Here is a 57,125-nt window from a genome sequence, read left to right as displayed (position 1 = left end):
CAATTTTTCATGTAGATATTGCTTATCCATTTTTCTCTCCACTTAGGTCATTTTCAATTTCTCAATCATCACTAAAAAGGGGGGCTGATTGATTTGGTTGATTGTTTTATAAAGGGCAACAGTAAATTCCTGCTGCGGCAATTGACTAACAAAGTCTAAAACCGCATCCCGCTCTATTTCGCCACCTGTATGCCCATAGTAAATCATGACCGCAATCCGACCGCCAGCTTCTAAACGCTGACATAATTTTTCCAAGGCCTGTATAGTTGTATGTGGCTGGGTAATTACTGACTTATCTGCTGACGGCAGATAGCCTAAATTAAAAATAGCTGCTTTAATAGTTGCAATGTATTGATCCACATTTTCGTGACCTGTTAAAAGCAATTCAACATTGTCTACTTTAGCTTCTGCCAAGCGCTTAGCGGTTTGCTTAATAGCTTGTTCTTGAATATCAAAAGCATAGACTTTTTTAGCTAATTGTGCCAAGAAAAGAGTATCATATCCATTTCCCATAGTAGCATCTACGACTATATCTTCTTTGGTTATGATTTCTGATAAAAAGGCATGTGCCATCTCCAACGGTCTCAACATGTATATCTTTGCTCCTTTGCCCTACAACCTTGCACGCTACCACGACGTTTCATTTCTTGCTCAATCGCATTTAGCACTTCCCACTTTTTGAGACTCCACATGGGTCCAATGAGCATGTCCCGTGGCGCATCTCCTGTAATTCGATGAATGACGATATGTTCAGGGATTATTTCTAATTGATCACAGATAATAGCAACATACTCATCTTGGCTAAGCAACTGCAAGCGTCCTTCATGATAATCTCGTTGCATCCGTGTGTTAGTCATTAAATGCAAAAGATGTAATTTAATCCCCTGAATATCATTGTCTGTCACACAGCGGCGAACATTTTCTATCATCATCTCATGGCTTTCACCAGGCAAACCATTGATTAAGTGGGAAACTATCTCGATTTTTGGAAATTTCCGCAGCCGTTGAACCGTTTCAACGTATAATTCATATGAATGTGCGCGGTTAATCAATTGCGAAGTAGTTTCATAAGTCGTCTGCAGGCCCAACTCTACCGTCACATGCATACGTTCAGATAATTCTGCTAGATAGGCAATCGTCTCATCAGGCAGGCAATCTGGTCTGGTACCGATATTGATACCTACAACCCCTGGCTCATTGATGGCCTGTTCATAACGCTCACGAATAACTTCTACCTTATCGTGGGTATTGGTGAAATTTTGAAAATAAACTAGATATTTTTTGACTTCAGGCCACTTTCGATGCATGAAGGCAATTTCTTTATAAAATTGTTCACGAATCGGTGCTTCAGGAGCTACAATCGCATCACCAGAACCTGACACCGTACAAAAAGTACAGCCACCATGAGCAACCGTTCCATCTCGATTGGGACAATCAAATCCCGCATCAATCGGAACTTTAAAAGTCTTCTCTCCAAATAGTTTTCGATAATAAGCATTCAAAGAATTATAAGGTTTCATAACTTTCATTGTACCACAAAATAAAACAGAACTCGCGCTCGGAGTTCCATTTACACTTTACTAATATCCGTTGGCCTCCATTGGTGTTTTTTTAAATCCACACAGCCATTCGTTTTAAAAGTCACTCCTTCGGCCCAAAGGAGATGTCTCTGCTCCTCCCACGCTGGCGCTAAGCGTCCTGCTGCATTGACCACACGGTGGCAAGGAAATTTTCCATAAAGTTCTGCTTGAGACAGGACGCGACCTACTAAACGAGCATTTCTTTCTCGCCCTATCAAATGCGTAATTTGTCCATAAGTAGCCACTTTTCCTACAGGAATGCAGGCTACAACTGATAAAATTTGATTTATTAATTTTTCATTCAATACTTTATTCATCAGCATTTCCCTTGTGACAACCTAATTTTGTTTTCTTCTAAAACGCCATTGGAAGCGCATCTTATCATAGTATGGAAATTCAATATGCAACATCCCTAAACCTAAGAAAAGACTTCCTAAAACATCTGTTGGATAATGAACTCCTAGATAAACGCGAGATGTCATGATTGTAAGAATGAATACCATGAGTAACACTTGCAGCAAATGTCTGAGATGACGATTTTTCACGCGCTGGCTCACAATAATCACTAACGCCCCAACAACTAACGTCGAAGCCAAGGCATGTCCACTCGGAAAAGAAAATCCACCTTCTTCTACCAAATGTTGAATAGCAGGACGAGGACGTTGATAGACATTTTTCAAAAGAGCCACTAAAATTCCCGTCAAAGCAAGATTTCCAGCCAAAAGAATCGCCTCACTCCACCATTTTTTATAAAGGAAAAGACCAACTAAAACTACAACCCAAGTTATAATAACGGGTATGTTGATTAGACTTGTCACGTTAGAAAAGAAAAATGTCAAAGAATCTGGTAAATCCCCACGCAAAATTGTCTGAATTGGCCAATCAAAGCCTTTTAAATAATTAGGATGAAACTTGACAACATATCCTAAAATCACAAAAAGTAAAAGGGCAAAAGAGCCCTTGGTTAAAAACGTTTGTTTATTTTTCATACTTGATTAAAATTGGTTTCAAAAGCAGATAAATCAGCCAGAAGGCAACTGCAAAAACCACACCTTCTAATAGATTAAATGGAATGACCATTGCAAATAGATAGTTTGCCACGCCCAGAATCTTTGAAATATCAAAATTAGCAAATGTTGCATAGAGTGGAATAGCATAGGCATAGTTGAGAATCAGCATTGCCAAGGTCAATCCGAGCGTCCCCACCACAGAAGCGATTAGAAAACGAACGGTTGTCTGCTCTTTTTTCCAAATCAAAGCAAAAGCAATTACGAAAACAGCAACCGCAATGATATTCATCGGCAAGCCAATATAAGTATTGACGCCTTGATTGTTCAGCAGCAGTTTGAGCACCGAACGAACCAATAAAATGCTCAAAGCACCACCTAAATCCAGCACCACTAATCCCAGTAAGATTGGTAAAATACTGAAATCTAGCTTTAAAAAGCTAGCCCCCGGTAAAATCGGGAAATCAAAGAACATCAGCAAAAATGAAATTGCTGAAAGAATAGCAACAACAGCCATTTTGCGTGTATGTGTCATAACAGGTTCCTCCAATTTATAAAAATTAGAGAAGCTGGAAGGCTTGCTGAAGAACGATTTCTCTAAATCAACGGAACCTTTGAAATAGTATAAGAAAATCTCCTTAAATAAAATTTAAAAGCTGTACTTTTAGACCTTCTTCATTGCCTTTCGTCTTCTCCCATCCAGACTATACTGTCGGTTGTGGAATTGCACCACATCAGCTTACGCTCGCGGACTTAAAACAGCTATCCAGTTGGCAAAGATTTTGTTTTTAAATGAAGTGGCGTTTCAAAGGTACACAAAGAAACTACAACGCTATATAAAAACAAAAGATTGTCAACGGCTGCAAATTACCGCCGGTCGGGAATTTCACCCTGCCCTGAAGACCCTTTAATCATAACAAAAAAAGCCTGCTAGAGCAAGCATTTTATCCGATGTCGTCCATTCTTTTAAGAAATCCTATTTTAATTTGTCATGTGCATAGTGATGTACTAGCTCCAAACCTGCAAAATTCTGTTGCCGCAGGGCTTCATACACCAGCATACAGACTGTATTTGACAAATTCAGACTTCTGACATGTTCATCATTCATCGGAATCCGCAAGGCTTTTTCAGAATGAGCACGCATAAAATCTTCTGGCAAGCCCTTATCCTCACGCCCAAACATGAAATAGTGATTTCCAGCAGTTGCAAAATTTTCTTCCGCATAAACCTTCTCCGCAAACTTAGAAATCAAATACAATTGTCCGTCCATTTTACTCATGAATTCTTCTAAATTGTCATAATAAGTAATGTCCAGCTTATCCCAATAATCCAAGCCAGCTCGTTTCATCTTACGGTCATCAATCGGAAATCCCATTGGTAAAATGATATGAAGAGGCGAATTCGTTGCTGCGCAAGTCCGAGCAATATTACCCGTATTCTGTGGGATTTGCGGTTCAAAAAGAACAATGTGGTTTTGAAATGTTGTCATATGTTATAGCCTTCTCATCTATCTTAGTGAACTGTAATTGCTATCAAGCAAAAAAATAGCCACACTGCCCGGAGTCAAGCTCAGCAGACAGCGTGGTTTAAGGCTCATTAACTTACATCACAACAGGTTTGAGGTAAATCAATGAGGGTACTTTCTTAGTATATCACTTTCTTAGCACATGTCAACAAAAAAAGCTTTATTTTTTCATATTTTCTAGATTTTTATGACGAATTTTCAAGTTTTATCTTTTTATTTTCAATTACTGGACTCTTTTGAATAAAATATCTCTTTTTCTTTCTTCAAAACGATGAAATTTTTGTAAAAAAAGGGTATGATAGAGGGGTATACTTGGGAGGTATAACATGAAAATTATTGTCGTTGGTGGCGGTAAAGTAGGCTCTGCACTTTGTCGTTCACTTGTGGCTGAAAAACATGATGTGATTCTCATTGAGCAAAACGAAGCCGTACTGAATCGCATCACCAAGCGTTATGATATTATGGGCATTGTTGGTAACGGTGCCAATTTTAAAATTTTAGAACAAGCTGATGTAGAGCATTGCGATATTTTCATTGCCATGACAGAGCATGACGAAGTCAATATGGTATCAGCTGTGTTGGCAAAAAGAATGAGAGCAAAAGAAACAATTGTCCGAGTGCGCAACCCAGAGTATTCAAATTCTTATTTTAAAGAAAAAAATATCCTTGGTTTCTCTCTCATAGTCAATCCTGAATTGCTAGCAGCACGCTATATTGCAAATATCATTGAATTTCCAAATGCGCTCTCTGTTGAGCGATTTGCCAATGGACGCGTCAGCTTAATGGAATTTAAAGTTAAGCAAAATAGTGACCTCTGTCAGATGACCATGTCTCAATTTCGCAAAAAATTTGGCAATGTCTTGATTTGTGCCATTAACCGCAATGGACAATTGCTCATTCCAGACGGTGAAATTACCATTTTGCAGAATGATATTATCTATGTCACCGGAAATCGGGTAGATGTCATTCTTTTCCATAATTTCGTGCGACCCAAAGTCATTAAAAGTTTGATGCTCATTGGTGCAGGAAAAATCGCCTACTATCTACTTAATATTTTAAAAAATAGCAAAATCAAACTAAAAGTGATTGAAATCAATCCAAAGCATGCTGAATGGTTTAGCCAAGAATTTCCACATTTGCATATTGTTCAAGGTGACGGTACTGCAAAAGACATTCTGCTAGAAGAAAGTGCTCAACACTATGATGCTGTTGCCACTTTGACTGGTGTCGATGAGGAAAATATCATTTCATCCATGTTCCTTGAAAGCATGGGCGTGCAAAAAAATATCACGAAAGTCAATCGAACTAGCTTGCTTGAAATCATTGACAGTCAGGAATTTTCAAGCATTGTAACACCAAAGAGAATCGCTGTTGACACGATTATGCACTTTGTCCGCGGACGTGTGAATGCTCAATATTCTGATTTACAAGCCATGCACCATCTTGCCAATGGACAACTTGAAACTCTGCAATTTCAAATAAAGGAAGAAAATAAAATGACTGGAAGACCACTTTCCAGCCTCAAACTGAAAAAAGGTGTCTTGATTGCTGCCATTATCCGAAATGGAAAACCTATTTTCCCAACGGGGGAAGACCACATTCAAATAGGCGACCAAATCATCGTCACGACACCAATCCAAAATATCACGCAAATATATGATTTGTTAGAGAGGTAAGCCATGAATAGAAGTATGATTCGTTTCCTCCTCTCAAAATTGTTAATCATTGAAGCAGGGCTGCTACTGATTCCCCTCATTGTAGCATTTATCTATCATGAACCCAATCAAAACCTGCTTTCAATTAGCGCTACAATTGGCATTCTCTTGGCAGTCGGACTTTTAGGTAGTTCTTTTAAACCTAAAAATCATCACATTTATGCCAAGGAAGGGGTTCTGATTGTCGCTTTATGCTGGATACTTTGGTCCTTCTTCGGGGCTCTTCCTTTTGTTTTTTCGGGACAAATTCCCCATCTCATCGATGCTTTCTTTGAGATCAGTTCAGGCTTTACAACAACTGGAGCTTCTATCTTACCAGACGTCTCTGTTTTGTCACATTCCCTACTCTTTTGGCGTAGTTTTACCCACTTAATCGGAGGTATGGGAGTACTAGTCTTTGCTCTTGCTATTATGGAAAATAATAAAAATAGCCATTTGGAAGTAATGCGAGCTGAAGTCCCTGGTCCTGTTTTTGGTAAAGTTGTCTCTAAATTAAAGGATACTGCACAAATTCTCTATTTGCTGTACTTAGCACTTTTCGCTATTTTTGTAGTGATTTATTATCTAGCAGGAATGCCTCTATTTGATAGTTTTATCATTGCCATGGGAACAGCGGGAACAGGAGGCTTTAGTGTCTACAATGACGGAATTGCCCATTATCACAGCTCATTGATTACTTATTTAGTGAGCTTTGGTGTGCTCATCTTTGGTGTGAATTTTGATCTGTATTATTTCCTATTACTAAGAAAATTCAAAACCTTTTTTGGTGATGAAGAATTGCGAACTTATCTCATTATTGTAGCATCTACAACGATTTTCATCTGCCTTAATGTCTTTCATATCTATCAAGACCTCTCTCAAACTTTGGAGATTTCATTTTTTCAAGTCTCTAATATTATTACTACAACCGGCTTTGGTTTTGGAGACACCACGGCTTGGCCACTCTTTTCTCAGTTCATCCTCCTCATTCTTATGTGTATAGGGGGTTCTGCTGGTTCAACCGCCGGCGGTTTAAAGGTAGTTCGTTGCTTAATGCTGGTTCGCATTGCTAAAAATCAAGTATTGTCCACCCTCTCACCAAAGCGGGTATTGACTCTGCACGTCAATCATAGTGTCATTGACAAAGACACTCAGCATAAAATTTTAAAATATCTCGTTTTGTATACGATGATTATCATCTTTCTCATTTTCATCGTTAGTTTGGACAATAATAACTTGATGACAGTCGTCAGTGCTGTTCTTAGCTGTTTCAACAACATTGGGCCAATGTTAGGAACAACTGATAACTTTGCCATCTTTGGTCCTATTTCCAAACTCCTACTCTCTCTTGCTATGATCGCAGGGCGTTTAGAGATTTACCCAATGATCCTGCTCTTTATGCCACAGACATGGTCCAAACGATAGCATATCGCCTGAAAATCGCTGGTCATAAAACTAATATCTCAGACTGTAGACAAACCACCATTTTGGTAGGTTTGTCTTTTGTTTTCTAGAGGAAATGCTCCTTTGGATTGTTTTTTTATTTTCTTTTATCAACTAAGTCATAAATAAAAGCCGTAAGAAACCTGAATTTCCTATGGCTTCGTTTGTCTATTCTTTTGTAAATACAAGATTTTGTAAGTCAACAGTCTCACAATATTAAAATTCAAGAGCAAATATTTTGACAGGGTTAAATTCTGGGTGATAAAATGGTTCAAAATAAAAACGTTTTCAAATAAGAAATAATTTTATTCTGTAGCTTCACCAGATCTATTTATTAACCTACAAATGATTAAGGAGTACAGAACAATGCCTTTAGAAATAATTACTAAAGAAGCATTGAAGCAACATTATCAAAAAACGAAACGGAAATCCTTTATTCAATCCGTAGAAATGTCTATTTTATTGAAAAAAAGAGGATATAATGTTGAGTTCATTGGCTTCTTTGATAACAATCAATTACAAGTATCAGCATTATTATTTAGTACAAAAATGGCAGGTGGTTTATACTTAGAAATCAATTCAGGACCTGTTGTTACTAATTATGAGTTCTTACCTAAATTTTATGAAGAATTAAAAATCTATGCAAGAAAGTTAAAGGCTATAGAGCTGGTTGTGAAACCCTATGATATTTATCAAGTCTTCAATAGTAAAGGTGAGCCCATTAGTACTGAAAAGAAGGAACTTGTATCTATGCTCACCAACCTGAATTACCAATTTGATGGCTTACAAAAGGACTATCCTGGAGGTGAAGGTGATTGGCATTTTGTAAAAGACCTAAATGACTTAATAGAAGAAACATTACTAAAATCTTTTACTAAACAAGGAAAATCATTAGTCAAAAAGGCTAAAACATTTGGTATAGAACTGCATAAACTTAAACGTAATGAGCTTTATAAATTTAAGCAGATTACTTCATCAACTTCTGAACGTCGCAACTATAATGATAAGACTTTAGATTATTATGAAAAATTTTATGATAGCTTTGGAAGCAATGCAGAATTTATTATAGCGAGCATAAATTTCAAAAATTATTTGGAGCATTTACAAAATAATCAGAATGAATTATCTAAAAAGATTAAATTACTACAAGATTATCTTGAAGAAAACAACCATTCCTCTGAAAAAAAATGAATCAATTTCGAGAACTATCTAGTCAATTTGAAACGTTTGAAATACGAAAAAATGAAGCATACCAACTATTAAAAAAGTATGGAAACAAAAGTACAATATTAGCTAGCAGTCTTTTTGTATACACTCCCCAAGAAACGGTCTATCTCTTTTCTGGATCCTATCCTGAATTTAACAAATTCTACGCACCCGCTCTTTTGCAAGATTATGTAATGCGAGAATCAATCAAGCGAGGTATTCCCTGTTACAACCTTTTGGGTATTACTGGTCATTTTGATAGTTCTGACAGTGTACTTTGTTTTAAACAAAATTTCAATGGTTGTGTCCTGAGAAAAATGGGAACTTTTAGATATTATCCTTCCCCGTTTAAACATATAACTATTCAAATAATTAAAAAAATTTTAAATAGATAAATCCTAAAATACCTTCCATAGTTTTGCCACACTTGCTTAAAAAACCATGCAAACCAATATAAAATCTTCATTAGGTGTGTAATCCTAGTTAGCTCTTTGTGATTAGTAATTTATTGTGTTCATCTTAAAAAGCAACAATAATTCTTACTCATTCTACGCTGAGATTGATTTACTATCTACTTCTTATCAGATAAGCTATGATGATTCTATTTAAACACAAAAAAGAATGTTAGAGACAAATTAACATTCCATAATTTTTCACTCTGATTATATTATAGAGAAAGCATTTTTGCACTATTTTAAAGTTTACCGTATAGGAACTAAATGAAACAACAATTTAGTGCGTAGTCTCATCTTCGAAACATGCTACATGTTATCTTTCACTGCGACTGCTACCATTCTAGCTTTGGCACGCACCTGACCCGCTACTGTCATCTCCATTGCCACAATAGCTTTTCTTTGACCTAGTTCTTCAAGTCGAGAGATGACCGTAATTTCCTCATCAATGGGCGTTGGACTTTTATAATCTATTTCCAAACGAGCTGTGATAAATCGTCCAATGACCGTTTCTTCTGTGAAATCTAAGCCCTTATTTTGATGAGCAAACCAGGCTGCTGAAGCGGTACCATGGCAGTCAAAAATCATGGCAATCATACCGCCAAATAGATTAGCTGGAACACCACCGGTATACTGTTGAGCTGGTGTTATCTTGCTAATACAGCTAGTTCCGTTTAGACTAGGATAAGTTTTTAAATGCAAGCCTGACTTATTCTTAGGACCGCATCCCCAACAATGCTGGAATCGCTCACCATAAGTATCTTGAATAGCAATATTTCTTGTTTCCAAAACCATTTGTTCTCCTTTTTAAAATTAAATTTACAAGCGCTTTCATGATTATTATATCAGTCTTTAAATGAAGAGTAAATACGAAGTAGATTCAAGATATTTTAATCGTTCGTCTAAGCTGACTTTATAGAAAAGATAGTTAGATTTCACACAGCGAATGCCTTTAAAACTTTTCAATTTTCATTGAGTATGAAATGAACCGACAACAAAAGGCCAGCAAGAAATATAAAAAACGAGCAATTTTGATTTTCTGTTAGTTAGAATGTCAAAATTATTCGTTTTTCTTATTTGTACTATTAAGTTATAGTATTTTATAAAGAATCTCTGGTTGACCTCTTTATAGAGGATGCGTCTCAACCTTTTTCTTTGTCTTCTGCATAATTGCGCTTCAAACTAAAAACATCTGGTACAGGATCATCTCCTCCTTCTGCCCAAGGATGACAACGCAAAATACGTGCAATTCCCATTAAGACACCTTTAGCACCGTGCTTTTCAATCGCTTGAATCATGTAATTTGAGCAAGTCGGCTGATAGCGACAAGAGGGTGGAAAGGCTGGCGAGATAAACTTTTGATAAAAACGCACTGGTTCGATAAAGATTTTTTTCATCATTTTTTCTTCGTCACAGCTAGGTTATGTAACTGGCTGACCTCTTTTTTATTGAGACGGCGAGCTTCACCCGGACGAAGACCAGTTAAATTCAAATGACCAAATTGCGTACGAGAAAGTTTATCTACTTGCAAACCAACAGCTTCAAACATCTTTTTCACTTGGTGATTTCGTCCTTCATGAATGGTCAACTGAACAACCGAACGATTCTTAACCGGGTCTACTTTCAGAATTTCGTAAACCGCTGGTTTGGTTTTTTTGCCATCAACTTCCACACCTTTGGTCAAGGGACGGAGAACTTCTTTATCAGCCACCCCCTTGACACGAGCTACATAGACCTTATCAATTTCATTTCGCGGATGAATCATCTCATCTGTAAAATCGCCATCATTTGTCAAAATCAAAGCACCTGACGTATCCCAATCAAGTCGACCAACTGGATAGATTCTCTCTGTGACATTTGGCAACAAATCAACTACCGTTGGACGACCTTTGTCATCTGTCACGCTAGAAATGACACCGCGAGGCTTGTTTAAGAGATAGTACACTTTTTCTTCATTGTAAATTGGCTGACCACTGACCTCAACACGATCACCTGACTTAATCGTCGTCGCCAACTCACGAACAACTTGTCCATTCACAGTGACAAGCCCTTGTTTTATCAACTCTTCTGCCTTTCTACGGCTCGCAATCCCAGCATGGGCAATATATTTATTGATTCTCATCCTCTATCCTTTCAGTAAATAGCTGACTTTCTTCTGCTATTAACTCTGTCTCTTCTACTATTGGCAATTCTTCTAAGCTATTGATTCCCATATAATCCAAAAAATAATCCGTTGTCACATAAAGATTTGGGCGCCCTAGCACTTCTTTTTTTCCATTTTCACAAATCAAGTCAAATATCTGCAACTTTGAAATCGCACCACTAGAATTGACCCCACGAATCTCATCCACTTCCATTCTCGTAATAGGCTGCTTATAAGCAATAATGGACAAAGTTTCCAAGGCAGCTCTTGATAAACTTTGATTGATAGGGGCTTTTGAATATTCCCGCAACAATTCAGCAAAATCTTGCTTGGTAACAATTTTATAAGTATTCGACGTCTCTAACAAGGCAAGACTTGAATCTTCATCTTTTTGATACTTTTCTGCCAATTTCTCCAAACTCTGTGTCACTCCCGTAGGAGGCAGAGAGAGGAGTTCTGCCAGTTGACGGACACGCAAGCCGTCCTCACCTGCTACAAAGAGCAAGGCTTCAATCTCTGCTAATTTACTCATTTCTTTTTCCCATTAGATAAATATTCCCAAAATTTTCTTCCTGCACCACTTGAATTTCTTGCACTTTTACCAATTCCAATGTTGCTAAAAATAGAGTAATGACTTCATTTATATCTTTTGTTTCTGAGAAGATCGCTTGAAGAGCAATTTTTTCTTGTAGATGGCAACGATTGCGTATTACATTCATCATGTCTTCAATTTTATATTCGTCTTTGACAATGGTTGTGTGGTTTTGAGCAAATTCTTCTCTTTTTTGTGTCATCAACTTTGAAAAGGCCAGAAACAAATCAATCGTTGTTTTGTCATGACGTAACTCAGCATTTCCATATACCAATTCGATTTTAGGCTTGGAGTAATAAAGAGCCCGTTCTTCATGCTGCTCTGCCATTTTCTCACCTAACAATTTGAATTTCCGATATTCCTCAATTTGAGAAAGCAAATCTTGCTCCAAATCCTCTTCAGTTTCTAAGCTATCAGCTACTTTTGGCAAGAGTTTTCGGCTTTTAATCAACATGAGCTGACTTGCCATAACCATGTATTCTCCCGTCACTTCTAACTTCATAGCCTGAAGCGTCGCCACATAAGCCAAATATTGCTCAATGACCTCTGTAATCGGCACATCATAGATATCCATTTGGTATCTTGACACCAAATGAAGCAATAAGTCCAATGGGCCTTCAAAATCTTTAATTTTTATGTCCATTATCTGTATTTTTCCAACGTCATCATTGTTTTCAAGCCTAAATTGCGCGCAATTTCATATATTTCTACGCCTTTTTCTCGCTGGCGTAAAATATATTGCTCCCGCAAACTCTGAGCTGATAAAGTAGCTTGATTTTTTTCAATCAAAAAAGCCTCTAATTGACGAAAGCCCCATTGCCGCGAATAGCTTTTTCCATTCTTTTCTAACAAGTAAGTTCCTTCCAGAGTTGTTTCCAATTCTCCAATCAATTGGTCTGGAATGGGCACAATGCGCTTTTGACCTGCTTTCTCAATGCGAATAATCTGAAAATCCAGATTGACATCTGCTACTTTCAACTGCAAAATTTCGCTTGGTAAAAGCCCCATTTCTAAAATGAGAAGCGCAATCAAGCGACCGTTGTATTGATTTGTATCTGCATAAAAATCAGACAAATCCAAAATTTCCGCATCGTGTTCTTTCGGGATTCCCACTTTTGGCAACTCCAAACGATAAAAGTCTGAAATCAATCGTTGCTTATATAAATAATGCAAAAATTGATTGACAGCAGATAATTTTCGTTTCTGAACAGAAGGTTTAAAGTCAGCGATAGAAGCCTGATAAATCCGCAGATTGGTCTCTGTAATTTTTGCATGGGTCACATCTACGAATTGCTCCAAATCATAAAAATAAGCTGTTTTTGAATTGTCAGATAAATTTTTTCCTTCTAAAAAGGTTGTTATTTCTTCTTTCATTTTGGATGAATCTCGTATTCATTCGCAAAACTATGCAAAAGAGCATTAACTGCTTTTAGGATAGATTTGCGTGTAATAATTCCTTGAAATGTATTGTCCTGATCAACGACTGGCAAGAAGGACTCATCTACTAACTTATGCAGCACTTCTGTCAATGTAAAATCCGGACCGACTGTCAGGTCATCTTTTTTCGCCATGTGAACAATATCCGTTGTCATAAATTCCTCATCAGGGATTTCATGCTGCATTTGGTAAGACAAGATATCTGTCAGCGAAATAGTTCCAACAAACTTTTTCTGATCTGTCACAACGGGTACTCGCGAATAGGTCATCTGACTCAACAACAAAATAGCATGATCAGCATTGTGAGTATCAATCAAGACAGCTAAGTTTTCTGCCGGTGTTAAAAAAGTATCTTCTTGCTGTAAGAGAAAATCTTCAAATTCTTTGGCAATCATCGAGTAAACTCCTTTGATAGGCGAGAATACAGTTCGTGTTGACGCGTATAATAGTCCACTTGAAATGCATCATCACTAATCTCTACCTTAGCATAAAGTCGCTCATTGATAACACCGCGCGGTTGGCTGATAGAACCGGGATTTAAAAAGAGCGTTTTTCCTTCCATCCACGCATCTGGAATATGTAAATGCCCATACAAACAAATATCTGCATTTACCTCTTGTGCCCAGAGGTCCAATTTTTGAAAACCAAAATTGACCTGTTGAAGATGTCCGTGAGTTTGCGCAATAATGGTGCCGTTTAAGTCTGTCACTAAGCGATCTGGATAGCCACCATAGAAATCCATGTTCCCTGCTACAACGTAAATTCCTTGCCACACTTCGTCATCACTTGGCAGCTCAGAATCACCATTATGAAAAATAGCATCTACTTTTCCGAGATAATAGGTCTTTATCTCTTCTACAATAGCACGATCTCCATGAGAATCACTCATTACGATGATGGTTTGTTTTGCCATGTTGGAAATACCTCCACTAATTTTTGAACTGCTTGAGCTCGATGTGATTGAGCGTTTTTTTCTTCCATTGTTAATTCTGCAGATGTTTTGCCTGTTTCACCTACTAAAAATAAAGGATCATAGCCAAATCCATTTTCACCTTTCGGCTCAAAATTGATATAGCCTGGCCAGTCAGCCTCTACGACCAGACTTTCTTTGTCAGGACTTGCCACTACCAGAGTGGTATGAAACTGTGCAGAGCGATCTTTCAAGTCGAAAACCATTGCTAATTCATGTAGCAATTTTGCATTGTTTTCTAAGTCTGTTGCATCATTTCCAGCAAAGCGAGCAGACCAAACTCCAGGAAGACCACCTAGTGCATCCACTTTTAAGCCTGAGTCATCCGCCAATACCATTTTGCCAGTCAGCTTAGAAATGGTCTCTGCTTTCAAACGAGCATTCTCTTCAAAAGTCATTCCAGTTTCTGCTACCTCTGGCAAATCAGGATAGTCATTCAGGTTTTCAATTTTGTAGCCTAATTTTTCAAATATTTTACGAAATTCAGCAGTTTTTCCTTCATTGCGAGTAGCGACTAAAATCGTATCTCCGACTGTCAAACCTGACAAGTCTTTCTGAGAAAAGAAATCATTCAGCTGAATCCCATTTTTAGGCAAATGCACTAAAACTAACTGTCCCTTTTCCGTAATTAGAATAGCACCTTTATGAAATTGTGCCTGAAACTGTGAATCTTGGTTCTCGTTAATCATTTGCAGGACAAATTGAACAAAAGACATCATGGAGTTATATTGAATCACTGCAACAGAAAAAGACTGCTCTTCAACTACTAATTGACGGAGCTCTTCCTCCATACGACTGAGTTCTTCCGAATCAACATCCTTAAAATGGAAAGTTTCGCCACGAGAAGACCATTCTCCAACATACCAATCTTGGGTATCTTTATACTCATAAATTTTGCTACTCATAAGGTCACATGCTCCACATTTATTTCTTTATTTAACCACGTTTCTGCAATTTCAGCAAAACTTTTCGCATTTGCTGTTGTAAAAAAGCGGTGTTGAGGAAGTTCTCCTTCTCTGCTGTGATTGATTTCAAAATAATTTAGCAAAACAGAAATGTCCCGCACGCATTCTGCTCCACTATCAATCAGTTTCACTGTTGGTCCCATCACATTTTGAATGATTGGTTTTAGTAAAGGATAATGCGTACAGCCTAGTACTAAAGTGTCCACCTTGCCTTTTAAAGGCATCAAGCTCTCATAGACCACTTTTTTCGTAATACTAGACGACAGTTCATTAGATTCTACTAGCGGTACAAATTTGGGACAAGAAAGACTTGTCACCTCCACTTCCGGTAAGAGACGCTCGATTTTTTGCCGATAAATATCTGATTGAATCGTCATTGGCGTTCCAATAATGCCAATCTTCCCATGTTGAGAGGCTTTGATTGCCGCACTAGCTCCTGGTAAAATCACTCCTAAAACTGGAATATCCAATTTTTCTTTGATTTCTTCCCAAACCACAGCAGTAGCTGTATTGCAGGCAAGAACAATCATTTTGACATTTTTAGTTAAGAGAAATTGCACTAATTGCCATGTATATTCGCGAATCTGATCTGCTGGTCTTGGTCCATAAGGCGCACGTGCAGAATCACCGATATAAATCACTTCCTCATGTGGAAGCTGCCGCATCAGTTCGCGAACAACTGTCAAACCGCCCACGCCTGAGTCTAAAAAACCAATTGGTCGATTATCCATAAGTTCTTCTTTCTAAAGAAGGGACTGGGTGCAAGGCCCAAATCCCCATTCAGTTATCTCTTTAAAAATCAAATTTTATACTGTTTGAACAGCTTATTTTTTCTTTTTAGCATTTTCAAGTGCTGCTTTTTGTTGATTTTTAATTTGACGATACACTTGTTGTACCTTTGCTTCATTTGGTTTTTGTCCATTTGCAGATAGCATTGTACGAACCGCATCAATATTCAAACGTGGATTGTCTGCAAATTCTTTTTCAATTTGTTTGCGAACTAGATACATTCCAGCGAGCATGCCACCAAAGAAAGCCAGAATAATCAACAAAATAGCTAATAGTAAATTCATAAATATGTAATCCTCTTTTCCCTTTTTACATCTTCTTATTATATCAAAAATTGTCTATTTTTCAAAATCAAAGCCATACAAAGTTGCGAAGTAATCCTCTGGTATTTCAGCACGCCGAATCATTCGTACACCGCCGTCTTCTTCCAGTAAAATTTCAGCTGAACGAAGTTTAGCATTGTACTGATAACCCATTGAAAAACCATGTGCTCCTGTATCGTGAATCACTAAGGTATCCCCAATATTAGTAATCGGCAGTTCGCGCTGAATGGCAAATTTATCATTATTTTCACAAAGACTGCCGACCACATCCACTATTTCTGTCGGTCCGTCTGGGTGATCCATATTTGTAATATGATGATAAGCGCCATACATAGCAGGACGCAGCAGGTTCACTGCTGAAGCATCTACACCAATGTAAGTGCGATAAGTCTTCTTTTTATGCAATACTTTCGTCACCAATAACCCATGAGTGGCCAGCATAAAACGTCCCAGTTCCGTAAAAATTTTAACCTTTCCTAAACCTGCAGGTATTAAAATTTCCTCATAAACTCGGCGAACTCCTTGCCCAATCGCTAAAATGTCATTTGCTTTTTCTTCTGGACGATAAGGAACGCCTACTCCGCCTGAAAGATTGATAAAATCCAGGTCCACATTGGTCTCAGCTACGACCTCAACGGCTAATTCAAATAGCTGACGGGCTAATTCAGGATAATAATGATTCGTAACAGTATTAGAAGCTAATAAGGCATGAATCCCAAATTTTTTAACGCCCAAATTTTTTAAATCTTTAAATGCTTGGATGAGTTGTTCTTTGGTCATCCCGAATTTGGCTTCTTCTGGAGAATCCATAATATCTGTTCCCAACTCAAATACACCGCCTGGGTTATAGCGGCAAGAAATGATTTCTGGAATGCTCGCCACTTCCTGTAAAAATGCAACATCTTCATAAGCATCAAGATTGATAGTAGCTCCCAATTCACGCGCAAATTGTATTTCTTCTGCAGGCGTATCATTGGACGAAAACATCATGTCATTTCCTGAAAAGCCTACTTTTTGGCTCATCAAAAGTTCTACATAGCTGGCACAATCTACTCCACAACCTTCTTCTTTCAAGATTTTCAAAATAGTCGGATTCGGAGTTGCTTTCACTGCAAAATACTCTTTAAATCCTTGATTCCAAGAAAAGGCTTTCTGAAGCGCACGAGCTGTCTCACGAATTCCTTTCTCATCATATAAATGAAATGGAGTTGGAAATTGAGTTGTGATTTCAGCTAACTTTTCGCGACTAAGAAATGGTTCTTTCATAGCAAGTCTCATACTTTCTTTTCATTTGCTTTATTATATCATAAAAGAAGAAGCCATAGCCATAAAAAAAAAAGAAGCTGGAATCAGTCCAACTTCTAATTCTTACTTTTAATTATCTCTTCCAAAAATACGAAGAATGCTGAGGAACAGATTGATAAAATCAAGGTAAAGGCTTAAGGCGAGTGAAACTGCCCAACCAGCTGCTACATTTCCGCCTGATTGCTCATAGACATAGCGGATTCGTTGATTATCCCAAGCAATCAATCCAGAGAAGATAATCACACTAATAATGCTAATGATGAAATCTAGTCCAGAACTTCTAAGGAAAATATTCACCAAACTAGCGATGATAACTCCAATTAGACCTGCAATAAAGGATCTGCCCAGACCAGAAAGATCTTTTTTGGTAAATTTCCCAATCAATGCCATAGCAAAAAACATCGCTGAAGAAGTAATGAAGGCTGCTAAAACCGTTGCTTGTGTGTAAAGAGCCAACACTAAACTAATCGTAAAGCCATTTAAAGCCGAATAAACTAGAAAAGTTGGCAATGCAGCTGGATTGTTTTTGGCAGACATTCCTGAAGCTACCCAGACAAGAACTAACTCAGCAAAAATTGCCAAATAAAAAATCCAACTATTCGCCATTATTACTGAATAAATCACATCTTGAAATATTGTTAACATCAAAGCCGAGACAAGGGCAGAAATGCCAATCCCCATACCGACTAATGAATAAACTTTAGCGTAAAAACTATTGATACCACTATTTTCTTGAATAACTGTATTGTTCATAAGCTCTCTCCTTTATTATGATATGTTACGATTTTAACATTTTTCGATGAAAAAGTCTTCTTTTAGCCATTCTTTTCCGAACTGGCGCCATGGCTTCCTTGATCGCCCAGTATTTATCCACCATGGTGACAATATAGCCTTCTTTATACCGTGGTGGTGCCAATGTTGCTCCCCACATGTGTTTGATAATGATGTCTTCTTCCACTTTATTTAAATTGGTTACTTTCCGTGCATTTCGTACTGCTAAGCGAGGGTGTACCCAAGCATGACTTTTATTAAATTTCGTTTCCCGCCAATCATAATAAAACATATCGTGCAGAAGTCCGCCACGTGCGGTACTTTTTGCATCCCAACCTAATTTTTTAGCAATTTTATAACTCGTATAACTAACATGAATCGAATGCTCCAAGCGATTGGAATAAATATGATGTGTTATGGTTTTTAATTTCTGGACGCGTGGTTGAGCAATCAATTGTCCAACATGATCCATATACTCTTTATCTTCTCTATAAAGCATAGAACCACCTCCATGTGCTTTAAATTATAAATATATTTCTAAATTTTAACTTAAAGAAAAGATGAGAATTCCTGCTGCCACGGCGACATTTAAACTCTCAGCTCGTCCTTTCATCGAAATATGAATGAGGTAATCAGCTGCTTCTGCCATTTCAGAACTAATCCCCTGACCTTCATTTCCCAACACAAGAGCAAAATCCGACAGTGGTGCTAACTCCCGATAATCCATCGAATCTTTTGAAAGTGTCGTTGCCAATATCGGAAATTGTACTTGTTTAGCAAGGTCAAGAAAATCTGCTGTTTTTACTCGATAAATAGGCAAATGAAAATGACTGCCTTGCATGGAACGCAGAGTTTTCAGATTGTAAATATCTGCTGAATGCTGCGAAATAAACACCCCGTCATAACCAGCCGCATCAGCTGTTCGGATAATCGTGCCCACATTCCCCGGATCCTGCACATCTTCTAAAAAGAGATATTTCCCTTTGAGAACTGAAGGAATCGTCGCTTCCTCAAAAGCAAGCTCTGCTACAATGCCCTGCGGTGTTTTGGAATCAGCTAAATCCGCCAAAATTTCTGCCGTCACTACATAAACTTGAGGAAAATCCTGCACTCTGTCAACAAATTCTTCTAAAACAAAGATATGCCTAATTTTAGCTTGTGCATTGACTGCTTCTTCAAATAAATGCCAACCCTCAATTAAGTATGAGTCTTTCCGATATTTTTTTTGAAGTAATTTTTTAGTATTTTTTACCACATTATTCGCTTTTGAGGTTATAATATTCATAGAACTATTATATCACAAAAAGGAGGTTCACATGCAAAAAGTAAGAATGATTGCACAAGGTCGCGTGCAAGGAGTTGGCTTTCGTTGGGGTGTTTACACACTTGCCACAGAAATTGGCGGTATCACAGGGCGTGTCTGGAATAATGAAGATGGTACCGTAGAGATTTTGGCGCAAGCAGAAAACTCTGCCCTTATGGCAAAATTTATCCAAGAAATCCGCAAAGGGCCAACGCCATTTTCAAAAGTCAACTATTTAGATGTTACAATGACGAATTTTGAATCCTATTCAGATTTTAAAATTGCAAATTAAGTCCTAAGAACTATTGTATATTTAGGAAAAAAACAGTAGAATAGAAAGGTATTATTTTTTAGAAAAAGGAAACAAACACGTGAAAAAATTAAATCGTATTTTATTCTCAGGATTAGGGTTATCTATGCTTCTGCTGCTCTCAGGATGTGTGCAAGTAAAAGATGGTAAGCCTGCTGGGTTTGTCTGGGATATCATTGGAAGACCAATGAGCCTTGCCATTCAGTATTTTGCTAATAACATGGGGCTAGGTTTTGGTGTTGCTATTATCATTGTTACCCTGATTGTGCGGCTGATCATTTTGCCACTAGGACTTTATCAATCATGGAAAGCAACCTATCAATCTGAAAAGATGAACTACTTGAAGCCTATTTTTGAGCCTATCCAAGAACGTATGAAAAATGCTGAAACACAAGAAGAAAAACTGGCTGCTCAGCAAGCACTCATGGCTGCTCAAAAAGAAAATGGTGTCAATATGCTCGGAGGTATCGGATGTCTTCCTCTCCTGATTCAATTACCATTTTTCTCTGCCCTTTATTTCTCTGCTCAATACACTGAAGGAGTAGCTAAGAGTGTCTTCCTAGGAATTCCACTCGGAAAAGCCAGCATTCTTCTCACCATTATCGTCGGAATTTTGTATTTCATTCAATCTGCTTTGACCCTTGTCGGCGTTGATGAGGTTCAAAAAGAGCAAATGAAGAAAATGATGTACATGAGCCCGCTCATGATTGTCATCTTCTCGTTCACAGCTCCAGCAGGTGTTACACTTTACTGGGTAGTCGGTGGTTTCATCATGATTATCCAACAATTGATTATCAATCATTACATCCGTCCTCAACTCAGAAAACGCGTAGCTGAAGAATACAAAAATAATCCACCTAAAGCCATTAAAAATTCTGGTCGTAAAAAAGATGTGACACCTCAAGCACAGGCCGTTATTGAAAATAGAAAACAAAATAAAAAGAAAAATCGTAACGCTGGGAAACAACGTTCGAGATAAACAAAAAGGCTGGAACAATCATTCCAGCTTTTTGCTTGCCATTCAATCAGAAAAGCATCTCACTATATGAAATAGTCCTTATCTTTTCAAACATCAACTTGAACGATAGAATATTCTCATTTAAACATAAAATTACCAAAATTCGCGAACAAAATCATTTTCTAAGCGTTCACTATAGAACAATTCTGACAATGATTTGTCATCAAAAATACGTAGCAAATTTTTTAAATCATAAGCCAATTCGAGAGTGTCCAAGTCTTCACGCGCCACCCACCTAACTTCACCTTCTTCTGATGAGCGGAGATGTCCTGAAAATTCATTTGTGCGATAAAGAAAGACCAGATAACGAATACCTTCCGCCGTGTACCAATGTTTCATACCAACCAGTCTAGGACGATGGATTGTTAATCCCGTTTCCTCATATACTTCACGCACAACTGCTTGGTGGAGACTTTCTTTTTCTTCTATATGTCCGCCAGGTAGAGCTGCTCCTGACCAAGAATACCGTTTTGGGTCCCGAATCTGCATAACAATACGATTCTGATCATCTTCAATCAGACACATGTTGGTTAAAATCACTTGGGACTGATGGGACATATTTCCCTCCTCTATGTCTTACTGAGACGCGCCCCGTGATTGTGATGATACCATGGGGCTCGTTTTCTTTTTTTAATTATGCTGTTTTTTCGACTTTTAGGATTTTTACATCATAACTACCAATAGGTGTTTCAACTGTAGCTGTGTCACCTGTTTTCTTGCCAATTAGAGCTTGTCCAATAGGACTTTCATTAGAAACCTTTCCAGCAAAAGCATCTGCTCCTGCTGCACCCACAATCATATAGACTTCTTCATCCGTTTCACCAACTTCTTGAATCGTAACGGTCTTACCAATAGCAACTTCATCTTGTGCTACTGCATCACTATCTACAATTTCAGCATAGCGAATCTTGGTTTCCAGACTTGAGATTTGTCCTTCAACAAAAGCCTGTTCATCTTTGGCTGCTTCATACTCACTGTTTTCTGATAAGTCACCATAAGAACGAGCAATTTTAATACGTTCTACCACTTCTGGACGGCGAACTAGTTTTAATTCTTCTAATTCTTTTTCAAGTTTTTCCTTTTCTTCAAGGGTCATGGGATAAGTTTTTTCTGCCATTATTTTTTCTTCTTTCTATTTTTAAAATAAAGAGGGAGTGGGACAGAACTCAGCTTGAAAATTTTAGTTCCTAGTCTCACCCCCGCAGGGTTGCTCAACAGTCTCCCAGACTGTTGAGGTGGTGGATAAAGAAAACAAAGTTTTTGTCAAAAGTGTTCTACCAAGCTTGAAAAACAAACAACTTTGAGATTTGCTTTACAAGTTCTATCCGCCACCTCAAAGCAATGCTTTGAGCAATCAGTAGCTGCGTCGTTGGTTTATTATAACTATATACTTTATACTTTGAAGCTGGAAACTTTCGTCCCAGCTTCTTTTTAATATTCGCTTGCTTTGCAAGGTGCATTCTTCAACTAGTCTAAAATACGCTTGTAGCAATCTTTTTAGACTTATACATCATTGCTCAGAAGTAGAACAAAATCAAGTTTTAAAAGTTACGTTTGTCCCACTTCTCTAATTCGAACTACTTGATTGTGTCAATTTACTATTAACATGTTCTTGAACATTTTTTTCATGTTCTTCATAGGTATTTGCGAAATAAACATTTCCTGTTTCTGTATTGGCTACGAAGTAAAGATAATCCGTTTTGGCTGGATTAACAGTCGCTTCAATAGCAGAAAGACTAGGATTGTCTACAGGACCAGGCATTAAACCGGTATTTTTATAAACATTGTAAGGCGAATCAATATTAGTATCAATCGCAGCGTCTTCTGCTAAGGTTGTCTTTTGACCAAGCTTCCCTTGAGCATACAAAATTGCAATATTACTTTGCAAAGGCATGTTTTGATTTAAACGATTGTAAAAGACACTTGCGATGTTTTTTCGGTCTTGATCTGTTGAACCTTCTTTTTCAACCAAGGACGCAATTGTCAAAACATCATGCACAGTCAAGTTCTTTGAGGCTAAAACATCATAATATTGCGACATGGTTTTATCCATTGCTGCTAACATTTGGTCAATGAGCGTTTCAGCAGTTATGCTGTCGGTCACATTGTAAGTAGCAGGGAAAAGATAGCCTTCTAAGCGATACTTAACACCGCTCTCTTTTTTAGCTAAATTGCCTAATAAGTTTGGATATTTTGTAGCTTCCTGAGTGATAAAATTATCATCTTGCACTTTCTTTAAGAACGTATCCGAAGACAATTTATTTTTCTTCAACTTCGCAATCGTTTTTGCAATTTGGTCAATGGTATATCCTTCTGGAATGGTTAATTTTTCCATTGAAGGATCCTGCGGAGTATCCGTTCCACCTTGCTGTAGCTTTTTAGCAATCGTATCCAAACTCATGCTCTTTTGCAGATTGTAATAACCCGATTGGAAATCTGCATAGTTATTAAACTTAGCATAATAGCTAAAAATCTGAGCATTTTTGATCAAACCAGCTTTTTCCAAGACCGTTCCAATTGCTTTGGTGCTCGATCCAGTCGGAATCTTAACCGTCACATACTTTGTATTTTTCGCATCAACTGGTTGTAAAGCTGATGTAACATAGCGATAAGCAAAAAAACCAGTTAAACCAATCCCTAAAAGTAGCAAAATTAAGACCGTTTTGACGATTTTTCCGGCAATTTTATTTTGACGCTTCTTCGTGTTAATCGTTTGAGCAGTCCGATTTGAACGAGAAAGTTTCTTTGTATCTTGCTCCGTTCCGTAAACTGCAGGTTGAACTAATTCTTTTGGAACCTTGGTTTCTTCAACAGCCTGATTGGTTGGGTAAGAAACAGGGACTTTCGTCGTATGAGTATTAAACTCTTTTTCTTCTTCCCTAGCTACTGCTTCGGCTTCTATTTGTTCAATGGTTGGAAGGGGACTTTCTAAAGGAGCTGGCTCTGGTTCGCCACTTTCTTCTTTTTGAACTTTTGGTATATCCTTTTCAGAAGCAGTTGCTTTCTCTTCTTCCTGTGCAGAAGGAAGCACAGATTGACCCAAACCTAACTTTTCCTGCAAGTCATTAGATTCTTCTACAGGTTTTGGTTGTTCAGTTCCCTTTGCTTTAGCCAAGTCGCGCAGAATCTGCTCTTTAAAACTCAGCCCTTCTTTTTCTTGTGAATCTTCAGCCAAATAGTTGACCTCCTTGTTCAATATCCCTACTATTATATCTTAAAAGATAAAGAAAAGCAATAAGAGAATGCCTTTCTTTCAAGCATTCTACAGAATAATCAATTCTTTTCTCCACTATTTGGGAGTTTTCCAAAGCATATCATACCAGACTTCACCTGCATAGGTAGATTGGGATACGCCCTCGTTGATAAAACCATGTTTTTCATAGTAAGCGACCAAATAATCATGACAAGTTAAGTTGATTCCCAAACGCTGGTCGCGAATAGCAATATCCTTCATTGCATTCAACAAACTGCGACCTAATCCCATATTCTGAGCATTTTTATCAATAGATAAACTGGTCAACGAAATATAATGGTCTGTCAAATGACTATAATCTTCTACCTCAGAAGTAAAGGATTGATCTACTAAATGGCGTTCTGGACGAACAGGTCCTTCAAGGTAGCCTAAAATCTGACCGTCTCGTTCAGCTACTAAGAAACTGGTTGTTAGTTTTTGGATATGGGCTTCCAAAATCTCTCGACTCAGAGCTTCTTCTGGTCCAAAGTTTTCCCATTCAATAGTCGTAATAGCATCCAAATCTGCTAAATTTGCCTGTCTAATCTTCATTTTCCCTCCTTAAAATATGGATTATCCCAAACAAGTTCATATAAAATAGCATGGCTATCTCCCCTTTCAGAAATTCCTTCATTTATGAAAGCATTCATTTCGTAGTAAGAAATCAACTCATCCGAACAAACCAACTGAAGACCTTTTTGATTTTGTGCAACAGCTATTTCTTTGTAAGCAGCTAAAAGCAAAGTTCCCAGTCCCTGCTCTTTAAAATCTAGATGAATGGATAAGCGCTGAATCGTCATAAAATCAGAATCTTGCTGCCACTTTGACGAATTGTCTATCATTTCCTTTGTCAAATGACGTGAAAAAACGGCTGCCCCTACAAGGTAGCCAGCTATTTTCTCATTTAATTCCGCTATTAAAAAGTTCGTTTGCCCCTGTTCAATCCATTTTTGGATTGTTTCTGCACCAGCTGCTTCTGTGGAAAAATTCGCCTCCTCAATCGCAACGATTGCCTTCCAATCTTCCAAAGAAGCTTCTCGAAGGGTGACTTGTGGTATTAGATTACTGGACATTGCTTGTCAAATTGGATAGCAAACGTTCAAAAGAATATTCATAGGTTTGAATATCCCCAGCTCCCATGAAAACATAAACAGCATTTGGGTGTTCTAACAATGGCGAAACATTGTCAACAGTAATAATTTCTGCCTTTTTGATAATTTTTTCAGCTAAATCTTCTACTTTGACATCTCCGTGGTCCACTTCACGCGCAGAGCCATAGATTTGCGCCAAATAAACGGCATCGGCTTGATTCAAAGCTTCGGCAAATTCGTCCAAAAGCGCAATGGTTCTGGTAAAAGTATGTGGTTGGAAAATCGCAACAATTTCTTTACTTGGATATTTCTGGCGAGCTGCGTCCAAAGTCGCAATAATTTCAGTTGGATGATGCGCAAAATCATCAATAATTGTTGTCCCATTAACCACTTTTTCAGTAAAACGACGTTTCACACCACCAAAAGTGACTAAATGCTCCCGAACTAAATTTAAGTCAAATCCAGCTGTGTACAATAAACCAATAACAGCTGTTGCATTCATAATATTGTGGCGACCAAAGCTAGGAATCTTGAATTCTCCTAATTCTTGCCCACGGAAAGAGACTTTAAAGCTAGAGCCTGTCGTAGAACGGAGTAAGTCATGAGCGATAAAGTCATTTCCTTCCTTAAAGCCATAGTAATAAATAGGAGCGTTAGCTGTGACTCGGCGCAATTCTTTGTCTTCACCGTAAACAAATAACCCTTTGCTAACCTGTTTAGCATAATCATTAAAAGCATTGAAAACATCTTCTAAGCTGGTGAAATAATCTGGGTGGTCGAAGTCAATATTCGTGATAATTGAATATTCAGGATGATAAGGCATAAAATGACGTTCGTATTCATCTGCTTCAAATACAAAGTATTTCGCATTTGCAGAGCCGCGCCCCGTCCCGTCACCAATCAGATAACTGGTATCCGTAATGTTTGACAAAACGTGTGCCAACATACCCGTCGTTGATGTCTTTCCATGTGCCCCTGCCACTCCCATGCTGACAAAATCACGCATGAAAGTTCCCAGAAATTCATGGTAGCGCTTATAAGCAATTCCATTTGCATCAGCATAGGCAATTTCAATATTATTATCCGGACGAAAAGCATTTCCTGCAATGACTTCTACATCTGCTTGAAGGTTTTTTTCGTCAAAAGGCAGGATTTTAATCCCTGCTTGCTCTAAGCCACGTTGTGTAAAATAATATTTCTCCACATCGCTTCCCTGAACGTGATGTCCCATTTGATGCAGCATCAATGCTAAAGCACTCATTCCAGAGCCTTTAATCCCGATAAAATGATAGGTTTTTGTCATAATTTCTCCTTAAATACTAAGAGCGTTAAATTTAGTGAAACCAAGTTCACACAAAAATAATTGCTCTTGTCAACGTTCGATTATTTTTCTTCCAGCCGTGTTAAATTTAGCTCTTGCGCTATCCGGCGCTCTCTTTGGCTTTGCAATTCTTTTTTATTGTAAATTTGACTTGTTTTTAAAAAGTCATAATTATTTTTAGCTTTTTTGGGTAATTCATTTGGTTGATGTACAGAAGGCTCCGTCTTGATATCTGCCAAAATATATTGGTCCTGTTTCAAATTCCGACTATATTTTGCCAGTTCACTACCATTTCCCTTTTGGAAAAATGCTGTTGGTTGATGTGAAATAGCTGTGTTACCATTCGTAACGGCAGGATAAGAGCGCTTTTTAGAAGTAAAATCCGATGTCAAATAAGCTGCCGAACGTTTCTTTTTCAAATCCGCTCTGGCTTCTTCTCTAGCCAATTCAGCATAGCTTTTTGGGGCAGGTTTGGCGACTTCATCAGACGGAATAGCTGAAGTTGCTTGGTAAGCTTTTCCTTCTTTTACTTGACTATCTGCAATTTTCTTTACAATTGGTTCCCATTCTAAATAATTTTTATCAACATAGTCACCATTAATATTGCTGATAAGATCACTTTCATCGTAAAGATTCATACGCGGCATTTCTGATAGCATGACTTCATCGTCAGAAATCAATGGAAAAGATTTTTCTTTCATTAGCACATTTCCTTTCAACACCTCATTATAACCTATTGGTGCTATTTTTCAAGTGTTTCTGTAGAAATTCCTAGAATTTCTCGTATTTCAGCAACGGTTAGGCTGTTACGGGATTCTGTTCCATCTAGGATAGTTGATACGAGATGGCGCTTGCTTTCCTGCAATTCTTGAATTTTTTCTTCGATTGTGCCTCGCGTAATCAGGCGATAGACTTCTACATTTCTTTCTTGACCCATACGGTGAGCTCGACCAATTGCCTGAGACTCTACTGCTGGATTCCACCAAAGGTCAACTAGAATAACGGTATCTGCACCTGTCAGGTTTAAGCCAACGCCACCAGCTTTTAGGGAGATTAGAAAAGCGTCTCCTTCCCCATTGTTGAAAGCATTTGTCATCTCTTGGCGCTCTTTTGCTGGTGTAGAACCTGTAATTTTAAATGCCTCCATTTTCATCTTTTTCAATTCTTTTTCGATAATGTCTAGCATACCTCGGAATTGAGAAAAGATTAACACACGGTGGCTTCCTGTCTGAATCTGCTCTAATAGTTCTAGCAGGCTTTCTAGTTTACCACTCTCGCCATGATAATCTTCCATAAAGAGCGCTGGGGTATCACAGATTTGGCGCAAACGCATCAAGCCGGATAAAATTTCCATTTTGCTGCGATTGAGTTCTTCCTCTGTAGAAGCAAGCACGCGCTCCTGCATTTGTTTTAACTGCGCTAGGTAGATAGCCTTTTGACTATCTGCCAGTTCATTGCGATAAGACACTTCGATGAGATCTGGTAATTCTTGCAAGACATCTTCTTTCTTTCGACGCATGACAAATGGTTTGATAAAACGAGCGACAGTTTCTGCAGGCAGTTTCAAAAAGTTCTTTTTGCTAGGTAATAATCCTGGCAAAACAATTTGAAAAATAGACCATAATTCGCTGAGGTTATTTTCAATCGGCGTTCCAGAAAGAGCAAAGGTATTTTTGACCTCAAAATTTCGTAAATGATGAGCAATCTTGGTCTGTGCATTTTTCATGACCTGCGCTTCATCTAAAAAGAGATAATCGAAGTTCAATTGACTATATTCTTCAACATCTTGACGGAAAGAAGCATAGCTTGTAATCATCACCTGATGACCTTCTGCAATCAAGTTATCTCTGACTGGCTTTAATCCATAAATGACCGCTACATCCATTTCTGGCGCAAATTTTGCAAACTCATCCAGCCAATTGTAAATTAAACTAGACGGAGCCAAAATCAAAACGTTGGTCTCTTTTTTTAGCTGACTACTTAAAAAGGCAATGGTTTGAAGGGTTTTCCCAAGCCCCATGTCATCTGCTAAAATACCGCCAAATCCATAATGGTGAAGCATAGACATCCATTTGACACCCGTTTCTTGGTAATCACGCAAAGTTGCTTCCACTTTTAACGTTGGTAGCGCAAATTCCTCTGGATGCGTCAAATCAAAGGCTAAATGGCGAAATTCCTCCGAAAAGCTAACTTTTTCTTGATCTTTAAACAATTCAGATAGCTGATAAGCAGCAATCCGCTGCGTTTGGAAAATGCCGTCTTTTCCTTTTTTAACTCGTAAATCCTGTAAGGTTTTGCTGACTCTTTTTGTTTCTTCATCAAAAACGAGCACCTTGCCAGAGCGACTGATGAAATAATCATTAGCCGAAAAAAGAGCTTCTAACGCATCGTCTACTTCTGTCTGGTCAATACTTGTAAAGTCAAACCCGATATCCAACAAGCCACCATTTGTCTGAACAGAAACTGCTGGTCTTTCCACTTGGTACAAGGCTGTCAGGCTTTCTGCTACAAATACCTTTCCCAAGCGCCTAAAACGAGGGAGAATGGACGTAAAAAATGAATAAATCTCTTGTGGTTGCAATGGTGGACGAGTGCTTGTGAAATCTGCTTCAAAGCCAGCAGACAGAGCTTGTTGAAAAACCTTTTGTTCTAACTGGAAATCGCTGGCAAATGGTAGTTCTTCCAACTTAAAACGAGTATCCACAACACGATTTCCATAGTCAAACTGGATTTTGAGACGAATTTCCTGAGTATCCAATAACTCGAAATCAAACAGTGGAGTAAACGTATGAATGACTAAACTTTCTGGTGCGTGAATAGAACCGACTTTGCCAAATTCTAATAGTCCTGAAGCTAGTTTTGCTTGATCGCTTGTATCAAATTGAAGGCGTTTTTTGCGATCGGTATCCACAGGCAATTCTCGAATCACCTGAATCATCCGCTTTTGTTGATCTGTCAGTTGATAGAAATGATCCCCATAAAAAATAAAGTCACCACCATATAGGATTTTATAATTTTGCTCTGTAATGGTGAGTTCGAAATAATCCAAATTTTCCTCTACTGTAAAATCATAGATGCCTACTTCAGCATGCAAATCTTGGAAAAAGACTTTGTCATAGTCATAAAGACTATATTCCAAGCGAAAATGCGGCAAATTCATGAGTCGATTTACGCCTTCTTCAAACAGACTAGACGGAAAATAAAGATGTCTAGCTGCATTTGGAAAGATAAAAGAAGCATCTTGATCTTGCTGATAAGAAACAAGTCCTCGTAAAAACTGGATCACCTCTTGACTAGCTTCATCAAAAGCAGCCAATTGCATTTTTTCATAATAGTGCTTGCCGATTTGATAATAATCGCCTTTTTCAACAATCTTTAAAAAAGCACGAATATCCCGGATAACATAGGAGCGCTCATCTGGTAAACGACTGATGCGCAAGGTCCACAAAAATTGTCCTGTATAATCATCTTCTTGCCCGACCGCAGACAGTTCATAGTGAACGGCTACTTCTTCTGTCTGGAGGATTTTATCCAAGAAGAGACTGCCAAAAGAGACCTTCGTTTGAGTTTCTTCTGAAGTTGTCTGTTCTTCTTCCAGATTTGCCAAAACGACTTTCCCTTCAGGATCATTTTTTAGAAAATATTCTAATCCTGCAAGATGAGCACAATATTTCTTTTTTTGAAAAAAATCACAGGCACAAAAAATGGCTTCGTCGTCCAAGCTATATCGCAGATTGTGACTTTCCACTCGGCTGTAAATCATCTGATCTTTCACTTTGAGAATTTCAATTTTCCCTGCTTCGTAAAGGGCAATTCCTTCCGTCCGAATCTTCCCAGGAATCAATTTTGCCATAAGTACCACCTTTATTTTATCTATTCATTATACCATATTTTCAGCATAAAGAAAAAAAGCAAGGTTCTCCTCGCTTTCTTTTAGAAAATGTCCTCGTTGAGCTTTTTATAGCATTTAGTGCGTGCAATCAACACTTTCATAAAACCGACTAGCAATATTGTATTTCCTATTACTAAGAATACTAAAAGGAGCCAAATTCCCAGTAAAAGTATAGAGAATTTTGTTATCATCAACCAAATGACGCCCAATGTTATAGCAGCCAAGAAAAGATGTGCAATTCCTACAACTATCAAACTAAAAAGTGATAACCAATAGCGAAAACCAAACGGTTTGTACTTTCTATCATCATAATGAATATTCACATAAGCTGCACTTGCAATTCCAATGAGCACCACTTTAGCAATATTTATCCAATTCATATTTCTTTCTCACATAAGTACGTTAGACTAGTTATCTTGTACTGTACCACTTCTACTATTTTTATGTTCAGCCTTGTTTAGTTAGTTCCGCCCTACTTCCGCTTTCTGGCAATGAGATGAATTGGTGTTCCTTCAAATACGAAAGCTTTGCGGATTTGGTTTTCTAGGAAGCGCATATAAGAAAAGTGCATGAGCTCTTCTTCATTGACGAAAATAACAAAGGTTGGCGGTTTAGTCGCGACTTGTGTCGCATAGAAGATTTTCAGCCGTTTCCCTTTGTCGGTCGGTGTCGGATTAATCGCAATGGCATCCATGATGACGTCGTTGAGAACAGCTGACGGAATGCGAGTATTTTGACTTTGACTAATTCTCTTAATCATGCCTGGCAATTGATGCAAACGTTGCTTAGTCAGAGCTGATACAAAGACAATCGGTGCATAAGAGAGATACTGAAATTGGTCGCGAATATCGGCTTCCCAATTTTGCATGGTCTTGTTATCTTTTTCCAGCGTGTCCCACTTGTTAACAACGATAATAATTCCTTTACCTGCTTCATGAGCAAAACCAGCAATCCGCTTATCATACTCGCGAATCCCCTCTTCAGCATTGAGCACCATGAGCACAACATCGGAACGGTCAATGGCTCGCATAGCTCGCATAACAGAATACTTCTCTGTATTTTCATAGACCTTACCTGACTTACGCATACCCGCTGTATCAATCATAGTAAATTCTTGTCCCTCATCGTCCGTAAAGACCGTATCAATCGCATCACGAGTAGTACCAGCCACAGGACTAGCAATAACACGATCTTCTCCTAAAATCGCATTGATTAGGCTAGACTTGCCGACATTGGGACGACCGATGAGGCTGAATTTAATCATGTCTGGATTTTCAGCTGCTTCTTCATTGGGGAGATTTTCAACAATGGCATCCAGGACATCTCCTGTCCCAATCCCATGAACGGAAGAAACGGGATAAGGATCACCCAAACCAAGCGCATAAAAATCAAAAATTTCACTGCGCATCTCTGGATTATCTACTTTATTGACCGCTAAAATAATTGGCTTGTGGGTCTTGTAGAGCATGCGAGCCACATATTCATCCGCATCTGTAATACCTTCTTTTCCAGACACCACAAAAACGATGACATCCGCTTCCTCCATAGCAATCTCTGCTTGGTGCTTGATTTGCTCCATAAAAGGTGCATCTACGTCATCAATCCCGCCTGTATCAATCATGCTAAACTTGCGATTCAGCCAATCAGCCGTTGCATAAATACGGTCTCTGGTTACTCCTTCAACATCCTCAACAATCGAAATCCGCTCCCCGGCAATCCGATTAAAAAGCGTTGATTTGCCGACATTAGGACGGCCGACAATGGCAATGGTTGGTAAAGCCATAGTGTTCCTCTTTCTGTTTCAAGAAGCTGGGACAAAATGCTCAGCTTCGCTTGTTTATGTAGTTATAATTACAGGGCGCAGCGGTTTGGAGAAACTCTATTGACTTTAGGCAATTTAGAATTTCCCATGTACAATTACTAGACAATTAGTGCCAATCAAACACTGCTAAGTGAGGTCTAATGCGCTGATAAATCAGCTTTTATATCCCTTTTGACGTCAAGTTTTACTTGAGTTCATTTCCAACCTCGGAAGGTTTCCCAAACCTTTCGAGCTGTGCGGGGTGAACCAACAAAATCGAATTTCTTCAAAATGACCTTTTTGTCTCACTCCCTTTATTTTACAATAATTTCTTGTCTTGCAATAGATCCTGACTAGCAATATTAGGCTTTTGACCAAATTGCTTCGCTAGTCGCTCGCTCCATGTATCTGTTGCACGCTTCCCAGCATAGTCTGCCTGAATCTGATCATAAGCCTGAATAACAGACGCATCCTGTTCTTGATAGTTTTCTTCAAAAACGACTGTTTCATACGGCAGGCGTGGTTTAACAGCATGGTACTGATCCGACTTTCCCAAAGCCATTCCAAAAATAGGGTATGTATAATCTGGTAAATTAAACAGCTCCGCTATTTCCCTAGAAGCATAGCGAATCAAGCCAATGATGACCCCGCCATATCCCAGACTTTCAGCCGCCAAAAGAGTATTCTGCGCGACCAGACTAGCGTCAACAGAACTAATCAGAAGATTCTCCACTCCTTGTGAGTAAAAGGTATCCGTATGAAGTCGCACACCTTTCTCAGCTCGATTGAGGTCTCCGATAAAAAGAAGAAAAACAGACGACTGACGAATAGCCTCCTGAGGCACCAAATCAAACAAAGCTACTTTCTTTTCTTGATTGCGAACAACAATAATCGAATAAGATTGGAAATTCTTCCAGCTAGAGGCTGCTCGACCAGCATCAATAATCGCCTTCAAATCCTCATCTGAAATCTGCTCATCTGTAAAACGACGAACAGAAGTATGCTTTTTCATCAAATCAATCGTTTCATTCATCGGCGATTTTCTCCTTCCAGACGAACTTCCTCTGCTAAGAATTTTATTCTTTCCATGACACGACGAGCCTGCCAAGTTTCATCTCCGTTTTTGGATGTCGCAAAATGCCGTTCCAAATCCGCAAAATTAAAATTCGATGTAAAGAAAGTTGGCAAATTTTCCTGCATCCGGTGCTGTAAAATAACCTGCAAAATCTCATCTCGCATCCACGGACTTGATTGCTCCGCACCAATATCATCCAAAATCAATACTTGCGCTACTTTTACTTCATCAATCTTTTCCTTAACGAGACCAGAAGAAATAGCATTCTTTACATCCAAAACAAAACTAGGATAATGAAGCAAGGTCGTGGAAACACTGCGTTTTTCCGACAAATCATGTGCTAAGGCTGCCATCATGTAACTTTTTCCCACGCCAAAATCACCATAAAGGTAAATCGCTTTTTTGTAGTTTGGATAATCTGCCACAAAATTCGTCAGCAACTCAAAAGCCTTGTAACGACCAACATCGTCCAAATCCACTTTTGCCAAACTAGCTTCCTTGAGACTAGCCGGAAGACTAATTAAATTTAACCGTGCATTGATAGTTGCTTGTTTCTGCGCTTCGACTAGTTCTGGAGTTTCTTCATAAGAAACGTCTGCATACCCCTCATTCTTCACCAATATCGGCTTATAGCCTTTGGCAATATACGCTTTATCACCTAGCAAGAAACGGTTTCGCTCAGAAATATACTGATTAAACTTAGAAATGCTTCGTTTGATTTCAGCAGGTGTCAATCGCTCAGACTGGATAAAAGCCGCCACATCTGGATCGGCAACGATTTGTTTCACCAACTCTTCATAGTCAAATTGACGAGCTTGTTTCCTATGCGCCATCGTTTGTCCAACACTCTCCATCTAGTCACCTCCTTGGTCTAATTTCGCTAAAAGTTTTCTCTTTTGCTCCTCTAGCTCAGCCTGCTTTTCAGCACTTGTTTCATTCTTATAGTCAGGATTGCTCCAGTCGGGAACATTGCTCTTTGAAGTAGCCGTTTGATTTGCTTTTTTGCTTGGTTGTTGATTTCGCTCACGAATCCACAAAACTGCTTCTTCTGCTGATGCCACCTCCTGATATGAAAAGTCATTTGCTACTTTCAAAGCGTATTTTTCATTGAGATTAGCCGAATCCACTTTGTTAAAAGTCAACAGCAAAATCACATTGATCACTTCATCTAACAGTCCCAAATTTGCCAATTCTTGCAAACACTGACGTTCTCCTCGTGTGATTGTCGCATGCTTTGTTTTTTTGATTTCTGCCAAAAACTGCATGGCTGACCTACTCTTAGCCTCTCGAATAATCGTTTGTTCAGCATTAGAAAATCCACTTGCAGCAGGCTTTTGATTTAATTTTTGCTTCATTCGCTTGGTTGAAATCACATGACCGACAGCCGTTTCCTTAGCCAACAAATAGGTCTCATACCAAGTCCAATTTTGTTGCTCTGAAATAGCAAAGAGTACCAGCAAATCTTCTTTTTCGTTTTCAAAACGCAAGTTTTCTCGCGCCATCAATTGTTTAAAGTAATCCAAGTCAAAATGATTCTGTTTTGATTGCGGCTCTACCTTTGCATCTTCCACTTGAAAAATCTCTGACAGCTTCACATCTTGCTTCTCACCACTTGGGTGACTAGGCAACAAAGCTTCTACTGCAGCTTCACCAATCTTCTTTTCTAACAGACGCTTGTAAACAGGATTGCTTAAAAACTCACCAGACGATAATGTGGGCTGCAAATAGACCTGAAAATGATTCTCTGCATGATAAAGCTCTACTAACTGCATAGCGGACAACATTTCTAAACTTTTTTGCAAGGCATTCATCCCCAGATTGAGATGATTCAAAATGTGCCCAAAAGTATAAGATGATTTTCCATTATCCCAAAAAGCAAGAAAATACTGATAGATAGAGGTTGCATGAAACCCTAAAATTGGCAAATATAGACGAATCAAATTGGTGCTGTCCTGACTAATCAGATTATTCTTCACAAAAGAAAATTGATCATTCGGTTTCATCTATTGTTCCTTTTTCTTTTTCGCTGTTTTTGTAATCTGTTTCAAGAGGCTTTCCAGCTCGCTCACATCTTTAAAGCTACGATAAACACTAGCAAAACGAACATAAGTAATTTCATCTAAATCCACCAACTCTTCCATAACCAAACCACCGATATACTCGCTTGCGATCTCATTTTCATTACTACTGCGCACTTTTTGCTCAATTCGGCTAACAATTGCTTCAATCTCATCACTAGAAACAGGACGTTTTTGCGCCGAACGAATGATTCCATTAAAGATCTTATCTCTTGAAAATTGTTCTCTCGTGCCATCTTTTTTTACGACAACAAGTGTCCGTTCTTCTACACGTTCATAAGTCGTAAAACGATATTGACATTCATCACACTCACGACGACGACGAATTGTGTTGCCATCTTCTGCTTGCCGACTGTCAATAACACTTGATTTACTACCACCACACTTAGGACAACGCATCTGCTTCCCTCCTGAATTCTTAATACTTCATTATACCATGTTTTAAGAAATAACAAAAGATAGGAACTTCCTCACGAAAACATATAATAATCCGTTATCCTATTTACTTCTCTCAAGAAATTTTATATAATAATTGTAAACGTTATCATTTCAAGGAGAATTATAATGAAAAGATTTTTTTCTGTTGCCTTTTTTAAAGACAAAAAGAATATTGCTATTCTAGCTTTAATTGTTCTTTTGTTGGTTTCCTTTTCTACCAAAGGAAACCAGCGCGAAAATGGAGAAGAATATAAAGTACAGATTCAAAAATTAACAAAAAGCAATGAAAAAGCCGCTAAAGATTACAAAGCATTAAAAAATGAGTTTGACTCCTACAAAAGAGAAAACGAGCAATATATTGCTATAGGTAGAAAAGAGAAACAGGCAAAGAAGGAGAAGGCCGCTGAGGAAGAGAAGAAAAAGGAAGCGGAAAAAGCTAAGCAAGAAAAAGCAGCAAAAGAACAAGAAATAGCTAAACAAGCGGAAGAAAAACGAAAACAAGAAGAAGCAGCTGCCGCTCAAGCGCAGCAACAACAAGAGGCTGCTGCAGCACAAGAAGCTCAACAGCAGGAACGAACCGTTTATGTAGCTCGTAACGGAACTGCTGAGGTTTATTGGTACAGTATAGATAATATGCCACGCAATACACGGTTTGACAGAGTAGTCACCATGACTGAAGCCGATGCTATCAATGCTGGAAAACGCCACACCTCTAAAGAATGACAATCAAAAACGGGAAGTTTTATCTTGAACTTCCCGTTTTTGATTGTTAAAATGCAACTTCTGCTTCTAACCCAAAATGGTCACTAACGACAGGTGTTGCTTTGCCGTCAAAAACAACAGCAGATTTTTTAACGTTAAAATCTTTACTCGTAAAGATATAATCAATTTTTAGAGCATCCTTGTTTCCAACCCAGCCGGCAATATCGCCTTCAACTGTTGCGGTGCCAACGACTGTAGCAGCAACGGCATGACTGTCTTGCAAAGCAAGTGGACTTTTTAGAATGTACTGATAGCCCTCATAACCGACAGGATTGTTAAAATCTCCCATCAATACTAGAGGCATATCGCGTTGCAACAATTCTTTTTCTACTTGTCCCCATTCTTCTTGGAATCCTTTGTCCCACCAAGAAAGATGACAGGAAGTCACCGTTACAAGCCGTCCATCAACTTCTGTTTCTGCTAAGAGGACTTTTCTAGTGTGATAATCCGTTGGATCGTTGGCATCTGAAACCAATAACTCACTTGGTTTCAACGGCTTTAAGGATAAAATAGCGACTCCCTCATGAAACCGATCAAAACCAATATGATTATAAGCCCAAGACCAATGATAAATAAGACCTTTCTCTATCAATCTCTCCACGAGACAATGCGCAAAGTGGTCTTTATGAATCGCAATGGCGCCATCTACCGCATGATAAAATGGAGCCTGAACAACCTGTTCAGACTCCATTTCTTGATTGACTTCCTGCAGGCAAATGACATCATATTTTTCTTGAAGAATCCGCTCAGCTAGTTGATCTAGCTTTTTTTCTTGCTCATCTTCCATCCAACTATGAGTATTTAAAGTCAGGAATTTTGCCATGATTTCTCTTTTCTATTTACAATTCTACTTTAGCAACAACTGTTTTCGCTGCTACTTTGCCGAATGTTTCAACAGTTACAGATTTAATAGCTTGTGCATTTGTGAAGACAACAACTGTTGAAGTTTCACGACCTGCTGCTTTGATAGCTTCTAAATCAGCTGTCACAAGAAGATCACCTGCTGTAACTTTTTGCCCTTCTGCAACATGCACTTCAAATGGTTTACCTTCAAGACTGACCGTATCAAGTCCGATATGAACAAGCACTTCAAGACCATTATCAGTCAAGAGACCAAGAGCATGTTTTGTAGGGAAAATGCTTGCAATCGTACCTGCTACTGGTGAGTAGATCTTGCCATTTTCAGGTTCAACAGCAAATCCGTCACCCATCATTTTTTGAGAGAAGACTGGATCTTTGACATCTGTAATCGCAATCACTTCACCGTCTGCGACTGTCTCAACTTCTTCTGTCACGCCTTTGTAGCTCGCTTCGGCAGCTTGTGAAGCTGTCATTTGGCTCGGAAGAGTTTCAGGAATCACTTCGCCTGAGTCAAGTAAGTCTTGAATGTCAGATTTCAAAACATCCGCTTTCGGACCATAAATGGCTTGAACACCTTGACCTTTCATCACCAAGCCCATAGCTCCTTCGGCTTTCCATTGCTCTTCTGTACCAACTTTTTCTGCATCTTTAACAGTTACACGAAGACGTGTCATACATGCGTCAACATCAACAATGTTTGCACGTCCACCAAGAAGATTGATAATATTCACAGCTTGAGATGCTTCTGCTACTTTGCCACCAGCTGCGGCAGACGAAGAACTATCTTCTCCATCAGCTGTTTCATAGTTTCCGTTACGTCCTGGAGTTGCGTAGTTAAATTTCTTAATCATGAAGTTGGCAATAAAATACATTCCAACTGCAAAGAGCACTGTTACCCAAACAAAATTAATAATATCCATACCCAAACCAGCATTGATGGCTAGTGGAGTACGAGTCAGAAATTCGATTGAACCAAATGAGTGCATACGCAAGTGAACAATATCTGCCATAGCAAAGGCTAACCCTTGCACAACAGCATACACCAAATAAAGAGGTGTTGCAACAAACATAAACATGTATTCAATTGGTTCTGTAACACCTGTTAAGAAAGTTGCAAGTCCTGTTGCAATCATCATCCCTTTGTATTTATGTTTCTTATCATCATCTACATTTCGATAAATTGCAAAGGCAACCCCCATCAAAATACCAAATGAACCAATCATTTGCCCAACTTTAAAACGAGCTGGAGTAATACTATTTAGAAGATGTTGATATTGGTCAGCGTGTGAACCTTTTAAATTAACAAGGTCTGTTACCCAAGCCAACCATAATGGATCTTGACCAAATACAGTCGTTCCTTTAGCAGCCCCTGTCAACACTTCATATGTCCCACCTAATTGAGTATAGTTGATTGGAATTGTCAACATATGGTGAAGTCCAAATGGTAAAAGAAGACGTTCTAAAGTACCAAACAAGAATGGTGCGAGAATTGGAGCTGTCTTTTGAGAGTTAGCAATCCAAATACCAAAATTGTTGATTCCAGTTTGAACAACTGGCCAAAATACTGCAAGAATCAAAGCCACAATTGTAGAACGCAAAATAACAACGAATGGCACAAACCGTTTACCATTAAAGAATGAAAGCGCATCTGGTAATTTACGGTAATTATAATATTTGTTGAAAGCAGTTGCTCCAACAAAACCGGCAATGATACCAACAAACACCCCCATATTAAGGGCAGGAGCTTCAAGTACACTTACAAAATAATCAGCCACCTTAATGGTTCCACCAAAGACAGTTTTTACAGTAGCTCCTTGTTTTGTAAGAAGGTCTGAAGTTACTCCAAAAAAGACCCCTGTAATACGGTTAATTAAAATAAATGAAAGTCCGGCCGCAAATGCACCACCAGCACGTTCCTTTGCCCAGCTACCTCCAATAGCTAATGCAAACAAAATGTGAAGGTTTCCGATAACTCCCCAACCAATTTGCTCAAGAATACCGCCTGTTGTAACAAGAGCAGCTACGTTTGGATTGATCATTGGAATTGACTTACCAATACTGATCATCAAACCAGCCGCGGGCATTACTGCGATAACGACCATCAGAGCTTTTCCGAATTTTTGCCAAAATTCGAAACTGAATATGTTTTTGAATGTCTCTTTCATCATTCATATCTCCTTATAAAATTTTCCGCAAGCGCTTTCCGCAAACGTTTGCATTTATTTGACTCTTTAATTATATCATATATTTCTATTTTGTAAAGCGTTTTTATATAATATTTTAAAAATTTTTCCTATTTCTTGCTTGCAAATTGTAATAGACTAGGGAAATACGCCCATTAGAAAAGTGCAGAAAAACGATATTTCCTGCACCTCAGAGTTATTCTTGCATAGCATAACCAACACCACGCACGGTTTTTATATAACTTTTTTGCCCCACTATATCAATTTTACTACGAAGATAGCGAATATAAACATCGACAACATTTGTTTCAACAGCTCCTTCGTATTTCCACACGCGTTCTAACAACTGTTCACGGCTTAAAGCCTGATGACTTCCCATCAATGTTGCTAATAAATCATACTCTCTTCGAGTCAAAGCAATCACTTCTTCACCTCGATAAACTGTATGATTTTGCACATCAATCCGAAGATTCCGATAAGATGTTGGAACTTTCATCTGACTACAATGCTGGTCAATAAAATCACGCCCACGAAAAATGGCAGAAATTTTTTCAACTAAGTCCGTCACAATGAATGGTTCTACCATGTAAGCAACAGCAAAGCGTTGGATTTCCTCAGTATATTGAAGAATATTATCACGATTATCCAATACAATGATGACCGAAGCAGGCTTTATCACACTTAATTGTGCGGCAAATTCTGTTCCTGTCATATCGTCAAGCATAAAATTCAACAGGAATAAATCGTATTGATTAGCTCTCGCAGACGCCAAAGCATCTTTTCCTGTTTCAAAAAGATCAACTCGATAACCTTCTTTTTGTAATTCTAAGCCAATAAATTGCGCTAATTTTTTTTCTTTCTCAACTAATAAAATCCGCTTCGCCATAGCCTATCCTATTTTTCATCATACCAAGAATAGTGGTAAATTCCTTCTTTGTCCTTGCGTTCATACGTATGCGCACCAAAGTAATCGCGTTGCGCTTGAATTAAATTGGCTGGCAAGTTTTCTGCACGATAGCTATCAAAGTAAGCAATCGCACTAGAGAACGTTGGTACCGGCACACCTGCTTGAACAGCCAACGCCACTACATCACGAACAGCTTGTTGGTATTTGGCAGTGACGTCCATAAAATATTCGTCAAGCAGTAAGTTTGTAAGATCTGGATTACGTCCGTATGCATCTGTAATTTTTTGCAAGAAACGAGCACGAATGATACAACCAGCACGCCAAATAGAAGCAATTTCACCAAACGGAAGATTCCAATCCTGCTCTTTAGATGCTACACGCAATTGTGAGAAACCTTGTGCATAAGACATAATTTTTGAGAAGTAGAGGGCTTGACGAATTTTTTCAATCAATTCAGCCTTGTCTCCTTCAAATTTAAATGCAGCTGGTTTTGGAAGAACCTTGCTTGCAGCCACACGTTCATCTTTATAAGCAGAAATATAGCGTGCAAAGACAGACTCTGTAATGAGCGGAAGCGGTACACCAAAGTCAAGAGCTGATTGACTCGTCCATTTACCAGTTCCTTTATTTCCAGCCGCATCCAAAATGTAATCAACGATTGGTCCATCTTGACCTTCATCATCTTTACGAGTCAAAATATCAGCAGTGATTTCAATCAGATAGCTATCCAACTCACCTTTATTCCATTCTGTAAAGATGTCAGCCATTTCTGCTGCTGAAAATCCAAGCAAGTGTTGCATTAAATCATAGCTTTCCGCAATCAATTGCATATCACCATATTCTATCCCATTGTGAACCATTTTTACATAATGACCTGCACCGTTTGGACCGATGTAAGTCACACATGGCGCACCGTCTTCTGGTGCTTTGGCTGAAATTTCTTCCAACACGTCTGCTACTAATTCATAAGCTTCTTTTTGCCCACCAGGCATGATAGACGGTCCTTCAAGCGCACCTTTTTCGCCACCAGATACACCTGTTCCGATGAAATTGATTCCTGAATTTGCCAATTCTTCTGAACGACGAATGGTGTCTTTATAGAAAGTATTTCCACCGTCAATCAAGATATCTCCCTTATCAAGGAAAGGTAAAAGTGCCTGAATCGTTGCATCAGTTCCTGGCCCAGCTTTGACCATGAGCATGATACGACGTGGTTTTTCAATAGAATTTACAAAACTTTCCACATCATAACTTGGAACAAAGTTTTTTTCAGGGTGAGATGCAATCACATCTTCTGTTTTATTCGCTGAGCGGTTGTAAATTGCTACTGTATAGCCACGAGATTCAATATTAAGGGCAAGGTTACGACCCATGACGGCCATACCAACAACACCAAAATTCGCTTTTGTCATTTTGTACTCCTCTTTTTAGTTTGTTTTATTTTATCATTTTTATGCGTGAAAATAAAGGATTTGTTATTTTACATGAAACTATTTGCTAGCATAAATAGAAAAACATATAAGTAAAATAATTCTTAGAACCTGTTCCCGCAAAGATAGTTTTGTCAGACGAAGATTCACTCTTTAGTTAATCTAGACAAAAATTTGCAAGAATACTGAATATATGTCAAAAAACTTTAATAACGGACGAGTGACGGAGAATAGTCTTTTATATATGAAAAAGTTGTCTGTAGAATACAAGCCCTTATATTTATATATGTGTGCCAATGAATTTACTAGCTAATTGATAAACCTGTCGCTCTGCTTTATTGGTTCCCCACGTCTTGAGTTCCGATTTTACAAGTTCTGGAAATTTTTTACTAATATCTTTTAAAGCATTCCCTACGGACTTTCTTACGTATTCACTAGAGTCTAATCTTAAGTTCGACAATCTTTTTATCGCTTCCTGAGGATTCTCATTAAAATAAGGTCTGCTAGTCCATATTCGTAAACCTTCTGTTACTGCTCTTCTTGTATTTGGCTGTTCTGCATATAGCCACTCATCAATTATATCTAGAGATTGCTCATATCCAACTCTTTTGCAATACTCATCAAAGGATTTTGCTAGAATTTCCTGAACTCTCCAATTCTTATCTTTCGACACTTCTTCTTTCATAAAATGCAAAACTGCCTTATCATCAGACAAATATCCGAATAAAAAGACAGCATACATCCGAACTTGATATACCTCTGATTGATAAGCTAATTTAGCTAATGCATGCACTTCTTTTTCTTCATAACTTTCAAAATCTAACTGCGCTCTTTTCTCAAATTCTTTAAAACCATTTTTTATTTCAGAAAAATCATGCTCTAATCTTTTTATGTATTTTTGCATATTCTGCTCCTTTTTCCAATAAAAAATATGGCAAACAAAAATTAGATTTTTCACTCCTCATCAAATAGACCTTGCAGGCTAGCAAAAGGACTGTTCTTCTCTTTTTGCTCTTGTTTACTTTGCTGATACTCTTCTTCGGTCATGACCTGCCAATCATTTCCTGAAGGCATGCTATCACTCGCTTCCTCCTCGGCTGTCAGCACTTTAAGAGGGATATGCAATAAAATATTATCTGCCACACTTTCAGCTAAATCGATTTCTTCATTTTCAATCGGCAACACCAAGTCATCCGCTATCAAATCCTGATCTACTTTTCCACTATGCGCATCAGCAAAAACTTCATTTACCAAGTAGCTCTCTTTTTGCTCTACCGGCTCCATGCTGCGACTTGATGCCAGTGTAATGGTATAAGACAAATCATAATCTAAAAAGTAAAGACCGTCCTCATATTGCACTCTTCCACTTGCAAAAATATCTTGGACATTTAAAATTTCAGGATTGCGCACTTGCAATTCTTGTGTCAAATCAAATCCTTGCTCAAAAGCAAGACCATCTGGATTTTTACGAATTTCTTGAATATGTAACATCATTTCCTCATTTGTATTTAAATTTCTAGATTTATTATACCATTTTTGAGATGAGAAATAGGAGAGAAACCATTATTTTGTTATAATAACAATCAAAAGGAGGATTGTGATGGATAATTTAGGTTGTATATTTAAATCTTTCCGAGATGCTAGGACATATTTCCTTGACAGAAGCAACCGGAGGAGAATTTTCAAAGTCTATGCTATCACGTTTTGAAAATGGTCGGAGCGAACTTTCTGCTCAAAAATTATTTACAGCTCTTGAAAACATCCACACAGATGTTAAAGAATTTACTCTAGCAGCTCCTGGACATCAAAAAAATTCCGAACAACAACTAATTGACACCCTTCAAGAACAGTCTGATAATCCAGATTTTATCGAAGCTTTTTACTTAGAAAAACAAGCTCTATATCAAAAATCCAGAAAAAAGGAAAATATGATTGGAGCTATTATTGTCAAAGGTTTTCTTTGTGCCCTAAAAGATGGAGTTACAGCTTCCACAGAGGAAAGTAACTTTCTTCATAATTATCTCTTTTCTGTGGATATTTGGGGTTTGTATGAACTTAAACTTTTCGCCTTTTGTACGACTATTCTCTTCTCAAAACTTTATACACAATATACAAAAGAAATGGTCAACAGAAAAGATTTTTTAGGCTTATTTGAGAGCAATCGTTATACTATTCATACCATTTTTATAAATGGCTTCTTTCTAGCTATTGAATCAAGACACTTTGCAGAAGCTACTTTCTTCGAAAACTGGATTAAAGCTCATTTTTATAAGGAAAATGAAGCCTATCTACGAATCGTTTTTAAATTTGCTCAAGGAGAACTCCTATTCCTTTAAGGAAATAAAGAAAACGGATTGAAACAAATGAAGCAAGCTGTCCATATCTTGCAACTATTAGATTGCCAGACTAGTGCTGAATACTATCAAAATGGAATTGAAAAGCTCCTCAAAGAAAATTAACTTTTGTTGAATATGTGCAACGTTTTGCTGACGTTGCATTTTTTCATTTATACTAAAATACATAAAGTTTACTTGCAAGTTACTTTTCCATATCGTTCACTTACTTAGACTTTATTCCCACTTGCGAAAAGGCTATTGAATTTACTTTTTTGCTTGTTATAATCAATGCAACACACATAGGAGGTTATCATGAAACTTATTTTGAGAAATAAAGTATTTGCTTTTATTAGTCTGTCACGCATATTCAATATTTTGGGCTCTTCCATTTATAATATTGTTTTTGTAGTCTTTGCATCCAGTTTACCAAATCCTAAATTTGCTGTTGGAATCGCTAATTTTATCGTTCTCGTTCCAGTGTTTTTCACTATTTTTGTGGGAATGAAAGCTGATCAAACAACCCATAAAGCTCGTTGGCTCATTCACATGGGCTATCTCCAAGCCATGTTATTTGTCTTTGTAGCATTTCTAACTCGCTCAACTTCTTATCTAGCTTTTTCTGTCGTTTGTTTGCTAAATATCGTATCAGATATGATGAGTGATTATCGTAGTGGTCTGCAAATGCCTATTTTGAAAAAGAATCTAGCAGAGGAAGAGATGATGCCAGCTTTCTCCTTTATGCAACTAATTGCTTATCTCTGCAATCTTGCCGGACAAGCATTAGGAATTTGGCTTCTTGCTATCAGCAACCAACAATTTGCGTTGGTCGCCTTCATCAATGCCTTAGCTTTCCTACTTTCTTCCACTACTCTTTATTTTGTTCGTCATAAACTCACCCATGACCCAGTCAAAGAAAATGAAAATCCTCTTCCTCTCAAACAACAATTCCTAGAAATGTATCACAGCTCCAAACTAATTTTTGAACAAAACGGAGACAGCCATTTTTTGACTTTACTCTTTCAGATACTAATACTCAATGCACTCGGCGGCTCTATTATGGCCATTTACAATCTTTATTTATTGGATCATTCTTTATTTGGACTTCCTTTCAGTCAATCTCTTCTCATTTTTGAAACAACGATTATTTTAGGAGTTATCTCTGCCAGCCTGACTCCCAATGATTATTTTAGCAAACTTTCCGTCAATAAAATTGCTTTTTGGGCTACTTTATCCATTGCTCTAATTGGCTTCATAAATCTTCTCCAGCTACCCGTTTTCCTTACTATTTTTGCTGTTTTCTTTATCATGTATCTTTCTGGAAAAGTCAATCCCAAAATCAACAGCATGCTTCTTAGCAAACTTCCATCAGATATCTTAGCACAGACTTCTAACTTTCTGAGTTTGCTATTTAGTTTTTCTGTCCCATTTGGTACCATGATGTTTACCAGTCTCGCTATTTGGAATATGAAAGTCGCTTGGATTGTGTTTACAATCTGTGGCGTGCTGTCTCTCTTACTCTCATTCCAAAAACAAAATAGATAAAGCTATCATAACTAAAATTTATATGGTGAAATACAAAAAAGATTGGGACAGACAGTCATGATTGCGGCACAATCATAATAGTCTATCTCAACCTTTTTACATTTTTCTTAAGCGCTCCACTCGCTCTGAAATCGGCGGATGAGTGTAAAATAGCTTTTGAAGTCCACCTTCTTTTTTCGGATCATTGATATAGAGAGCTGCACTAGCGTCGTCTACTTTATGGTGCATCGGCTCGCTATTTTCTAATTTCAAGAGAGCATTAATCATCCCCTGTGGATTGCGTGTTAATTCCACACTGGAAGCGTCTGCCAAAAATTCACGTTGACGAGAAATCGCCAACTGAACCAAAGTAGCTGCTAAAGGAGCCAAGATAATCGCAACGAGCGACAAAATCAGTATCAGAATTCCCAAACCATTATCATTATCTCGGCTATCACGTCTGCGACTACCACCGCCAAACCACATCATTCGTCCAGCTAGGCTAGATAGCATGGTCACTGCACTAACAAGTGCTACCGCAATTGTTGAAATCCGAATATCATAATTACGGATATGGCTCACTTCATGTCCAATAACCGCTTCCAGCTCTTCACGATTCATTAGATTTAGCAATCCTGTCGTTGCAGCAACTGCTGCATTTTCAGGCTTTGAACCAGTCGCAAAAGCATTGGGCGATGAATCCTCTACAATATACACCCGTGGCATCGGAACTTGTGCTACCATTGCCATATCCTCTACCACATGATAAAGGTCAGGAGCTTCAGCCTCAGTGACTTGTCGAGCACCGTTCATAGACATGACAACCTCAGTAGACTGGAAAATCATGCTAAAAGCATAAATTACACCAATGATAAAGGCAATTATCACACCACCGAGAGTTGAATCTAGCCATAAATAGCCGACTGCTGCTCCAATAATCGCTAACAGAGCAAAAAAAGCAATCAAGAGAACCCACGTTCGTCTTTTATTACTAGCAATTTGATCAAAGAGCATATTAGTCACCTAGACCGCTAAAATCAACTTTTGGTACAGATTTTTCTTCTTCTGGGACAGCTAAGAAATCTGCCGGCTTAAAGCTGAACATTCCAGCAATAATATTACTTGGAAATGTTTCCAGCTTCACATTGTAATTGCTTGTTACACTATTATAAAGTTGACGAGAATACGAAATTTTATTTTCAGTGTTAGTCAGTTCTTCTTGCAATTTTACAAAGTTCGTACTTGCTTTCAATTCTGGGTAATTTTCTGCAACTGCAAAAATGCCAGAAATTTGACGCGTCAAGGCATCACTTGCTTTCATAGCTTCTGCTGGCGTTGTAGCAGCTGCCACTTGACGACGAAGCTCTGTTACCTTTTCAAGCGTTGATGCTTCATATTTAGCATACCCTTTGACCGTTTCAATCAAATTTGGCAACAAATCATTTCGACGTTTTAACTGAACATCAATCTGACTCCACGCTTCCTTGGTTTGCATACGACTTTTGACAAGACCATTGTAACTGGCAATCACAAACAATACAAGTACCACAACAATAGCTAAAATAATTATCCACATAGGCATTCTCCTTTAAATTTATTATAGACATTATACCAGAAAAATGAAAAGAATAAAAATTTAGACTTCTTCAAAAGAGAAACTTTAAAGATTCTCTTCTGATTATCTGGTATAATAGAAATAAGAAATACAAATAAGGACAAATGGATGACACCCGAAGAATTTTATGAACTCTTAAAACAGCAGCAGATTGAACTCACAGACCGACAAAAGCAGCAATTTGAACACTATTTTGAACTGCTCGTTGAATGGAATGAAAAAATCAATCTGACAGCTATTACTGACAAAAAGGAAGTCTATCTCAAGCATTTCTATGATTCAAGCGCTCCCATTTTACAAGGACTGATTGAAAATAAAAACATCAAACTATTGGATATTGGAGCAGGGGCAGGTTTTCCGAGTCTCCCTATGAAAATCCTCTATCCAGCACTAGATGTAACGATTATTGATTCTCTAAACAAGCGTATTCTGTTTTTAAATCACTTGGCTGACGAGTTAGGTTTGGAAAACGTTCATTTTTATCATGGTCGGGCAGAAGATTTTGCTCAAGATAAAGACTTCCGCGCCCAGTTTGATATTGTCACTGCACGCGCTGTTGCTCGTATGCAGGTCTTAGCCGAGCTGACCATTCCCTTTCTTAAAGTTGGCGGGCGTCTTTTAGCGCTCAAAGCTAGCAATGCTCCTGAGGAATTAACAGAAGCAAAAACCGCGCTTAGCCTTCTTTTCAGCAAAGTCGAAAAAAACATTCATTACCAACTCCCCAATGGCGACCCGCGGTATATCACGGTTGTTGGCAAGAAAAAAGAAACTCCCAATAAATACCCACGCAAAGCAGGAATTCCTAATAAACGGCCGTTATAAAAAGAAAAGCAAACCATTTTAATCGGTTGGTTTCGTTTTTATCTGCCAACTTTTTGGCTCCGATATTGGTAATGCTTATAAAGTGCAGCATAGCGTCCGTGGTATTCTTTCAGCCAAGGCTTATCTCGACCGCAAAAGTGAAGAAAAACGGTATTCTCAATCACCCAATCCAAGTCCCACTCACCTTTACTCCGAGCATAATACAGCACATTGTAGCGTGCATCGTAGTTATACAATTCATCTGGAATCTGAATTGTCAAATGTCCATACAAAGCATTCAGCACATCTTGATCCGGTAAAAAGAGTTTAAAACTATTTTGCGCAATGTAATCTAAAATAGCTTCACGCTTCACTTCTTTCCGAATCGCTGTCAGATTCATAAGTAAAACTCCTGAATTATAGTAACTTTCCGCCTCAAAATTCTGCAAGCGCAACTTATTGACTAAATCTGTCATGTTGGTATCTGAACCATGACTGGCTGCAGCATATAAAGAAGCTCCTAACTCCATTTCATAAAGAGGACAAATATCATTCAGACATAAAATATCTGCGTCTAGGTAAAGAATTCTGTCTAAGTCTTTAGGAAGGTATTCATGTGCCAACAAACGATAGTAAATTGTTTCTGGATACCGATCAGTGCTGGGGGCGTCCTCAAATGCTTTTTCCCCAATCACGACTGGTTCATAGATAATCCCTAGTGCCTCACAAAATTCCTCAATCTCCACATTCCTTTTTAACAATTTTTTTTGCAAAACAAACAAATGCAGCAAAGCTGACGGTGAATTTAGGTAAACGGAATACAAGGTTGTTTTAAATTGCTCGACATAGCGATCATCAATTGAAAATAAAAGATTTATTTTCGGCATCTGCTCCCCATTCTATCTCATCTATTCTTCTCGAAAAACAGGCTGCGCTCCAAACGTTTGTGAAACAGGCATGATTTCAATCCGGTTAATATTAACATGAGGAGGCTGTCCAACAATCCAAGCAACAGTATTGGCAATATCAACTGGCTGAATAGCATGAGCTCCCTCATACAATTTTCCAGCTCGTTGATCGTCCCCTTTAAATCGAACAGTTGAAAATTCTGTTCCCTCACAAAGACCGGGTTCAATGTTAGTAACACGAATATGGTGCCCTGCCAAATCAGCACGTAAATTCAAAGAAAATTGCTTCACGAATGCTTTACTAGCTCCGTAGACGTTGGCACCTGGATAAGGAACCGTTCCAGCAGTCGAACCTAGATTGATAATCAATCCACTATCTCGCTCTACCATTTGCGGTAGGATCTGACGTGTTAGATAAACCAAACCAACAATATTGGTCTGAATCATCGTCAGCCAATCTTGCATATCTGCCTCATAAGCCTTGTCTAAGCCCAATGCCAGACCTGCATTATTGACCAAAATATCAATCGTTCTCCAATCCTCCGGCAAACTTTCTAAAGCCTGATCCACACTTTTTGTATCCGACACATCCATTTGAAGCGGATAAAAATTTTCAAAACCCAACTCCTCTTGAAGTTGTGTCAACTTTTCCAATCTTCTCGCTGCTCCAATCACTCGGTGACCTTCTGTCACCAAGCGACGACAAATAGCTTCACCAAAACCAGCTGAAGCTCCTGTTACCAATGCAATCATTTTCTTCCTCCTATGTACATTTCAATTTTCGTTTATAGCCAAGGATTGTAAAAGCGACCGTGATTAACAAAAAAGAGTAAAAAACTGAGTAGTAAAAATAAAATAGCCAGCAAAATCACTTCAATATCCAATCTCTGAAAAGCCTGATAAGTGTACCAAGTCCGCTTCTTATTTTTACCAAAACGGCGCAATTCCATGGCTGTCGCAATCGTATCAATCCGCTCCAGCGAGCTAAAAATCAATGGAATAATGATTTGCAGGTTCCCCTTGATGCGCTGGCTTAATTTTGCTTTTTTGGACAATTCCAAGCCACGCGCTTCTTGCGACATTCTGATCAGGTAAAATTCCTCCTGCAGGTCAGGAATATAGCGCAGCGTCAAACTGACAGAATAGGCAATTTTATAAGGAATTCCGATTTGATTCATACTGGATGCAAACTGACTGGGATGAGTGGTCATCAGAAAAATAACCGCCAAAGGAATGGTACAGAGATATTTCAAGAACAGATTAAACAAATAAAAGATTTCCTGCGCAGTTACGGTATAACTGCCTAATCCGCTGAACCAGACCGTCTGTTGGCCATAAATCTCCACTCCGTATTGAGGAGCAAACAGATAAACCATGATAAGATTCAAAGCGGCAAAAATACCTGCAAAAGCCAAAACAAACGATACATCTTTAAAATGAATGTTCGAAACTCTAAAAAGAAAGAGTGAGCCAATCGCAATGACCAACAGCAAGCGAGTATCGTAACTAATCATCGCTGCAGTTGATACCAAAATGAAAAACAGTAACTTACTCGCTCCGGATAGGCGATGCAAAAAGGTCGTTCCCGCATGGTAACCAATAAGTTTTTGCTGATTAAGCATGACTTTCCTCCCTTTCTTGCATATAAAATTCTGTTAAAGCGAGTGGATCAACGTTTAATTTCTCAGCCAAGTAAAAGATAGACGTTTCCTTGAGGTTCGCTGCATGAATCAAAGTCTTATCTGTCAAAACTTCGGCCGGTGTTTTGTCTGCCAAGATCTTTCCGTCTAACATCACAACCGCACGTTCAGAATAATCCAGCATTAATTGCATATCGTGTGTAATCATCACAATAGTGTGGCCTTTTTGATTCAACTCGTCCAAAAAATTCATGATTTCTGTATAATTATGTTGGTCTTGCCCAGCTGTTGGCTCATCTAAAAGAATAATCTCTGGATTTAACACTAAAATGGAAGCAATGGTCACACGCTTTTTTTGCCCAAAGGACAAAGCAGAAATAGGCCAATGTCGAAATTCATATAGACCACAAGTTTTTAGTACAGTTAAGACTCGCTTTTTTATTTCTTCTTCTGCAATCCCACGCAACTTCAAGCCTAAAGCAACCTCATCAAAAATCATGGTCGTAGAAATCATCTGATTTGGGTTTTGCAAAACGTAACCAATCCGTTCTGCCCGCTCTTTAATGGAGTCGCCTTTGATGTCTCTTCCCTGCCAAGTATAGCTTCCTTCTGTTGCGATAAACTGGCAAAGCGCTTTGGCTAACGTGGATTTTCCAGCACCGTTTTTCCCGACAATGGCAATTTTTTCGCCTTTAGAGATTGTAAAATCAATATCTTGTAAAACCTTTTTCTCACCGTAGGCAAACTGGACATTTTTCAACTCCAGCAAATCATCCTGTGCCTGTGATTTTTGAATAGAAACTTTTTCACCCAAAAACTGAACAGCGGAGACATCTATCTGAGCTAAATTTGCCAACTGTGCAGAATTTTCTAGCTGAAAACCAAGCTGACGCAAGGTGGTCAGATAAAGCGGCTCTCGAATCCCATTTTCGGCTAATAACTGCGTATGTAGCAGGTCATCAGGACTGCCGTTAAAGAGAATTTGTCCGTCATTGATGAGGACGATCCGATCAATAGACCGATACAGTACATCTTCCAGACGGTGCTCGATAACAATCGTTGTCGTTCCTGCTTCCGCATGGATCTGATCAATCAGCTCAATCGTATCCTGTCCCGACTTCGGATCTAAATTTGCCAAAGGCTCATCAAAGAGCAAAATCGGACTTTCATCAATCAGCACCCCAGCCAAACTGACCCGCTGCTTCTGCCCACCAGATAAGTCTTGAGGACGTTGGTGTAACAGCGATAACAAATCCAATTTCTCTGCCCACAAATGAACCTTTTCTCTCATCGTTGGCAAATTAACCATGTCATTTTCCAAAGCAAAAGCCAAATCTTCCGCGACACTCAGCCCGATAAATTGACCGTCTGTGTCTTGCAAGACGGTACTGACAAGATTGGACAAGTCATAAATGCTGCTGCCAAACGCAGACTTACCTTGAATCCACAGATTCCCAGTCATTTCTCCATGATAAATAGTTGGAATAATGCCATTTAAGCATTGTCCAAGAGTGGACTTTCCCGAACCAGAAGGGCCGACTATCAAGACCTTCTCGCCCTCATAAATCGTCAAATCAACATTTTTCAAGGTTGGTTCTGTCTGCGCTTGATACTGAAAACTAAAGTTTTCAAATTGAATAATTGGTTTTTTCATAGCATGTTCTCTATAAAGCAAGGGCAATTTGCATTGCCAAGTTAGCCACTTTGTCTTTTTCATCTAGGTCTGCATGATTGGCTAAATTGCGCATATCCCAGGCTTCTTCTGACAAGTGATCCGCCGCATAAAAGAAATGGCAAACGGAAATCTCACGAAAAGCTGCCAAAGCTGCAACTGCTGAACATTCCATGTCTACACAAACAGCACCCATTTCTTTTCGCTTATGGAGTTTCGCAGCCGTTTCCCGATAAATGCCGTCTGTCGTCCAAACTTTTCCAACTGTATGAGAAATTCCTTTAGCAGCTAAAAATGACCGTAAAAAATCCCGCAAACCGACATTTACTTCTATCTCATCAGAAGCCGGCAGGTAATGATAACTGGTCCCTTCATCACGAATAGCCGCATGAGGAACAATGATAGACGTTTCCCTAATCGTTTCATCTAAAACGCCACATGTTCCAAAAAGAACCAGCTTCTTCATTCCAAAGACAATCAAATCTTCCAAAATAGCGATACAGGCAGCCGCCCCGACCGGTGAATTGAACACGGCGATTGCCTTACCTTTTATAATAACCTTGTAAATGGGAATTTCAATATTTGCCATGGAAGTGGAGGTCAATAGCTCATGCTGAAAATCAGCCAGCATGCGCTTAAAGGTCTCACGGGCAAAGCAAGACACCACTGTTTCTGGAAAATTCGGTAGCGCCTCCACCAAATCTTCTGGATTGATAATCGCCTGACGATTTTCATCAAATTCCTCTAAAATCATCCACTTCTCCTCTTGTACTTACTCATTCTATTGTAGCACAAAAGAAAATAAGATGAAAATCAATTTTGAAGTCCGCGAACACTGTCGCAAAATTAAACCTTGAACGTGAAAAAATCTGACCAAACAAGAAGCGTTCAGCTTCTTGCCGACCCTACACGGTTACTGAGAAAGTGCGGCAATGGTTAAAATAGTCGACCCGGTCGACGAAACAAACTTAAACCAGTTGAGACTATCGACCCAGTCGACGGGACAAACAAGAACTCGTTTCTTCTGTCTGAGCCTCGAACGACATGAACCAAAATCAGTTTGCTCCGTCCGAGCCTCGGATGACATGAACCAAAACTAGTTTACTCTGTCCGAACCTCGGATAACATGAATCAAAATCAGTTTGCTCTGTCCGAGCCTCGGATAACATGAATCAAAATCAGTTTGCTCCGTCCGAACCTCGGATGACATGAACTAAAACCAATTTGCTCCGTCTGCCCCTCGGATGACATGAACTAAAACTAGTTTGCTTCGTCTGAACTTGGACAGCATGCCTAGACAATATTTTTCTCATTAGGTGCTTTCTTAAGTCTAAAAAGCAAATGAAAAGCTCCATCATAGGGCATTTTGCCATTATAAAGCAAGAAACTGAGGCAAAAATGCTCAGCTCCTTTGTTTATATAGTCATCAGAATTATAAGACGCAGTGGTGAGAGTAAGAAGAAACATTTTCAAACCTTCACTCCGTCTCACTCCCGCTTCATGTCACTAATCTTTTTTCAAACTTCCTGATTTGGTTTGCGTGCGGGCATAAGCTAGCAAAAGCACTGTTCCTGCAATAGCAACCGTCAAACCATTAGAAATCGTTGCAACAACGCCCTGTACAAACACCTTGTTTGCAGGCTCATTGTAAATCAAAATATCACCTAGCGGCGCAATGACAATCCACACCACAGCATTGGCCAACAGTTGAATTACATTGAACGATACAATATCTTTTGCTTCAAAAATACCTTGCGTAACACGGAGTCTTTTCCGAAACAGCCCAATAATCAAACCAAACAAACCGCTGGCAATGACCCATGACCACCAAGGATTTCCATATTGCAAAGAGTCTTTTAGGGCATGCCCGATGAAGCCCGTTAAAAATCCAACAACCGGACCAAAAATCACACTAAACAAGGCCTGCAAAGCATACTGCAATTGAATGCTGGTATTTGGCACAGGAGTTGGAATACTAATCATTCCGATAACGACGAAGAGGGCTGCTCCAATCCCCGTTGCGACAACACTTCTTATTGAATTATTTTTCATAATAATCTCCTTTATTATTTATTTTTCAATCCGCTTGATTTCAATACTCCATTGCGCTCCGACTCCTACATTATAGGCCTTCGCAAAAGACCCCTGATTGATCGCCAGACCAACACGATAAAGAGAATTGATATACAAAATCGGCTGACCAATCCGTACATCCGCAAAAGATTTCCCATAAGTCACCTGGTTCTGATAGACCAGCATATCGTTATTATAAATCGTGACCTCAAACCGATTACCAAATTCAGGACTAAGAGTATAAAATTCCTCACGTGTAATAGACGTCCATAGCGAACCAAAACGAACATCTAAAATATCAATAGCCCCACTAACAAAATCATTCCCAATTGTCGTTTCCACAACAGGAATTTCTACAATTTCATCTATACTTAATTCTGGGCCCACTTCTTCAAAAGTAATGTGTCCGCTTGCTAACTTCGCACCAGTATAAGCATAAACATCACGACCATGAAACGTATAAGAATGCTCCGTATTTTTTCGGCGATTTTCCACCTCCGAAATCTCACGAATCGCTAGAATTCCCACATGTTTCTTGATAAAAGAAAGTGTCCCGTTATTTGGCGTGACAATATACTGATTTTGTACAGTTTTGGCAACCACGCTTTTCCGCTTCGAACCAACGCCTGGATCCACAACGGAGACAAACGTTGTCCCTTCTGGCCAATAATTCACCGTTTGAAACAAACGATAGCTTCCCTCAAAAATATTATAAGGCGTAATATCATGAGTCAAATGATGTATTTTTAACGTTGGGGATTCCTCTAAGGCCACACCGACCATTGCCGATACAGCCCCATCTACCAAACCAAAATCTGACTGTAATACCAGTAAGTTATTCTGCATTTTCTCTCCTTTATTACACTTATATCATAACATAAATTAAATTTCTTATCCATATCTATTTTTGACCACATCAAAAAATCTATCTATATCTCCCTTGACACCACTTACAGCTTCTGAGATTGTAAGCAAGCTTGATTTGCTCCAATACCCACTACCTGCTCTATCTAAAAGTCGTTCAATGCAAGTAGAATTAGATTCAACGTTCTGTTTTATGGGCATGTATTCCAATGATTGCTGTCTCACCTACATACATATTGTGCCGCAAGAGCATTTGCAATTGATACTTTAACTGTTGTCCCCGAATACCTCAAATCCACCTCAATTATAGGCCACATTTTCATTAAAGATTGTAGGGAATATCAATACTCCTCTGAAATGATAGGTTTTTAAATTTCTAATTGGTAAATAAACAGAAAACTATCATAACAGCAACAGACTAAATTTATACTTTTTATTGATATACTAATGAATTCGTTTCAAAAATGGCAACAAATACTTGGCACTACGGTAAAGAAAGACTTATTTTCAGAAATTCTTGTTGTCATAGCATTACCATTGAAAAATAATAGTTTTGGCTAAAATGTACTACGTTAACATTGTAACCTTTCGATAATTGTCATCTCATTTGGAATCCAACTATTATGCAAGTGGATATTGCAAGTAATGAGGTTTGGCGGTATAATGTAAATGAGTCATTTAAAAATCGTCTACATTCTTCTCACTTGAATATCACCCACAAATGAACTAATTATTTTAGCTGACACTACGGAGGTAAACCTAGAATTGTCTAACAACCAATTGAGTGGCCATTTTTATTTTCTGTGAAAGTTCTTTTAGCCACCTCAAGATGATATATATCAGTTCATTTCTCAGAAAATCACTTCTAACTAAATATGAGATTGATGTCTTTTATAGGACTCTTGGTTAGAGCTGAAATAACGAAAAGAGGTTTATAATGTTTCACTATCAAAGCACCATCATTTATTGTTTACTCGTTCTATGGGGGTTAACAGAACTTTTTATTAAAAACAAGACCAGCAAAAACACCTCAAATCATTCTAAGGATCAGGGGACAAGATACATTATTATTACCAGTGTTGTGTTATCCATAGCCATGCTGAATAATCCTATTAAACCTTACCTACTTCCTGAATGGGGGATTTACCTAGGTATTTTTCTGATGATTTTCGGTATTATTTTTAGATTATATGCTATTCATTATCTTGGCAAAGCATTTACACTAAATGTTCAGACCACTGATACTCAAAAATTAATTAGCAGTGGACCCTATAGTCTCGTTCGCAACCCTGCTTATACTGGAAGCATTCTTTCCATTTTAGGCTTATCTTTTGTAACATTAAATATCTTAAGTATTCTCATTACTCTTATTATTTTGAGCATTGCCTACGCTATCCGTATTCGAACAGAAGAAAGGGTTCTCAATCAGCATTTTGGAGAAGACTATAAGGACTACTGCCAAAAGGTTAGATATCGTCTTTTCCCATTTATTTGGTAAATAATAATTCAGACTTTTAAAACAAAGAAAGGCTCCATAATATCTCTCTCTAGTAAGGTAACCCTACTTCGGAGATACTATAGAGCTTTTTGTATATGATTTTAATAGAAAAACACGACTAAGTTCTTCATTGGAAGAGCAATGAATTCCAATTTAAGACAGATTTAATCCATCTTCCAACTTTCACTAGAAATAACAATCCCTTTAGAGGGGATATAAAACCTTCACTGTTTTGGATATATGAAAAAAGAGAACGAAGACTGTACTGACCCCCAAAAGTTGGACAAATAATT

At 38.4% G+C, this 57,125-nt stretch carries 60 protein-coding genes, 1 pseudogene and 1 riboswitch (1 of these 62 running past the window's edge); of the genes and pseudogenes, 10 read left to right on the top strand and 51 right to left on the bottom strand.

What is annotated here, in order from left to right:
- The 7 genes from HMPREF2634_RS06730 to HMPREF2634_RS06700 all read right to left on the bottom strand — a co-directional run.
- Positions 1–30: the 5' portion of a hypothetical protein gene (locus HMPREF2634_RS06730; protein WP_003023671.1), read on the bottom strand. Its footprint begins 225 nt before the window's first position; the window shows 30 of its 255 coding nt (coding positions 1–30); its start codon is at positions 28–30; the stop codon falls past the left edge of the window.
- 12 nt (positions 31–42) lie between these two features.
- Positions 43–591 carry a tRNA 5-(aminomethyl)-2-thiouridylate-methyltransferase MnmM gene (locus tag HMPREF2634_RS06725; RefSeq protein ID WP_021001948.1) on the bottom strand — a complete coding sequence of 183 codons (549 nt, stop codon included), beginning with the start codon at positions 589–591 and terminating at the stop codon, positions 43–45.
- Positions 585–1,529, bottom strand: coding sequence for a tRNA modification radical SAM protein MnmL/YtqA (locus tag HMPREF2634_RS06720; protein WP_021001949.1), 945 nt, complete (start codon positions 1,527–1,529; stop codon positions 585–587). The genes HMPREF2634_RS06725 and HMPREF2634_RS06720 overlap by 7 nt, the downstream gene beginning before the upstream one ends.
- A gap of 41 nt (positions 1,530–1,570) precedes the next feature.
- The gene (locus HMPREF2634_RS06715) at positions 1,571–1,897 is read right to left on the bottom strand and encodes an MGMT family protein (protein WP_057489784.1); all 327 of its coding nucleotides are present in this window, start codon (positions 1,895–1,897) and stop codon (positions 1,571–1,573) included.
- A gap of 21 nt (positions 1,898–1,918) precedes the next feature.
- Complete coding sequence (locus HMPREF2634_RS06710; RefSeq protein ID WP_021001951.1) at positions 1,919–2,569, bottom strand: phosphatase PAP2 family protein; 651 nt, start codon at positions 2,567–2,569, stop codon at positions 1,919–1,921.
- Positions 2,559–3,122, bottom strand: coding sequence for an ECF transporter S component (locus HMPREF2634_RS06705; RefSeq protein ID WP_003023663.1), 564 nt, complete (start codon positions 3,120–3,122; stop codon positions 2,559–2,561). Before HMPREF2634_RS06705 ends, HMPREF2634_RS06710 begins: the two co-directional genes overlap by 11 nt.
- A 148-nt stretch (positions 3,123–3,270) precedes the next feature.
- Positions 3,271–3,495, bottom strand: a riboswitch (FMN riboswitch).
- A 68-nt stretch (positions 3,496–3,563) separates the two neighbouring features.
- A complete protein-coding gene (locus HMPREF2634_RS06700; protein ID WP_021001954.1) occupies positions 3,564–4,076 on the bottom strand; it encodes a tRNA (cytidine(34)-2'-O)-methyltransferase in 513 nt (170 codons plus the stop codon).
- 362 nt (positions 4,077–4,438) lie between these two features.
- Here HMPREF2634_RS06700 and trkA point away from each other — a divergent pair, with 362 nt between their 5' ends.
- The 3 genes and pseudogenes from trkA (at position 4,439) to HMPREF2634_RS06685 (ending at position 8,850) form a co-directional block, all read left to right on the top strand.
- Positions 4,439–5,788, top strand: a complete 1,350-nt coding sequence (gene trkA, locus HMPREF2634_RS06695) for a Trk system potassium transporter TrkA (protein ID WP_021001955.1) — start codon at positions 4,439–4,441, stop codon at positions 5,786–5,788.
- 3 nt (positions 5,789–5,791) lie between these two features.
- A complete protein-coding gene (locus tag HMPREF2634_RS06690) occupies positions 5,792–7,231 on the top strand; it encodes a TrkH family potassium uptake protein (protein WP_021001956.1) in 1,440 nt (479 codons plus the stop codon).
- Between the two features lie 384 nt (positions 7,232–7,615).
- Positions 7,616–8,850: pseudogene (locus HMPREF2634_RS06685) on the top strand (aminoacyltransferase).
- A gap of 366 nt (positions 8,851–9,216) precedes the next feature.
- Here the strand turns inward: HMPREF2634_RS06685 and HMPREF2634_RS06680 are convergent.
- From HMPREF2634_RS06680 to HMPREF2634_RS06610, 15 genes are all read right to left on the bottom strand, one after another.
- Positions 9,217–9,702, bottom strand: coding sequence for an acyl-CoA thioesterase (locus tag HMPREF2634_RS06680; RefSeq protein WP_021001958.1), 486 nt, complete (start codon positions 9,700–9,702; stop codon positions 9,217–9,219).
- A 347-nt stretch (positions 9,703–10,049) separates the two neighbouring features.
- Complete coding sequence (gene yidD, locus HMPREF2634_RS06675; protein ID WP_003031659.1) at positions 10,050–10,304, bottom strand: membrane protein insertion efficiency factor YidD; 255 nt, start codon at positions 10,302–10,304, stop codon at positions 10,050–10,052.
- Positions 10,304–11,029 carry a pseudouridine synthase gene (locus HMPREF2634_RS06670; RefSeq protein ID WP_003023648.1) on the bottom strand — a complete coding sequence of 242 codons (726 nt, stop codon included), beginning with the start codon at positions 11,027–11,029 and terminating at the stop codon, positions 10,304–10,306. The genes yidD and HMPREF2634_RS06670 overlap by 1 nt, the downstream gene beginning before the upstream one ends.
- Positions 11,016–11,582 (bottom strand): SMC-Scp complex subunit ScpB, encoded by a 567-nt coding sequence (gene scpB, locus HMPREF2634_RS06665; RefSeq protein ID WP_021001959.1) that lies wholly within the window; start codon positions 11,580–11,582, stop codon positions 11,016–11,018. Before scpB ends, HMPREF2634_RS06670 begins: the two co-directional genes overlap by 14 nt.
- Positions 11,575–12,285: a segregation/condensation protein A gene (locus HMPREF2634_RS06660; RefSeq protein ID WP_021001960.1), complete on the bottom strand. Its 711-nt coding sequence runs from the start codon at positions 12,283–12,285 to the stop codon at positions 11,575–11,577. Before HMPREF2634_RS06660 ends, scpB begins: the two co-directional genes overlap by 8 nt.
- Positions 12,285–13,016, bottom strand: coding sequence for a site-specific tyrosine recombinase XerD (xerD, locus tag HMPREF2634_RS06655; RefSeq protein ID WP_003023642.1), 732 nt, complete (start codon positions 13,014–13,016; stop codon positions 12,285–12,287). The genes HMPREF2634_RS06660 and xerD overlap by 1 nt, the downstream gene beginning before the upstream one ends.
- Positions 13,013–13,474 carry a cyclic-di-AMP-binding protein CbpB gene (cbpB, locus tag HMPREF2634_RS06650; RefSeq protein ID WP_003023640.1) on the bottom strand — a complete coding sequence of 154 codons (462 nt, stop codon included), beginning with the start codon at positions 13,472–13,474 and terminating at the stop codon, positions 13,013–13,015. Before cbpB ends, xerD begins: the two co-directional genes overlap by 4 nt.
- Positions 13,471–13,992, bottom strand: coding sequence for a metallophosphoesterase (locus HMPREF2634_RS06645; RefSeq protein WP_003023638.1), 522 nt, complete (start codon positions 13,990–13,992; stop codon positions 13,471–13,473). Before HMPREF2634_RS06645 ends, cbpB begins: the two co-directional genes overlap by 4 nt.
- On the bottom strand, positions 13,968–14,954 hold the full coding sequence (locus tag HMPREF2634_RS06640; protein WP_003023636.1) for a nucleoside-triphosphate diphosphatase: 987 nt from the start codon (positions 14,952–14,954) through the stop codon (positions 13,968–13,970). The genes HMPREF2634_RS06645 and HMPREF2634_RS06640 overlap by 25 nt, the downstream gene beginning before the upstream one ends.
- Positions 14,951–15,745: a glutamate racemase gene (gene racE / locus HMPREF2634_RS06635; protein WP_003023633.1), complete on the bottom strand. Its 795-nt coding sequence runs from the start codon at positions 15,743–15,745 to the stop codon at positions 14,951–14,953. The genes HMPREF2634_RS06640 and racE overlap by 4 nt, the downstream gene beginning before the upstream one ends.
- Positions 15,746–15,838: 93 nt before the next feature.
- The gene (locus HMPREF2634_RS06630) at positions 15,839–16,087 is read right to left on the bottom strand and encodes a YneF family protein (RefSeq protein WP_003023631.1); all 249 of its coding nucleotides are present in this window, start codon (positions 16,085–16,087) and stop codon (positions 15,839–15,841) included.
- A gap of 54 nt (positions 16,088–16,141) precedes the next feature.
- Entirely contained in the window at positions 16,142–17,392 is a 1,251-nt protein-coding gene (locus HMPREF2634_RS06625; RefSeq protein ID WP_021001962.1) for a diaminopimelate decarboxylase, read from the bottom strand.
- Positions 17,393–17,500: 108 nt separating this feature from the next.
- On the bottom strand, positions 17,501–18,184 hold the full coding sequence (locus HMPREF2634_RS06620; RefSeq protein ID WP_021001963.1) for a Bax inhibitor-1/YccA family protein: 684 nt from the start codon (positions 18,182–18,184) through the stop codon (positions 17,501–17,503).
- Positions 18,185–18,209: 25 nt separating this feature from the next.
- Positions 18,210–18,701, bottom strand: a complete 492-nt coding sequence (locus HMPREF2634_RS06615; RefSeq protein ID WP_021001964.1) for an HDIG domain-containing metalloprotein — start codon at positions 18,699–18,701, stop codon at positions 18,210–18,212.
- A 45-nt stretch (positions 18,702–18,746) separates the two neighbouring features.
- Positions 18,747–19,487: a TrmH family RNA methyltransferase gene (locus tag HMPREF2634_RS06610; protein WP_021001965.1), complete on the bottom strand. Its 741-nt coding sequence runs from the start codon at positions 19,485–19,487 to the stop codon at positions 18,747–18,749.
- Positions 19,488–19,518: 31 nt separating this feature from the next.
- On the opposite strand from HMPREF2634_RS06610, the gene HMPREF2634_RS06605 reads away from it, so the two are divergent.
- Together HMPREF2634_RS06605 and yidC are read left to right on the top strand one after the other, a co-directional pair.
- Entirely contained in the window at positions 19,519–19,797 is a 279-nt protein-coding gene (locus HMPREF2634_RS06605; protein WP_003023619.1) for an acylphosphatase, read from the top strand.
- Between the two features lie 79 nt (positions 19,798–19,876).
- Positions 19,877–20,794, top strand: coding sequence for a membrane protein insertase YidC (gene yidC / locus HMPREF2634_RS06600; RefSeq protein ID WP_003023616.1), 918 nt, complete (start codon positions 19,877–19,879; stop codon positions 20,792–20,794).
- A gap of 132 nt (positions 20,795–20,926) precedes the next feature.
- On the opposite strand, the gene HMPREF2634_RS06595 is transcribed toward yidC, so the two are convergent.
- From HMPREF2634_RS06595 to nrdR, 14 genes are all read right to left on the bottom strand, one after another.
- Positions 20,927–21,391, bottom strand: a complete 465-nt coding sequence (locus tag HMPREF2634_RS06595; protein WP_021001967.1) for an 8-oxo-dGTP diphosphatase — start codon at positions 21,389–21,391, stop codon at positions 20,927–20,929.
- Between the two features lie 76 nt (positions 21,392–21,467).
- On the bottom strand, positions 21,468–21,950 hold the full coding sequence (gene greA, locus HMPREF2634_RS06590) for a transcription elongation factor GreA (protein ID WP_021001968.1): 483 nt from the start codon (positions 21,948–21,950) through the stop codon (positions 21,468–21,470).
- A gap of 450 nt (positions 21,951–22,400) precedes the next feature.
- Positions 22,401–24,008, bottom strand: coding sequence for an endolytic transglycosylase MltG (gene mltG / locus HMPREF2634_RS06580; protein WP_021001969.1), 1,608 nt, complete (start codon positions 24,006–24,008; stop codon positions 22,401–22,403).
- A gap of 114 nt (positions 24,009–24,122) precedes the next feature.
- Positions 24,123–24,617: a GNAT family N-acetyltransferase gene (locus HMPREF2634_RS06575; RefSeq protein ID WP_021001970.1), complete on the bottom strand. Its 495-nt coding sequence runs from the start codon at positions 24,615–24,617 to the stop codon at positions 24,123–24,125.
- Entirely contained in the window at positions 24,614–25,138 is a 525-nt protein-coding gene (locus HMPREF2634_RS06570) for a GNAT family N-acetyltransferase (RefSeq protein ID WP_021001971.1), read from the bottom strand. The genes HMPREF2634_RS06575 and HMPREF2634_RS06570 overlap by 4 nt, the downstream gene beginning before the upstream one ends.
- Positions 25,128–26,459, bottom strand: coding sequence for a UDP-N-acetylmuramate--L-alanine ligase (gene murC, locus HMPREF2634_RS06565; RefSeq protein ID WP_021001972.1), 1,332 nt, complete (start codon positions 26,457–26,459; stop codon positions 25,128–25,130). Before murC ends, HMPREF2634_RS06570 begins: the two co-directional genes overlap by 11 nt.
- Before the next feature lie 80 nt (positions 26,460–26,539).
- On the bottom strand, positions 26,540–27,178 hold the full coding sequence (locus HMPREF2634_RS06560) for a divisome accessory protein ZapJ (RefSeq protein ID WP_021001973.1): 639 nt from the start codon (positions 27,176–27,178) through the stop codon (positions 26,540–26,542).
- Positions 27,179–27,219: 41 nt separating this feature from the next.
- A complete protein-coding gene (locus HMPREF2634_RS06555) occupies positions 27,220–30,330 on the bottom strand; it encodes a pilus expression-regulating Snf2 family helicase (RefSeq protein WP_021001974.1) in 3,111 nt (1,036 codons plus the stop codon).
- An 80-nt stretch (positions 30,331–30,410) separates the two neighbouring features.
- Positions 30,411–30,749: a hypothetical protein gene (locus tag HMPREF2634_RS06550; RefSeq protein ID WP_003041516.1), complete on the bottom strand. Its 339-nt coding sequence runs from the start codon at positions 30,747–30,749 to the stop codon at positions 30,411–30,413.
- A gap of 92 nt (positions 30,750–30,841) precedes the next feature.
- On the bottom strand, positions 30,842–32,152 hold the full coding sequence (gene der, locus HMPREF2634_RS06545; protein ID WP_021001975.1) for a ribosome biogenesis GTPase Der: 1,311 nt from the start codon (positions 32,150–32,152) through the stop codon (positions 30,842–30,844).
- Between the two features lie 337 nt (positions 32,153–32,489).
- Positions 32,490–33,203, bottom strand: a complete 714-nt coding sequence (locus HMPREF2634_RS06540) for an NADPH-dependent oxidoreductase (protein ID WP_021001976.1) — start codon at positions 33,201–33,203, stop codon at positions 32,490–32,492.
- Entirely contained in the window at positions 33,200–34,099 is a 900-nt protein-coding gene (gene dnaI / locus HMPREF2634_RS06535; RefSeq protein WP_021001977.1) for a primosomal protein DnaI, read from the bottom strand. Before dnaI ends, HMPREF2634_RS06540 begins: the two co-directional genes overlap by 4 nt.
- A complete protein-coding gene (locus tag HMPREF2634_RS06530; RefSeq protein WP_021001978.1) occupies positions 34,100–35,248 on the bottom strand; it encodes a replication initiation and membrane attachment protein in 1,149 nt (382 codons plus the stop codon).
- Positions 35,249–35,722: a transcriptional regulator NrdR gene (gene nrdR, locus HMPREF2634_RS06525; protein ID WP_070836414.1), complete on the bottom strand. Its 474-nt coding sequence runs from the start codon at positions 35,720–35,722 to the stop codon at positions 35,249–35,251.
- Positions 35,723–35,887: 165 nt separating this feature from the next.
- Here nrdR and HMPREF2634_RS06520 point away from each other — a divergent pair, with 165 nt between their 5' ends.
- Positions 35,888–36,484 carry a hypothetical protein gene (locus HMPREF2634_RS06520; RefSeq protein WP_021001979.1) on the top strand — a complete coding sequence of 199 codons (597 nt, stop codon included), beginning with the start codon at positions 35,888–35,890 and terminating at the stop codon, positions 36,482–36,484.
- A gap of 46 nt (positions 36,485–36,530) precedes the next feature.
- Here HMPREF2634_RS06520 and HMPREF2634_RS06515 read toward each other — a convergent pair whose 3' ends face one another.
- The 6 genes from HMPREF2634_RS06515 to HMPREF2634_RS06490 all read right to left on the bottom strand — a co-directional run bounded on the left by HMPREF2634_RS06515 (position 36,531) and on the right by HMPREF2634_RS06490 (position 43,395).
- Complete coding sequence (locus HMPREF2634_RS06515; protein WP_021001980.1) at positions 36,531–37,346, bottom strand: endonuclease/exonuclease/phosphatase family protein; 816 nt, start codon at positions 37,344–37,346, stop codon at positions 36,531–36,533.
- A gap of 16 nt (positions 37,347–37,362) precedes the next feature.
- Entirely contained in the window at positions 37,363–39,552 is a 2,190-nt protein-coding gene (locus HMPREF2634_RS06510; protein ID WP_070836413.1) for a PTS transporter subunit IIBC, read from the bottom strand.
- 211 nt (positions 39,553–39,763) lie between these two features.
- Complete coding sequence (locus HMPREF2634_RS06505; protein WP_021001982.1) at positions 39,764–40,453, bottom strand: response regulator transcription factor; 690 nt, start codon at positions 40,451–40,453, stop codon at positions 39,764–39,766.
- Between the two features lie 8 nt (positions 40,454–40,461).
- Positions 40,462–41,886 carry an NADP-dependent phosphogluconate dehydrogenase gene (gene gndA, locus HMPREF2634_RS06500; protein WP_021001983.1) on the bottom strand — a complete coding sequence of 475 codons (1,425 nt, stop codon included), beginning with the start codon at positions 41,884–41,886 and terminating at the stop codon, positions 40,462–40,464.
- 298 nt (positions 41,887–42,184) lie between these two features.
- Positions 42,185–42,808 carry a DNA alkylation repair protein gene (locus HMPREF2634_RS06495; protein ID WP_003023578.1) on the bottom strand — a complete coding sequence of 208 codons (624 nt, stop codon included), beginning with the start codon at positions 42,806–42,808 and terminating at the stop codon, positions 42,185–42,187.
- A gap of 50 nt (positions 42,809–42,858) precedes the next feature.
- Complete coding sequence (locus tag HMPREF2634_RS06490) at positions 42,859–43,395, bottom strand: DUF177 domain-containing protein (RefSeq protein WP_021001984.1); 537 nt, start codon at positions 43,393–43,395, stop codon at positions 42,859–42,861.
- A gap of 164 nt (positions 43,396–43,559) precedes the next feature.
- On the opposite strand from HMPREF2634_RS06490, the gene HMPREF2634_RS06485 reads away from it, so the two are divergent.
- Complete coding sequence (locus tag HMPREF2634_RS06485; protein ID WP_373878980.1) at positions 43,560–44,240, top strand: Rgg/GadR/MutR family transcriptional regulator; 681 nt, start codon at positions 43,560–43,562, stop codon at positions 44,238–44,240.
- A 312-nt stretch (positions 44,241–44,552) separates the two neighbouring features.
- Positions 44,553–45,782, top strand: a complete 1,230-nt coding sequence (locus tag HMPREF2634_RS06480) for an MFS transporter (RefSeq protein WP_003023570.1) — start codon at positions 44,553–44,555, stop codon at positions 45,780–45,782.
- A 96-nt stretch (positions 45,783–45,878) separates the two neighbouring features.
- Here HMPREF2634_RS06480 and htpX read toward each other — a convergent pair whose 3' ends face one another.
- Positions 45,879–46,775, bottom strand: coding sequence for a zinc metalloprotease HtpX (gene htpX, locus HMPREF2634_RS06475; protein ID WP_021001986.1), 897 nt, complete (start codon positions 46,773–46,775; stop codon positions 45,879–45,881).
- A gap of 1 nt (position 46,776) precedes the next feature.
- Complete coding sequence (locus HMPREF2634_RS06470; RefSeq protein WP_003023563.1) at positions 46,777–47,337, bottom strand: LemA family protein; 561 nt, start codon at positions 47,335–47,337, stop codon at positions 46,777–46,779.
- Positions 47,338–47,484: 147 nt separating this feature from the next.
- Between HMPREF2634_RS06470 and rsmG the strand changes: the two genes are divergently transcribed.
- Positions 47,485–48,198, top strand: coding sequence for a 16S rRNA (guanine(527)-N(7))-methyltransferase RsmG (gene rsmG / locus HMPREF2634_RS06465; RefSeq protein WP_003023559.1), 714 nt, complete (start codon positions 47,485–47,487; stop codon positions 48,196–48,198).
- A 38-nt stretch (positions 48,199–48,236) separates the two neighbouring features.
- On the opposite strand, the gene HMPREF2634_RS06460 is transcribed toward rsmG, so the two are convergent.
- From HMPREF2634_RS06460 to HMPREF2634_RS06430, 7 genes are all read right to left on the bottom strand, one after another.
- Positions 48,237–49,064: a glycosyltransferase family 8 protein gene (locus HMPREF2634_RS06460; protein ID WP_003023556.1), complete on the bottom strand. Its 828-nt coding sequence runs from the start codon at positions 49,062–49,064 to the stop codon at positions 48,237–48,239.
- A 21-nt stretch (positions 49,065–49,085) separates the two neighbouring features.
- The gene (locus HMPREF2634_RS06455; protein ID WP_003023553.1) at positions 49,086–49,838 is read right to left on the bottom strand and encodes an SDR family oxidoreductase; all 753 of its coding nucleotides are present in this window, start codon (positions 49,836–49,838) and stop codon (positions 49,086–49,088) included.
- 32 nt (positions 49,839–49,870) lie between these two features.
- Positions 49,871–50,707 (bottom strand): energy-coupling factor transporter transmembrane component T family protein, encoded by an 837-nt coding sequence (locus HMPREF2634_RS06450; RefSeq protein ID WP_003023551.1) that lies wholly within the window; start codon positions 50,705–50,707, stop codon positions 49,871–49,873.
- The gene (locus HMPREF2634_RS06445; RefSeq protein WP_041784031.1) at positions 50,700–52,379 is read right to left on the bottom strand and encodes an ABC transporter ATP-binding protein; all 1,680 of its coding nucleotides are present in this window, start codon (positions 52,377–52,379) and stop codon (positions 50,700–50,702) included. Before HMPREF2634_RS06445 ends, HMPREF2634_RS06450 begins: the two co-directional genes overlap by 8 nt.
- Positions 52,380–52,389: 10 nt before the next feature.
- Positions 52,390–53,151 (bottom strand): nucleoside phosphorylase, encoded by a 762-nt coding sequence (locus HMPREF2634_RS06440; RefSeq protein WP_021001988.1) that lies wholly within the window; start codon positions 53,149–53,151, stop codon positions 52,390–52,392.
- Between the two features lie 752 nt (positions 53,152–53,903).
- On the bottom strand, positions 53,904–54,452 hold the full coding sequence (locus HMPREF2634_RS06435; RefSeq protein ID WP_324253126.1) for an ECF-type riboflavin transporter substrate-binding protein: 549 nt from the start codon (positions 54,450–54,452) through the stop codon (positions 53,904–53,906).
- Between the two features lie 15 nt (positions 54,453–54,467).
- Entirely contained in the window at positions 54,468–55,316 is an 849-nt protein-coding gene (locus tag HMPREF2634_RS06430; RefSeq protein ID WP_021001990.1) for an SAM hydrolase/SAM-dependent halogenase family protein, read from the bottom strand.
- A 955-nt stretch (positions 55,317–56,271) separates the two neighbouring features.
- Between HMPREF2634_RS06430 and HMPREF2634_RS06425 the strand changes: the two genes are divergently transcribed.
- Positions 56,272–56,832, top strand: a complete 561-nt coding sequence (locus HMPREF2634_RS06425; protein ID WP_003023538.1) for a methyltransferase family protein — start codon at positions 56,272–56,274, stop codon at positions 56,830–56,832.
- The last annotated feature ends 293 nt before the right edge of the window (positions 56,833–57,125 follow it).

Origin of the sequence: Streptococcus sp. HMSC034B03, assembly GCF_001838575.1 — a bacterium.
In the GTDB taxonomy this organism is placed as follows: Bacteria; Bacillota; Bacilli; order Lactobacillales; family Streptococcaceae; genus Streptococcus; species Streptococcus anginosus.
Note: the sequence above shows the minus strand (reverse complement) of the source record. Positions and strands in the feature narration are given on the sequence as shown.

What these genes read in the sequence shown, in the direction of transcription:
- HMPREF2634_RS06495 (WP_003023578.1), bottom strand. Translation starts at nt 42,808, where the DNA reads ATGCAAAAATACATAAAAAGATTAGAGCATGATTTTTCTGAAATAAAA.
- HMPREF2634_RS06505 (WP_021001982.1), bottom strand. Translation starts at nt 40,453, where the DNA reads ATGGCGAAGCGGATTTTATTAGTTGAGAAAGAAAAAAAATTAGCGCAA.
- HMPREF2634_RS06560 (WP_021001973.1), bottom strand. Translation starts at nt 27,178, where the DNA reads ATGAAAGAAAAATCTTTTCCATTGATTTCTGACGATGAAGTCATGCTA.
- htpX (WP_021001986.1), bottom strand. Translation starts at nt 46,775, where the DNA reads ATGCTCTTTGATCAAATTGCTAGTAATAAAAGACGAACGTGGGTTCTC.
- racE (WP_003023633.1), bottom strand. Translation starts at nt 15,745, where the DNA reads ATGGATAATCGACCAATTGGTTTTTTAGACTCAGGCGTGGGCGGTTTG.
- HMPREF2634_RS06555 (WP_021001974.1), bottom strand. Translation starts at nt 30,330, where the DNA reads ATGGCAAAATTGATTCCTGGGAAGATTCGGACGGAAGGAATTGCCCTT.
- HMPREF2634_RS06430 (WP_021001990.1), bottom strand. Translation starts at nt 55,316, where the DNA reads ATGCAGAATAACTTACTGGTATTACAGTCAGATTTTGGTTTGGTAGAT.
- HMPREF2634_RS06570 (WP_021001971.1), bottom strand. Translation starts at nt 25,138, where the DNA reads ATGTCCAGTAATCTAATACCACAAGTCACCCTTCGAGAAGCTTCTTTG.
- HMPREF2634_RS06670 (WP_003023648.1), bottom strand. Translation starts at nt 11,029, where the DNA reads ATGAGAATCAATAAATATATTGCCCATGCTGGGATTGCGAGCCGTAGA.
- HMPREF2634_RS06550 (WP_003041516.1), bottom strand. Translation starts at nt 30,749, where the DNA reads ATGAATTGGATAAATATTGCTAAAGTGGTGCTCATTGGAATTGCAAGT.
- HMPREF2634_RS06710 (WP_021001951.1), bottom strand. Translation starts at nt 2,569, where the DNA reads ATGAAAAATAAACAAACGTTTTTAACCAAGGGCTCTTTTGCCCTTTTA.
- nrdR (WP_070836414.1), bottom strand. Translation starts at nt 35,722, where the DNA reads ATGCGTTGTCCTAAGTGTGGTGGTAGTAAATCAAGTGTTATTGACAGT.
- HMPREF2634_RS06595 (WP_021001967.1), bottom strand. Translation starts at nt 21,391, where the DNA reads ATGTCCCATCAGTCCCAAGTGATTTTAACCAACATGTGTCTGATTGAA.
- murC (WP_021001972.1), bottom strand. Translation starts at nt 26,459, where the DNA reads ATGACAAAAACCTATCATTTTATCGGGATTAAAGGCTCTGGAATGAGT.
- HMPREF2634_RS06520 (WP_021001979.1), top strand. Translation starts at nt 35,888, where the DNA reads ATGAAAAGATTTTTTTCTGTTGCCTTTTTTAAAGACAAAAAGAATATT.
- HMPREF2634_RS06425 (WP_003023538.1), top strand. Translation starts at nt 56,272, where the DNA reads ATGTTTCACTATCAAAGCACCATCATTTATTGTTTACTCGTTCTATGG.
- HMPREF2634_RS06445 (WP_041784031.1), bottom strand. Translation starts at nt 52,379, where the DNA reads ATGAAAAAACCAATTATTCAATTTGAAAACTTTAGTTTTCAGTATCAA.
- HMPREF2634_RS06705 (WP_003023663.1), bottom strand. Translation starts at nt 3,122, where the DNA reads ATGACACATACACGCAAAATGGCTGTTGTTGCTATTCTTTCAGCAATT.
- HMPREF2634_RS06645 (WP_003023638.1), bottom strand. Translation starts at nt 13,992, where the DNA reads ATGGCAAAACAAACCATCATCGTAATGAGTGATTCTCATGGAGATCGT.
- HMPREF2634_RS06605 (WP_003023619.1), top strand. Translation starts at nt 19,519, where the DNA reads ATGCAAAAAGTAAGAATGATTGCACAAGGTCGCGTGCAAGGAGTTGGC.
- scpB (WP_021001959.1), bottom strand. Translation starts at nt 11,582, where the DNA reads ATGAGTAAATTAGCAGAGATTGAAGCCTTGCTCTTTGTAGCAGGTGAG.
- greA (WP_021001968.1), bottom strand. Translation starts at nt 21,950, where the DNA reads ATGGCAGAAAAAACTTATCCCATGACCCTTGAAGAAAAGGAAAAACTT.
- HMPREF2634_RS06470 (WP_003023563.1), bottom strand. Translation starts at nt 47,337, where the DNA reads ATGTGGATAATTATTTTAGCTATTGTTGTGGTACTTGTATTGTTTGTG.
- HMPREF2634_RS06490 (WP_021001984.1), bottom strand. Translation starts at nt 43,395, where the DNA reads ATGTTACATATTCAAGAAATTCGTAAAAATCCAGATGGTCTTGCTTTT.
- HMPREF2634_RS06620 (WP_021001963.1), bottom strand. Translation starts at nt 18,184, where the DNA reads ATGAACAATACAGTTATTCAAGAAAATAGTGGTATCAATAGTTTTTAC.
- yidD (WP_003031659.1), bottom strand. Translation starts at nt 10,304, where the DNA reads ATGAAAAAAATCTTTATCGAACCAGTGCGTTTTTATCAAAAGTTTATC.
- HMPREF2634_RS06630 (WP_003023631.1), bottom strand. Translation starts at nt 16,087, where the DNA reads ATGAATTTACTATTAGCTATTTTGTTGATTATTCTGGCTTTCTTTGGT.
- HMPREF2634_RS06440 (WP_021001988.1), bottom strand. Translation starts at nt 53,151, where the DNA reads ATGATTTTAGAGGAATTTGATGAAAATCGTCAGGCGATTATCAATCCA.
- der (WP_021001975.1), bottom strand. Translation starts at nt 32,152, where the DNA reads ATGGCTTTACCAACCATTGCCATTGTCGGCCGTCCTAATGTCGGCAAA.
- dnaI (WP_021001977.1), bottom strand. Translation starts at nt 34,099, where the DNA reads ATGGAGAGTGTTGGACAAACGATGGCGCATAGGAAACAAGCTCGTCAA.
- cbpB (WP_003023640.1), bottom strand. Translation starts at nt 13,474, where the DNA reads ATGATTGCCAAAGAATTTGAAGATTTTCTCTTACAGCAAGAAGATACT.
- HMPREF2634_RS06450 (WP_003023551.1), bottom strand. Translation starts at nt 50,707, where the DNA reads ATGCTTAATCAGCAAAAACTTATTGGTTACCATGCGGGAACGACCTTT.
- HMPREF2634_RS06515 (WP_021001980.1), bottom strand. Translation starts at nt 37,346, where the DNA reads ATGGCAAAATTCCTGACTTTAAATACTCATAGTTGGATGGAAGATGAG.
- HMPREF2634_RS06680 (WP_021001958.1), bottom strand. Translation starts at nt 9,702, where the DNA reads ATGGTTTTGGAAACAAGAAATATTGCTATTCAAGATACTTATGGTGAG.
- HMPREF2634_RS06715 (WP_057489784.1), bottom strand. Translation starts at nt 1,897, where the DNA reads ATGAATAAAGTATTGAATGAAAAATTAATAAATCAAATTTTATCAGTT.
- HMPREF2634_RS06540 (WP_021001976.1), bottom strand. Translation starts at nt 33,203, where the DNA reads ATGAATGAAACGATTGATTTGATGAAAAAGCATACTTCTGTTCGTCGT.
- trkA (WP_021001955.1), top strand. Translation starts at nt 4,439, where the DNA reads ATGAAAATTATTGTCGTTGGTGGCGGTAAAGTAGGCTCTGCACTTTGT.
- HMPREF2634_RS06455 (WP_003023553.1), bottom strand. Translation starts at nt 49,838, where the DNA reads ATGATTGCATTGGTAACAGGAGCTTCAGCTGGTTTTGGTGAAGCTATT.
- HMPREF2634_RS06660 (WP_021001960.1), bottom strand. Translation starts at nt 12,285, where the DNA reads ATGGACATAAAAATTAAAGATTTTGAAGGCCCATTGGACTTATTGCTT.
- HMPREF2634_RS06640 (WP_003023636.1), bottom strand. Translation starts at nt 14,954, where the DNA reads ATGAGTAGCAAAATTTATGAGTATAAAGATACCCAAGATTGGTATGTT.
- HMPREF2634_RS06610 (WP_021001965.1), bottom strand. Translation starts at nt 19,487, where the DNA reads ATGAATATTATAACCTCAAAAGCGAATAATGTGGTAAAAAATACTAAA.
- HMPREF2634_RS06625 (WP_021001962.1), bottom strand. Translation starts at nt 17,392, where the DNA reads ATGAAAGAACCATTTCTTAGTCGCGAAAAGTTAGCTGAAATCACAACT.
- HMPREF2634_RS06460 (WP_003023556.1), bottom strand. Translation starts at nt 49,064, where the DNA reads ATGCCGAAAATAAATCTTTTATTTTCAATTGATGATCGCTATGTCGAG.
- HMPREF2634_RS06510 (WP_070836413.1), bottom strand. Translation starts at nt 39,552, where the DNA reads ATGATGAAAGAGACATTCAAAAACATATTCAGTTTCGAATTTTGGCAA.
- gndA (WP_021001983.1), bottom strand. Translation starts at nt 41,886, where the DNA reads ATGACAAAAGCGAATTTTGGTGTTGTTGGTATGGCCGTCATGGGTCGT.
- HMPREF2634_RS06615 (WP_021001964.1), bottom strand. Translation starts at nt 18,701, where the DNA reads ATGCTTTATAGAGAAGATAAAGAGTATATGGATCATGTTGGACAATTG.
- HMPREF2634_RS06690 (WP_021001956.1), top strand. Translation starts at nt 5,792, where the DNA reads ATGAATAGAAGTATGATTCGTTTCCTCCTCTCAAAATTGTTAATCATT.
- HMPREF2634_RS06725 (WP_021001948.1), bottom strand. Translation starts at nt 591, where the DNA reads ATGTTGAGACCGTTGGAGATGGCACATGCCTTTTTATCAGAAATCATA.
- rsmG (WP_003023559.1), top strand. Translation starts at nt 47,485, where the DNA reads ATGACACCCGAAGAATTTTATGAACTCTTAAAACAGCAGCAGATTGAA.
- HMPREF2634_RS06480 (WP_003023570.1), top strand. Translation starts at nt 44,553, where the DNA reads ATGAAACTTATTTTGAGAAATAAAGTATTTGCTTTTATTAGTCTGTCA.
- xerD (WP_003023642.1), bottom strand. Translation starts at nt 13,016, where the DNA reads ATGAAAGAAGAAATAACAACCTTTTTAGAAGGAAAAAATTTATCTGAC.
- HMPREF2634_RS06530 (WP_021001978.1), bottom strand. Translation starts at nt 35,248, where the DNA reads ATGAAACCGAATGATCAATTTTCTTTTGTGAAGAATAATCTGATTAGT.
- HMPREF2634_RS06720 (WP_021001949.1), bottom strand. Translation starts at nt 1,529, where the DNA reads ATGAAAGTTATGAAACCTTATAATTCTTTGAATGCTTATTATCGAAAA.
- HMPREF2634_RS06575 (WP_021001970.1), bottom strand. Translation starts at nt 24,617, where the DNA reads ATGAAGATTAGACAGGCAAATTTAGCAGATTTGGATGCTATTACGACT.
- HMPREF2634_RS06700 (WP_021001954.1), bottom strand. Translation starts at nt 4,076, where the DNA reads ATGACAACATTTCAAAACCACATTGTTCTTTTTGAACCGCAAATCCCA.